The following is a 57,671-nucleotide window of genomic DNA, read 5'->3' on the forward strand; positions in this document are numbered from 1 at the left end:
GAAAGATAGAGTCTCATCAGACATCGGAGCAAGGACGCCTCTTCAACACTGGACCTCCATCAACTGGGGGCAAGTAAAGAAACGGGTGAGGAACCTGAGATACCGCATTTATCGTGCTACTCAAAACGGTCAGTGGAATCGGGTGCGCAGCCTGATGAAGCTGATGCTTAAGAGCTACTCCAACCTGCTGCTATCGGTGCGGCGTGTGACTCAAGAGAATCAGGGCAAACAGACAGCGGGCTTAGATGGCCAGACTGCCTTAACCTCTGAACAACGAGTCCAACTGGTGAATCGACTGCAAGACCATTCTCTCTGGCAAGTGCATCCGACTAAACGGATCTACATTCCAAAAGCGAATGGAAAACTCAGGCCACTGGGCATTCCTGCCCTCGAAAACCGAGTTGCCCAGACGATAGTGAAGCATGCGCTTGAGCCTCATTGGGAGGCCCGTTTCGAGTCTCACAGTTATGGCTTTCGCCCTGGTCGTAGTTGTCACGATGCCATTGAGCAGTGCTTCCTACGACTTAAAGGTGGCGGTGATACCTGGGTACTTGATGCGGATCTAAAGAGTGCATTCGACAAAGTAGATCACCGCTTTATCCTCGACACCATTGGCCCGGTGCCAGGTCGAGAGCTGATTAAGCAGTGGCTCAAAGCAGGATATGTAGAGGCTGAGATGTTTCATGCTACCCCCGAAGGTACGCCTCAGGGCGGTCCGCTTTCACCTTTATTGTTGAACATTGCCTTGAATGGGATGCAGGACTTGTTGCTGTCATTCACAACAACTCGAACCTACCAGCCTTCTTCAAAAGCAAAATCACAGTCTCCGCGCAAACGTACTTCGCCAACTTATGGCTACTGTCGTTACGCGGATGACTTTCTGGTAACGGCGAAAACAAGAGCAGACATCGAAGCCATTGTCCCTGTCTTGCAGACGTGGCTTAAACCACGCGGGCTAGCGCTGAACATGGAAAAGACCCAAATCGTGAACATCCAACAGGGGTTTCCGTTCTTGGGTTTCTCGCTTCGGCACTACAACGGGAAATGTCTCTGCCGACCGCAAAAGGAAAAGGTGTTGGCCTTCCTGGCGCGGCTACGGAGTTGGTTGAAGCAAAACGCCTCGGTCTCTCCAGCGGCGGTGATTCATCACCTGAATCCCATTCTGCGAGGTTGGGGCAACTACTACAAACATGGTGTCAGTAAAGACGTGTTTGGCTACGTGGACCATCAGCTCTGGAGAGGACTTTGGAAATGGTGTTGCCGGCGTCATCCGAACAAGTCGAAGGGATGGATTATCAGGAAGTACTACCAAACCTTTAAGGGACGTGCGTGGACATTTGCCACTAACGTCACTGACCGAGCGGGCAATCGAAAACTGCTGAGGCTAATACGTCTGGCGGATATTCCGATTCAACGCCATGTCAAGGTTAAAGGAACGGCCTCACCGGATGACCCAGCACTTCAAGACTACTGGCGTCATCGCCATACTCGATATGGGAAAACCTATTGGGATAAAGGCTCTAAATACTTCAAAGTAGCTCAGAGCCAGAACTGGCGATGTCCAGTCTGTCATGAAGCCTTGTTTAATGGAGAGGCTCTACACACCCATCATCGGTTGCCTGTAAAACAGGGTGGCAGAGAACGTGAAGAGAATCTGGTTCATCTTCATCATACCTGCCATCAATATTTACACAACAATGAGGATATGGTTTTGAATGGCTTAAGGCTTGAGCGGCTTGATGGGATGACTGTCACGAGCCGTTCTTAGGGGAGGGGGACACGGCGACGTGTGCCCTCTTACCCGACAACGTGCACCGAAGTGCAAGAGGGGGTTATCTGCATATCCCCTCGAAAAGGTATAGTCCACGTGCGATTCGATGAGCCCCCGAAGCTATTAGAAACACCAGGGATTACGTGAAATTCCAATTCCCAAAAAGAACGGAATATTCCGCATCCTCAAGGTCCCAACCCTTGCAGATAGAGCCTGACAATGCCTCGCAAAATATACTTTTTGAGACGTAGTGATAAGTGTGTCTCAATTCATGTCTCGTTACACGTTTCTCAGATCGTCTTAGACTTTATGAGACGCCAGAAAGCCTGATGCAGTGTTTTTTGACCGTGTAGCTATCTGCTTTCGTAAGTAAAAGAGTCAGGTATTTCCCAGTATGAGACGAATGTATCTTATTCTGGACTATAATTTTTCGAGGGGTTATGCAGAAAAACCCAAGATCTTTTCTAGCCGCTTCGGGCAGAAGGAACTAAAAACGCGACCAGTAAATAATCGGATCTAAGCCATATTTTTTCAAAGGTCTGCGTTCGGCGGTACGCAGGATATTGCCCAGATGGGTAGGCATTAATTCTTTTTTGTCAGGAAAGTTGTGGAGCGCAAGGCGAGTTCTTGCTAGTGTTTCTTGCTGGGTAGGGGTGAGAAAGCATTCGTTGAGCTGGCGATACTCATCTCGCTCAGCTGGGGTGAGTATCGCCAGCTCCTTGGTTTTCAATGATGGTTTTAAGAGCTTCAAACGATCCCTGTCTAAGTGTTATTTAGCCGTCAGATAAAAGTTTTGCGGTTGAGACATGAGGATGTTTAGGATCGTGAATGCGTGGAGGTTTCTTCTTTTTCTTCTTTCTAGTCGCTTTGAGAAACGGCTTTAGCTCCACCTGTGTGGCTAAGGTTTGGCAACAATCAGCTAACTCAGGAATCGACATATCGGCAAAGCCCTGCCAATACTCAGGCGGAATTGCAATCATCATGCCTCGATAAACACCTTGTAGCTCATTGACCACATAGAAGTCCGACAACGCCGCTTCAATTTTGCCAACTCCATGCACACTGGCTAAGGCCGCTTTAAGTGTTGCCAGAATGTTGTAAGCGACCAGCGCCAGAGCAAAACTAAACAAGGCCGCTTTAGGATAGCCTAAGGTTTCGATTTCACCATCAAAGTTCTGAGTGACTGACAAAAACAAGCCTTCTACTTGCCAACGTTCCCGGTAGAGGTGTACAACCCACTCTGGAGTGGCAAGTGTTATCGGTACGTTTGTCAAGCAGACAATGTCTCTATCACCATGGCGAGTGGGTTTGGCTAAGCGCAACACGATGCGTCGCACTCTGAGTGTTTGCTCTCCCTGCTGAATTTGAATGGTTTGTTCCCAAACCTCTCCCGCTTTAGCCTGACCGACAGCTTTGAGGTCACTGATGGCTTCCCAGGGTAAATTCTGGTGCTCACGGATAATGAACATGGCCTGTCGCTGAGCGATTCCGATGAGAAAGTCTCGTGTGCACATATTGCGGTCAGCTATCCATAACTGATCCGCCTTGACCGTGTCTAATACCTGCTTGAATAACCGCCGTTCTTGGGCATGACCATCCTCACACGGAAAGAGATCGACCGCCAATCGCAATGCGGGGTCGAGTACGACGAGTGATTTACCCGGTAACGGGGCGGCCGCGATTGCCTGCAGGACCTTCAATCGGTGCTCGGTAGCTGCCAAGGCATTCCCATCGACAATGCGGGTTTGATACCCCTCAATCATCGCAGCAGATTGGCCACCCATCTGCTCAATCAATTGCCCTAACTCGGTCGCAGTTTCCCTTAACAGCGCTGCACTGACTTGAGGTTCGACACCATTGAGTTTATGGTAGAGCGCACTACGATTGACATTGAGTTCTTTGGCTTTTGCCTTGTAGGTGGCATTGACTGATGGCTGAATCCCACAAACTACTAAGCTTAGGAGATTGACGAGGGTTGAAAATAGGAGGTCACGGGTGTATTGCAGTTTGGCGTGCGTCTCAAAAATCTCATCTAATCGCTGCGGCCGAAACACCCGTTCCATCAATCCTCGCATCATAACGCTGATTGGGCTCTGCTCAACGAAGGCATCGAAGATACTGGCGAGCATTGGCCAACCTCCTGCTCAAACCACGGCTTCTCAAGCTTAGCGTTTATATTTTTCTCCCCCACAGATTTAACACTTAGACAGGGATCGAGCTTCAAACCTAGCCTTGTTTTCCTTTTCGAGGGTTCTCAGGATGTTGCTTCGTTTGATGAGGACTTGTTTGTACTGACGATAATAGGCAATGCAGGCTTGCCGAACAGGTCGAAGCCACAGGTACCAGTAACCTTCTAAAAATCGAATAATTAGGGTATCGAAACGTTGTATGGCGAAGGCAGAGGCGGCAACTATACACAGAGCACCTACTAATGGCAAGCTGGAGCGGTTCGGGATAAGCCACGTAGCGTATGACTAAGGTGTTCCAGCCCAGGCGTTGGATGGCTGTGACAAAGCTCCCCAGCCAAAAGATAAAGACTGGAGTGAGAAGTGTCGCGACCCACTGCTCTGCAAGTTTGCCACCAAAGCTTTCCAGAGCTTTTGCTGTCATAAAATCATCCTACGTTGGAGCAAGCACTAGAGGAACGAGATGAGTAGGGCAAAGAGGAATCTCTTCGTTGGCTTCTCGATACCAGGTGTAGTCATTACCGATAGGGCAGACATAGCAGTCAGCAGCAGTAGGTGCAAGATTGCCAGGAATTCCGTAGTATCCTCGTTCATTGGTAGGAAGCTCTAGGAATTGATCAAGCCAGCTTTTGGTTTCAGGATAGGCCTCTAAAACGTCTAGCAGTTGATCGACCTGAGTGGTCTCGTCCAGGTCGGTTTGGTTCAGTAGCTGGGCTAGTTGTTGATCGATTTGGTCAGCTTGGGCTGGAATCAGCTTAGGCAGTAAGGGGCGGATTGCGCGGCTAGCAGATAGCGCCTGTTCATTGGTGAACATGGGATGTATGAAGATAGGTGAGAAAGAGTTAAACGCCAGTGTAGCTAAAGGCAGCCCAGTGATAGGGATGAGAAAAAAGACGGTTGGTCGGGTTACGAGTTCGCTGTCCGAGGAGAGGGGCAACCTCGGCTTCGGTAAGGTTGTCTCGCAGCCAAATTTGTGCATGGCGCAGGGCTTCTGGTGGATCTATATTTTCGGTCTGCCATAGTTCGTAGAATTTGCCGAGCAAGAGCATGGTGCTAAGATCATTTACGGACCATAGCGATGCGATGATGCCAGCCACTCCAGCTTGTAGTAATCCAGTAGGCAGACTGATCACTTCATCGGGAAGATCGGTGCCGGACAGGCCGGTTTCACAAGCTGAGAGAATGGCCAGGCGCATCCCTTCAAGCTGCAGGTTAAAGAAATCTCGGAGTGACACAATTTCGTCATTAGCCATCAGCAACCCACTATCGAGAGGATTGCTGACTTTCGCGTAGCCATGACATGAGAAGTGCAGTACATCATGGTGGGGAATCGCCGATAAGACCGCGTTACGGTTGGCCTCCTCAGATTTCAGCAAGTGATGTTGTGGGAAGTGGGTCACTGCAGCTTCTATCTCACGATCAGAACCCGGGAGAGGATTCGCCTTAGTCGGATGGGGGTCATTGATGGCCAACAGATTGTCCTCTCCCGCACAGCTAGCAATCTCTCGTGCGGTTTTAAGGGAGCGAGCATTGGGGGCATAGGTGAAAGTTACGACATCCAGCGCATAGCGGCGACCGGTAGGTGTCGTCATGTCGTCTGTCCAGGCTGCGTGAAGCGGGAAGAAGTGTAGAAATCCCATAGGAATTAGCACTGCTTGGTCAGCCCCTATAGCTTGTATATGAGTAATGATTGGGTTCATCAGGATTTTCCAGAGCCGATGAGTGACCTGGTTAAGAGTGTCATGCCAAGTGCTTTGCTTATAATAAGCACTGAAGTATTTAGTGGTGCTTTCCTCAGGATTGCGGATAAATGCTTCTAATATATTTTCTGTTAAGTCGCCTTTAGTGGAGATTACCCCAGGCGCTATAACTTCAATCTCACTAGAGAACAGCGCCTTTAGAGTCCAATCTGTTAGGTCATCTAGCCAGATTGGGTCAATAGTCACAGGGTAATTTGCATCCTCTTTTATACGAGGCTGATGTACTACCATCACTAGGCTACCGTTAGGTGTGGGTAAACAATAGACTAATGGACAAGAAGGCCGCACTACCGCTGTAATAGTTTCAAAGCTCGGTTGGCTTGTAAAGTCTTCGTAGTTAGGGATTTGGCGAATATTGTCAATTGCATTTTTTAACTGTTGGCGGGCTTGCTGTAAATTAGTTTCTGAAACGGAAAGACGATTGGCTTCTGTATGATTACTGTCCGCCAGACGTTCCTCGATTTCAAGCTGACGCATTGCATCAACAGCATTTCTGTACTGCCTGAAAACTTCAGGCGCATCCGTTTCTAACTCTGCCAAGTCGGTGCGGTCACGCTCTAGCGCCTCACTTAGTCCCCGAGCCTTGCCAATTTCAGCTGTGACAAGCGCCTGCTCGAAGTTCCCGGCACGTGCTTGAGCATAGGCGGCTCGATGAAATAAATCGGCAGTTTCGGACAATTCAAATTCTTGACTCCTGCGAGAGAGAGACGCTTGATACAAAAGTTCAGTAGCCTCCAAGGCAGCCTCATAGCTCGTGACAGCATCATCCCAGCGTTGATGATCGGCACAGAGATTTCCTAAATCACGGGCTATTCGTCGACAGTCTTTAGGCAGTAACTCCGGCCTAAAGACTGTCAAAGCTTGTTGGTAGGCAGTAATAGAGTCTTCTAAGTCTTGTGCTGAGTTCCTGCTCCTGCGTACTTTGTAAGCGCCTGCCATTCCCGCCATCACTCGAGCCCACCTAATAGGCGTTTGCTCTGGGCTAAACACTTCTAAGCACTCTCTGTAGAGCATTAGGGCATGTTCGTGGTTCTCTAACCAATCTCCACATGTACGTATCTTATAAATCCTTGCAATGCTGTACTTTGTCTGCGCCCACTTGATGGGCATATCGTTGAAAGTGTAGACCTCTAGGCACTGCGTATAAAGTGTGATCGCATGTTCCTGGTTCGCTTTCTGACTTTCTCCACCGATGCGTTCACTGTAAACAGTTGCCAAACCACTTGTTGCCTGTGCCCATTCAGCAGGCATAGTGTCGCGCGTAAACACTTCCAAACATTGCTCGTAGAGTGTGATCGCATATTCCTGGTCCGACCGATCTCCGTGAATGCGTTCGGTGTAAATCGTCGCTAGATTAACTTTTGCTTTTGCCCACTGAAGGGGCATAGTGTCGCGCGTAAGTATTTCTAAACATTGTTCGTAGAATGTGATCGCAGAATCCTGGTTTATCAACGGATCTCCGTAAACGCGATCTGCATAGGCATTTGCCAAGGTTTGCATTGCACTGAACCATAGCCGAGTTGCAAGATCTTTCTCAAAATACTGAGCTTTATTACCAAGCATTTCTAATAAGCACTGCTGAGAAATCTTAATAGCTTTTTCTAGATTCTCTGCACGATTTCCCAAAGTACGTTCATAGTAGACTGATGCTAGATTAGAAGCCGCTATAGCTCGTTCAATAGGAAGTTGACTCGCTTGCAGACACTGCTCGAATGCTATAACAGACAAATCTAGATTGATTCCTCGTTCACCTTGAGAAAAACTATTAATCAAGTCTCCAAAGATTCCAATAGCGGTCATCACTTTACCGTTGTCATCGTCTACTAGTAGTTCTGATGCGACTTCAGGTAATACAGCTACTAGGTCAGCGTTAAGGTTCGATAAATTAGCCTCTAGTAAACGGTAGACAGGCTCTTTTGAAAATGGGTTTTCAAGTATGCATAAAATCACTTCCGCAAAAAAGGAGCGACTATCTAGGGATACTGCATCAGGCTCAGATCGGAGAGATACCCTTGACCCCATATCTGCGTCTTCGGCCAGTTGAAAGGCCAAATTAAGCAACCAAGTGGCTCTCGTTTCATTCCCTTGCTGTCGGAGTTGTTTTGCTACATCGGATATGTTCTGGAGAAAGCCTTGGCAAATTAATTCTTGATGGGCTTGCAGACTCTCTTGAACTTGGCCATCAGGGTATTTCGAAAGTTGTTCGATTAAAACGCGATCTTTATGAGCATTTACCAAGTTTTGAATTGCGCTGAGCCATAGCCTGTTTGCAATATCAATATCTTCCTCAAAATACTGAGCTTCATTGCCAAGAATTTCTAATAAGCACTGCTGAGAAATCTCAATAGCTTTTTCTAGATTCTCTGCGCGATTTCCCAAAATACGTTCAAAGTAAGCTAATGCTAGATTATGAGTCATCACAGCTCGTTCAATAGGGAGTTGACGCGCTTGCAGACACTGCTCGAATGCTACAACAGACAAATCTAGATTGATTGCTCGTTCACCCTGCGAAAAACCGCCAATCAAGGCTCCAAAGTTTCCAATGGCATTCATCGTTTTACTACTGTCATCATTTGCGAGTAGTTCTGATGCGAATTCAGGTAATACAGCTACTAGGTCAGCGTTAAGCTTTGACAGATTAGCCTCTAGTAAACGGTAGACAGGCTCTCTTGGAGATGGGTTTTTAATTATGCATAGAATCACTTCCACAAAAAAAGAGCGACTATCCAGGGATTTTGATAATATGCCTTCAGTCAGTTGCATGGCTAGGTTTAGCAACCAAGTAGCACTCGTTTCATTCCCTTGCTTTTGGAGTTGTTTTGCTACCTCATTCATGACCTGGAGCAAGCCTTGGTCAAGTAATTCTTGATGGGTTTGCAAAATTTCTGGCCCTTGAGCATCAGGGCAGTTTAAAAGTTGTTCGATTAAGTTGAGGTAGGTTTGAATGCGGAGTTCATTCATGGGTAAGGACTGAAGCTGGGACGAAGTTGCTCACCATTCAAAAAGTTCTAGAATGGATTGTCTTCTCTACAGACTCTATAGGCTAGCTCAGAGTACAGGGACAAAGCTAAGTTAGGTGGAGCTAGGCACTATAGCTGTAGGAGATTTGACAAGGTGATGGATAAAGAGGTGAGCTAGGAGCTAACATACACCCTAGAACTAACCCTCTCATGAATTCGGTTAATCTCATTCATGAGAGGGTTAGTTCTCATTTGCCCTGGCATGGGGCGCGGCTAAGCTTCTTAGGGTAATTAAAGCGAAGCTGTTATATGGAAATCACAAAGGTCACAATCAGCTTAAATATTCAGGCAAATAGTAAGTTTGTTGCTCGTAATGAAAAAATTGTTAGGGAGATGGTAGAGTTTCTTTATTTTTCTAAGCTGGAACTTGGAAAAGAGGATATTGGCGGCTGAACGCCTGGTTCACCGCTGATAGCTATTACTGCATTGTTGAAAGCGATATCGATGAAGGCCCAGACTAATTACTGTTCTGCTAGTAATTAGCTTGGCGAATTAACTTACTTTCGAGAGGATTTAGATACAGACCTATACGCCACTAACTAAGTCACTGAGAAGTTAATAAGGTTAGTTTTTATAAGCACCTGTGTTCAGTAAGATTTAAACCGTTATTTCTAATACTTGAGATGACAGATATGAATTCTCGGGAAAGACAAGTAGATAGATTCACACACAAGGTTACTTTTCAGAATTACTGGATATGAATATTACCATTGATCCTTTTTACTAAGTCCATTACATATCCTCGGAAAACGGTTCAGTCTTTTCGGCTCCAAAGGTTTGTGCGGTTATCTCTTTGATAACCGTATCAATTTCCATCTCTAGTTGCTCAATAGTGGATAGACTCTGTCTAAGTTTCTCAGGTAGGCGATGTGTGGCCACAGCAATAGGTGTACTGACGTTGCGAAAGCATACTCTGCTGTTGTCTTTTTGCTGGAACGACACAACACAAGGCCGATAGTGGGGTTATCGTCGGCATGGCGAAGCATGACATCAACTGCCGAGACGTAGAAGTTCATCTTCCCAAAGTACTCCGGCCTAAATTCAGTAACCTTGAGATCGATTACAACATAACAGCGTAGCTGGACATGATAGAACAGCAAATCGATATAGTAGTCGTCACCATCAACTTCAATATGATATTGACTGCCCATAAAGGCAAAACCTACTCCTAGCTCCAGGAGGAATTCACGAATATGATCAACCAGTGCTTTCTCAAGTTCTCGTTCTTGGGCGTCTTCTCCTAACGATAAAAAGTCAAAATTATAGGGATCTTTGATTAACTGCCTCGCTAAATCAGACTGGGCTTGGGGTAACGTTTGCTCAAAGTTCGTTACTGCTTCTCCCTAGCGTTGATAAAGATTGCTCTCTATCTGAATCGCCAGAATATCTCGACTCCAACTATTTTCAAGAGATTTCTGTGCGTACCAGAGTCGCTGATCATACTCCTTTACCTTGTCCAGTAGTATCTGATTATGTCACCATGGAAATTATGCAGCGTATCGCTGCATAATTTCTCGATTAGGGGACGCCTGGGCAAACTTACGCATATATTTAAGGTTGCGCGACGAAAAACTTTCATCTCAGGAAAGTCTCGCTTTAGGTCTTTGGACAGGCGATCAATGACTTTACTGCCCCAGCCTTCAGTAGCTTGACGTTCCAGAATATTGAGCCCCAAATCCCAATACAGGAGGATAACTTCTCCATTAACAGCCAGTGCTGCCCTAACTTGCGCACAGCGTATTCGACCTTAGTCTCCGTCAAGAATTGTTCGTAATCACCAGGAGGAGTTAAGGATTGCTTATTAGGCATAAGGGGGGCAAAAAAGTTATACATGCAGCCATTGCAGCAATAGTTTACATGGCATCAACGAGCAAACAACTTTGCCTACTAATTATTTTCAGGGAGTCTTGCAGATACCTGATCAGCAAGCAAGTCTACCAGATTCTTTAATTCCGCAAGCTCATTAGGATTTAAATCGTCTAGTAGGTTGGGAAGTCTTTGAAGATTATTGGTAATAGTGGCAATCGCTTTCTGCGATTCGCTCACCGCACTTTCTGATTTATCAGTGAGTGCAGTCTTTACCTGTTTCCTTACTTGAGCAACAGATAGCTTATTATCAAGAACTTCCTTCAAAAGTTTCGCTCGTCGCTTTCGAGCCGTTGCATTGGTAACATCAAGCTTAGACGCAGTTATTCGATTCAATGCGAGTGCATGAAGTCCACCCAGTCCCTGCTCTCGAATAGCTTGCTTGAGATCATCTTGAATGCTAAGCATAGGAAAAATATTGGCATTCACAGATGATGGATTAAGTTGGAGTCCGAGTAAAGTTGAGAAAATAGCATATTCTGTCTCTGACAACTCTAAACCTTCTAGGACAGCTTCCTGTTCATCAGGAGGTGCGATCACAATTGTTGTCACCTGAGAAATTTTCTTTTTCCGTTCCAATCTTTTGACAGCAGTATTGAGTGTCTTTTGTATGGTTGCTGGTTTGAAACCATGGACTCTTTGAATTTCCTGAATCACGGCCTCAGCAATATCTAAAGCATTCAGTTCTTCACGGTGAAGGTTGGCCAACAGAACTCGACGATGAAGTTCTTCCGGCTCAGGGATAATTACCGCTTGAATTGTCTCCCACTCATTGCGCTGAGCACCTCGCCAGCGACGCTCACCATCAAAGATAAAGAAACCACCCTCTGACCGTGCGATCAGAATAATCGGTTCCTGCTGCCCTTCTAACTTCAGGGAAAGTGTCATCCCTGCGATGCTTTCTTCAGAAAAAGTTTGTCGAGGTTGGTCAGGGTTACGTTCAATCTGATTAAGAGGTACGTCTACAACACCACCTTGAGAAAGCTGCTGACGTAATTCTGTAAGCTGGGCTTCTGTATCGTCCTTGCCTTGCTCGCGTAGTGCCTCAATTTCCTGCTTTAAACGCTCAACCTCTGACTCAAGCTCATACACCTGCTTTGCATTGGTTGCACCAGCAAAAGCTTTCATTACTGTCCCTTGTCCAGCTTTAGGCATGTGCAACAGCTCCTACTGCAGAAAGAATAGCGTCGGTAATGGGTTCAAAATCTTTACATGCTGAATGTCCTGGTCGCACTGCATGGAGAGGCAACCCACGAGCACTTGCATTCTTAAATTCACTTGAAAAGCGAATGGGCGTGAAGTAATTAATTCCTAACTCCTCAAGCTGAGGGGTAAGCTCTTCAAGAATATTTCGATGGATAGCAATCCGTTGATCATATTGATTAGGGACAATACCAAGTAATTCAGGCTCAGGCTTAAGTCGTAATTGGCGAACTGTAGAGTAGAACCACTCCAACAATTTCCCTGCTCCTGAAGTTGACTTTGGTTCTACTTGCAGAGGTACCAGAAGATGCGTCGATGCTGAGATCGCAATTTGAGGTAAGGCACCCAAGGTGGCAGGACAATCAAAAATGATAACGTCGTGCTCTACCGGAAAATCCTGGAGACGGTCTGCTAACAGATATGCTCCACGAGCATTCAACACCAGCTCGTTCTGGGACTGCACAAGATTAAGATCGCCTCTTATAGCCTGTACATTTTTTACGCGATCAGACCACAGAGATATAAGAGGCCAGTTGCCATCAAAATCATCACGGAGGACAGCAGAAAGAGTCTGATCTTCTTCGGGGTCATCAAGGCCACAAAAGAGACTTACCGAACCTTGCGGGTCAAGGTCAATGATGAGAACTGATAAGCCTTTGGCACCAAGAGTATATGCAAGATGGGTCGCCAACGTCGTTTTCCCACTTCCCCCAGCATTCGACAGTAAAGCCAGTCTAGTTTGCATAATGATTGGCGAGTTCAACGCGGAAAGTTTAACATAGGATGTGGGATAACGTTATCCCACATCCTATGTTTTTTGATATTTTTTCAGAGTCAAACGTCAAATCGCCAGAGAAACGGACAAGAAGTCGCGCTCAGTTCCACTGCCAGTCTTAACAGACTAATGGATAGTGGTGCTACCACGCTGTAAGTTGCACTCGGCGTCAGCATCTTCCAGCGATGTATACCAAGTGAGCTGAATATTAAGGGGCAGCATAGCTTTTCTCCGTAAATAAATAGATGAGGTCACAGCGTTTCCATGACCTCACATGAACTGACTCTTGAAATTACCGAGTAAGCTTAGCGTCCAGCTCAGTCCATGCCCATCGACAAAAATGAAATACTGCAATCACTACCAACACCAGCGCAATCGAACGAGTACTCACAATAAGCAGAGGTGCTAAGACGCTCACCACCATAAAAAGCCATCCCAGCAAAAAAGTAAGACACGCCCACTTGAGTAGCTCGCTAATTTCTGTTTCATCTGCAATATCGATAACTGCACTCAACCGCTGAGTAATTGGTTCAGGCACCATCGCCAGGTATGTCCTTACGTGTGCTCGAAGAGTAAGAAGCTGGCTTTTGACGTGAGCGAACTTCTTTTTCAGAGAAAGCGTATTGACTGAAGCATCGGCAGTCGGTGTCCCGATACTTGTTTTTGATAAAGTCATAGGTAATTCCTTTCGTCGTTGTTAGGGATTAAAGCCGAGGTCATCGGTAGCCGCCGATGGCCTCTTTGATGTGCTAAGAAGAGCCCATCGGCCAGGGGCGCTCCCTGGAGGTGAGTTCTAATACAGTGACGAATTTTCACCTTGAACAAACTTGAGGAGAGCTGCCGAAAGGGGACTATTCTCAACTCGCCCGGCAACACTTATTGACAGGTGCTCAATTGCCATCGATAAGGCCAGGTTCGCAGAGGCAGTCGCTTTAGCATCGTGGCTGGCATCTGGAAACTCCCGTTTGATAGCTTCTTTTGCAGCCCCAAGAAAATCACTACCAGCGTTCGCAGCACTGTAATTAGCGTCGGATAAAGTATCAAACATGGTTCAAGGTATTAGGAGTGCAGCATCGATCATGGATGAAGACTTCTGCTGTGAGAGCTATCAAAAATCATCATCAAACTCAGATTCATCAACCTGGATATCAGGAGTGAGTGACCCATCAGTTACCAACGATTGAGCGTAAGGTTGAACCAGGGAAGGGGGCTGAACAGGTATCACTGATTGAGCCGTGACGGTGGGGATAAATGCTAAGTCTCGTGCGTTGTAGCTATCGATGAGCCATTTCACAAACTCGGTATGAGTCATCTCCAATGGAATTGATAACTTATCCAGAACAGACCTAAAACGCTTCGGCAGAGTGAGTTGAACTCTTTCGTCTTTCATAAAGCACCTCAATTAAGCAACGCTTTGAAGCGTGTCATCGGTGATAGCTACACAACGGTGGTAGAGCCCTTCAACGTGAACGTACTTGGGGTACTCAGAATCTTCGGAACGGAATGGAATATAGAAATTTGTGTGCTTTTTTAGGAGTCCCTTGCACATACCAGGAAGGAGCACACCTCCGCCAGCCCAGATAACAGGACGAGACTCAGCAGCTTTCAATGCTTCATCCAGAGTGAGGCTGAGACCACCATCACGCCACAGGCCCAGCGCCTGTTTATACTGGGCACTCAAATCGTAACCGTCAACATTTTTAATCGCTCGAACGGTCTGGATAGCCTGCATCACTTCAAACTGATCGAAGCGAGTGCCGTAGGCAGCGGTCGCAAGTTGAGCAACTATCTCGGCCAGGGACAACACACCATGATGATCGGTCTTAAAGTCAATCTTTTGACCGTTGGCATAAGTGCTGTAATTTACGGTGCCACAGCCTAACTCCACTACCGTCACTGGCTTATCGGTAAGCCGAAGAGTAACCGTACCTTCCACATTCTGGAATGACTGACAACTAACGATGCCCCAGCCTTCGCGTTTAACGCTATGCACAGAAGTGGTGATGGTAGCTCGCTGAGTATTGGTCTGGATTGTGAGGGGTTCTGCTAATTTTTCTGCAAACAGCTCATCATCACGTTCTGACTCATAGGGCGAACTCACCACTAAATTAACGTGATAGTCACCCACAGTAATCTCGGGCAAAATGTTCAACCCTATTCCATAAAGTTGCTGAAGTTTTTCAGCCTTATACCGTCTGCTTTTGCCCGTCTGCTCTGAAGTCTCACGACTGGCGTAGCCGTGGCTGTAACGCTGCGTCTCCCCATTTACTGTGAGGGCTATCTGATTTTCGCTCATCCCAGCAAGGCTAATGACACTTGCGGTTGAATAACGTCCACTATCAGATTGAATTTTTACGGCTCCGTTGCCTGGGTCAAAGCCAACATTCACTACAGTTTTTCTCGGCATGATTGAAGGTCTCCTTAGTTTTTTTGAAAAGTCCGCTGCATCCTTGGGGGGCATATGCCAGTCATATGAATGGCAAAATCAGGAAAATCTGTACGTCATATGGTCGTCAAATGGTGCTCACAAGATTATTTCCTAATAGAAAAAATCGAAGAAAAGCAGCAAAAAAATTATATTTTTTCTGACATAAAAAGCGGGATAAGATATTTTTTGAAAAAGAGTACACGTTCAACATACAAAGCCATACGAAAGGATTTATAAAGCGTGTTTACTCCTCAAAATTCAGCTCTCTTTCTTGTAAATAGGGGCGTATTCATCGTATGGAGGTAGTGGGCGAGCACAGGGGAGGCGTTCAGATTATTCTCGTTGCATACGTGCCTCATACTAGAAAAATTCCTTTAATTAAAAGACTGAGAGGGCATTCGTATGGAGTCAGTATGGTTTCATACGCTCATCTGGCCCTGGAAAAATAGTGTGATTTTCTTGGGTTCATAAGGGATTTTCAGCGTAGCGTATACCTGTTTATAGTTACTGATAGTTTGAAAAGCCTAAGAACTGAAAGTCTGGATCATTTTTTTCAGGAAAAACCACCACTTTTTTACTGTCTAAATAAACCAGAACTTCTCTTAGAATTCCTACCTTCAGCTTTATCACCGATTTAAGCTGGTTAGAGGTGTTGATAAATTCTGAAGGTGTCATGATCACCCCCTGAGCAAGCTGCATCATCTGCGCCAGGATGATGGTAAAGACCTCATTGGTAATGCCCCCTGGATTCACTTTTTCTGGTGTAAGTGCCTCTGAAGTGCTCTCAGGAGTATCACTTTCCCAAACAATCTCCTGGCTATCGAGCAAGGAAGAGGTTGCGCCATAGCGCTCACGATTACTCCTATACCCCTTCAACCGGAAGTACTGATCGCCGTTAATGGGATGAGGCTCATAGGCACCTCCCTCCAATTCGATAATGAGATTGAGAATTGCTTCTAGTTCTTCTGGCGAAGCAACATCGGGGAATACAGGCCAGACTTCTTGTGGATCAATAAGACCGTGAGCATCAACATAGTCTCGTGAATTAATCTTTATCCACTGAACAAACTCTGTGGCTGTTCTCTTCTGCTCATCGGTGTATTTCACATTAAGCAGACTCTCGAACGTGATACGGGCTTCGGATGGGGTCACGAGGGAATCCTCCTCTGAAGTGGTAATGAATGCAGCATCGGGTGGCAACGGCACATCGGGTAAGCCATCACCATCAAAATCGTCTTTACTTGGGTTGATTGCTGAAAAATCTATTGGTTGCACCGCTTCTGGTTGCGGAAGCACAATCAAGCGCCATCCATCGTGACCAGCATTGGTAAGAGCAACCACAACATTCACAGGGCTCTGATTCTGCTTATGGGCCTCAAGATAAGTAGCCAGATCAATGAGAAGCTGCTTACGAGTCTCGTCATCATCAACGTAGAACTTGGTCTTAAGAGGAGATGAGACCGCTGAATAGTTGCCCGCTCGTCCCATGCCCGTATAGGAAACATTGGTCTTAAATTGATGGCCGATACCCAGAGCTTCGTTCGTATTGGCATGAGCAAAGCTCCAAATTTTTACAAGCTGAGTTCTGCCATCAATAAGGCCAGTTCTAATCGTTGAGACATAATCATTCTCAAAGGAGGCCAATACCTCATAATCCTCACGAAGGTTTGCCTCTCGCTGCGCATTTGCTGCTGCAACAATCCCCTGATTGGTCTGGTCAATGACCACCACATGGGGCACATCACAGCCGGTATCAATCCAGCTATCTATTGACTGCAACCGCGCTTTTAAGTCAAGAGCAGCAGAGAGCAATTTCTCACCACGCTGACTCGCCGTAAAAACAAAGAGGTCCTTGGTATCTTCCATCCCAGCAAAGTCAAGCCCTTCACCTGTTTTCTGGTTACGGTTTTTGTGGGCGAAGATGGTGAAATTTGTCTGGGGGTTGTACTCCCACTGAGAACGAATTGACCGTTTCTGTAGCTCTGACTTCCCACATCCCGTAGGGGCAACCACCAAGCAGCCACGGGCATCAATGGCAATCTCATGGGCGAGATCCACAATGGGTAAACCGCAATAAGAGGGATGGCCTGTAAGGTCTACCACCCGCTCTTTCTGCTTTGTTCTGGGATTAGTGCGAGTTCCAAACTTAAGAGTCTGTGCTGGCAGTGCCTTTACGCTCGCTGCAACCAGGGCAGCAGCTCCGCCTTCTACCTCCGAAGGGTCAAGCTCTGATCGCATCGCTTCGGCACCCTTTACAAACTCTGCAAAACCATCATCACCGCTTCCATCACCTGCCTCCTTTTGGGAAGGTACAGCTAGATCTGTTTCAACCAGGTGCTCTGGAAGGGCGCTGTTACTGACAAGGCGTTTCTGGGTAGCTGCTGCATATTGAGTAGAGAGTTCAACCGTCTCAGCATTCTGAAGCGTGATCGCCCGTTTCGTCACATGTTCCTCGCGGTGATCGTCAAGTTCGTCTTGAAAATTATCAAGCGCATCAGCTGAAGCAGCAACGAGTCCAGCTGCTCCGATGAGCATCGCCAGTTTGTATGCGGGTCGTAGTGTGGTTCCGAGTGGCCATAACCAGAGGATAAGGCCACCGATAAGTCCTGTGTAGTAGACAATCGCCCGTTTGGGTAGCGTCTCCCAGAGGTAGGCTGCAAAGGTGCTGGTTTGGGATTGAGCCCTGGTAAGCAGCGTATTCCGTTCTGTTGGATTGAGAAAATCAGTATCAAGAATACTAATTAAGTCGGCCATGCTGCTACCACTCCCAAGACAACAAAACTGCAACACACAAGAAAATCGACAATGGTTCCATCCAGGTGCTCTAGCGCCATGTTTCGCGCCCAGCTTCGACCATTAAGAATGCCGTAAACTCTCACGCTGTAAGCAGCAAGGTAGATACAGGTGATGGCACAGGCAACTCCGATAATGGCTCTCATGGGTTGCCAGATATCAGCCAACGTTACAAGCGCTGAAGCAGCAATGGATATTAGAAGGTGTTTTGCAAACCACACGGGTTGCCGATGGGAGAGTCTCATAGTGAAAAACAGTGGGGTTGCTGCAAAGAGGGGATTATCCCCCCTCTTTGGAATCAAAATCTAACGAGCGACTGGTATAGGCAGATGATTATTCAAAACGGTGGAACCACGCTCTGTTCCATTCCGGCTGGTATCGGTGATGCGATTAAGCTTCTCCTGGTAACCACGCTGGAACTTAGCGTATGCTACATTGAGATTTTCAACATCCGCAGCATGTTGGAATGATGTTTTCCGCCGAACCACGTTCAGTTCATGCTTGAGGGTAAGCCACTGAGAATGGGCTTCCTCGCGAGATATTTCAAGTTTTGCTAGTTTCTTCTGAACATTTTTGAGGCGGTTGACAAGCTTCTGCTCAGCCTCAATAAGATGTTCGTAGCTCTCAAGCACCCGTTCAGCCTGGGCGCGTCCCTCGGCCATTTGAGTATTTCGGTCGATGATCTTATCTGCACCTTCTTCATTAAGGCTGATAAGTTGCTCAAGAGTTTCCATCTCCCAGCCGTCGTGGAGACCGATCTTCTCAAGATTGTGAGGATTAATTCCTGTGCCTGAGAGCCCTCCTCCTTTGACACCGAGAAGCCTGTCCAGGTTCTCTGATAGTCCAATTGCCATGGGCGTTTACGCTCCTATATATCAAGATAAGTAGTGAGAAAAAGCATATTGAGCGCTATGTCATAGGCATCACCTCCTTTTGAGAGTCTCTCTAGTAGAGGTAACGGCTGAGTGCCTGCTCAAGGCGATCTAAACGTGCGTCAGTGTTCACCTTCGCACCAGCTACATGCCAGGAAACAAACGCATTAATAAGAAAGGCAGTACCGACCGTAAATAACGCTATATGGGTAATGGTCAACCTTACTTTCCTCATCGCCGAAACTTCGGTACCAACAAGAGAGAGCCCCTGCTTGCATCGGGTAAGGCTTTCTTCAACAACATCAAGTTTGGGAAGCACAATTGAGAGGTGTTGGTTGCTGTTGTCAGCACAGTCACGGGTGAGATTGAACTCCTGTCTAAGGATTTTGAATTCTCTTCTTCCTCTTTCAAGGTCGGTGTGTAGCTCACTAACGGTTCCTTTGATGTCACTTAAAGAACGGGAGTGAAGCCGTCGGTAGGTTGCAAGGTCGGCAGAGAGATCGCCTTGCCGTTCTTCCAACTGCACAAGTGAGTTAACAAGTTCAATCGGTACACTGACCGTTACTCGCTGAGGTGCCTGCTGTGTCAACTCATTAGAATTGTCTGTGTTCCTCAGATTCGCCAGGAGCTGTGATGGATTAACTTTTCGTTCTTTTTCTGCTGTCACTTGGACACCTCCATATCCCTATGGTCACAGTGGGAATCAATCAAAGATTAGTTAGGAAAAAGACGCTGAATCCTTGAGACAGCAGGACTCGACCATTCCAACGCTTCAATAAGTGGATCTATTTTGTGGCGCAGCCAAAAGCCACCAACGAAAGTGCCAGCAGCTAAGGCCAAACTCAGCACAGCTCTTATCGGCAATCGTGGTGGTGATACAGTTCGGCCAAGGCGAGGAGAGGAGGGAGTATAAAACATCAGCAATAATTTGGTATTGAGAACAAGGAGAGAAGGGGAAGAAGAGACGAAATTCGGGGAGCCCTGTAAAGCCTTATGACTTTGTGGATGAGGACGGGTGAATCATGGGAAGTTTTACCGGCTGTAAAATTTGCGTCAAAAGAGCATTTAAGTACTCCGTCATGGAGAGTTCACCACGGATTCGATCGATCTCGGCGAAATTTACTGCCGTCAGAGGAACTCTTCTATCGGGTGATTTGGTCATAGCTCGGAAAATTTATGAGTCAATCAGGGCGATTGTTGGATCAAATTCGGGGCGATTACCTGCTAGACTTTTTATAAGCCACCTATTTAGGTTCTGTCAAGCACTTAAATAGGTTCCAATGCAAGGGAGGGCGCTCATTCATTTACACTGAGCGCATTAGAGCAATGCTGAAGATGGCCAAATTTTCTATAAATGTTCCAGATGAGTATGCTGAAGCGCTCACCGAATGGGCAGAATCGCTCGGTGACAATCGAGGAAGCCTGGTCAGTCACCTATTAAGGTTATGTTGTGAGTCCCAATACCCAGATCGGTTCCCTCAGGTACCTGGGAGCTTACCGAGTGCTCAAGTCACCACTGGAATCGTTCCGCCAAATACGCTCTTATCACAACAACTAACGCTTGCCAGCAATTTAGAAGGACGTGTGACGAGCATTCAGGCGTTAGCCGTAAAAAATCTGAGGGAGTATTTTGAAAAATTCACCAGCCGCTACCACACAGCAATAACCAGCTTTGCCAATACCAACGGGCTTACCTTTGAAGCTGCTTACGTACTCCTCACCCAGCGTTCCTATCCATATAGTGCAGAGGATTTTGAGTGGGCAAAGTCCCAGCCTACGATCCTGACAGAAGCACAATTTCTTGCAGGACAGATGGGCCAGGATAGGTCATCTCCTGGCCTAGAATCAAAAGGCACTCAACATTAAGACAGAAGGAGGCACCATCCTTGCGACACTACAAACACAGACCCTCAGTGCATCAAAGTGGGAAAATCAATCACAAACAAAATATTAAATTTTGTAAAGATCGGACGTTACGTCCAGTACATATGGCCTGGATCACTTAATATGCGTGAGAGCTTAAACAGTACAAGCGAACCTAAAGCCATGAGCACACCTGGACTACAAACCGCGTCCACGATCACCTTCAAGGTTGAACGGGTTCCTGCCGTCACCAGGAATCAATTCAAGAGCGCATGCGCAGCCGATGGGCTCAACATGCGTGATGTCGTGATTCCATTCATGACTCAGTACGGGCAATTCAGTGCTGCCTGTTCAGCAGAAGGGCTCAATGCCTTGGAGGTACTCACTAAAATGATGCAGCAGTTCGCCGAACAGCAAACATCAGAAGCAGCCTAGCAAGTACACTTGTACTGTATCGATATAGGCTTGCAGTGTATCGAGGCAGGATACCTGTAGCTGTCTTAACGTGAAAAAAGGAGGAAATGGATGAATAAGTCTTAAATAGCAAAAATCCCAACCTGTTGGCAGTAGGTGGGACTTTGCAAAACCAAAAGATATTCAGTTTTAGGGTTCGGATTCCAGAAAGCTTTGACGGCAAATTGGAAAACCGAGGGATTCGTTTATGTATTTTAAGGCGGATCTGCGATTTTGGCAACTTTATTCAGTCGCAGAGAACAGCCAAAACCATTGACTGAATCCATCCCTGCACTCTCGGTAGTGTCGGGATAGGAACTTGTAATAGCTTTACCACTACTGGTAGTGGAAGAGCGTTTTCTTTACAACCTATTCCTTGATCCCTGGCGCTCCAAGCGGGGTAAGAGGCTTCCATTGCAGATAATTGCCTCCTGCTTCGTGTCGTGAAGTGGCAATGGGTTTTAAAGAGTGAAGACACAGAGCATACCTGCTTCTACCTTTGTAGAAGAGCAGGATAATCCTCTCTTAGAAATATTCAAGCATCGATACGATTTCATTTACGCAAACCATCCACAACCAGGCGAAAAACCGATCTGGTTTACCGAGGATCGGCATCCGCTCTCAGATCGACTTATTGAGCAGGGCAGTTATTTATATGGAGTAAGGTTCGGCCCCACAACGAGCTATGCACTCATCGATATTGACACCGACTCGGCCTATCACCCAAAGAGAGATCCCTTAGCACTCAATAGAATCCAATCAACACTGGAAAAAACGATGGGGATCGTTACCTCGGTAACGTGTCAGAGTTCTTACAGTCAAGGTCTCCACTTATATTTACCGCTCGCCCAGGAGTTTACTTCCTGGGAACTGGGGATAGCCCTTACCTGTGTTCTTGAAAATGCAGGGTTTTCCGTTTCGGCTGGCCAGCTCGAAGTATTTCCGAATGCTCGTCACTTTGGAAGTGACGGCCAGTTAAACTTATTTAACGGCCATAGGCTTCCATGCTTTAAGCACGGCTTCTGCTTACTTAATGATGAACTGGAACCAATCATCAACGGAGACGAAGACACATTTATTCGGCATTGGAAATTTACTCAAGTAAAAAACGATCTAACCCCGAAAAAACTCAAGAAAGTTCTTAAGACTGCCTACCGAAAAACTTATCGCATCTCCAGCAAGGCAGAAAAGTTTCTCAACGACTTAAAAGTAGAAATTGAATATGGATGGACAGGCGCTGGACAAACCAATCGCCTTCTCGGACGCATCGTCATGTTCTACTTCGTCTTCGGCCATGTTCTTGGCGCAAGCGAGCCACTTAAAGGGGAGACGCTAGAAAAAAAAGTCGTAGAAGTTGCAAGACAGCTCCCAGGCTTTGAAGAATTTTGTAATCATCAACATGAACTGGAAAGTCGAGTCAGTGAATGGGTCTCCTGCATAGAAAATAGCCACTACTATCACTACGGCTACGACTCAATTCCGAAAACTGACCTGGACAAGACAGATAAACGAGCTGAGAGAAATAAACAGATAGAAACCGAAGCGAGACAACGAATCAACGGCGGAGTCAAAAAACTTCTCGAAGAAAGCTCTCTCCCGTCAGGCATTACTGCCAGACACAACGCATTGACAGCGCAAGGGATTAGTAGCCAAACACTATACAAGCATCGCGATTTATGGCACCCAAAACATATACAGACCGTAGACGCGGCACAAGTACAACTAGATTGTAATGCTGAATTTTGTGAAGGCCCCTCTGTGAGGGGAGCAGGGGCCTTCACAAAATCACAGTCAAGCTTATTATCGCCTATAGAGTGTGATTCCTTTGAACACAACAACTCCAGCGATCAACAAAATAATAACAAAACCGATCTTGAGTGTAATCAGCCAACCAATCAGGCTTCTACGCCTCTAACACCAGAAGAAAAGGTCCAAACGATCAAAGATGACATTAGAAAGGCGCTGGCCTTTGAGCAACGACGACGCCAGAATCAGCAGACTACCTGCAATCAATCGGATACCGCACGGATAGAGCATTCATATAGGGCACGAATGGAGCAGTGGCGCGACTCAGGCGATCCTATCTTGAGTGCAGAAGCGAAGAAATGGTTTGAGCAGAATGGGGAAACGTAAGGATTGAGAAGGCAGTGGCCAGACTTGACCAGAGTTTTCTCATTTCAAAAGGGTGGAGTAATGTCCTCCACAGCAATCAACCGCAGAGAAAATCTTTTGCAGTTTACAGCAAGAACTTTTTGCTGTAAACTGCATGACCTCATAAGATTGCTGTCCTGGTTGCTGGCAAAGACCAATGAGATCTCCAGGCCGAAGGCCCTTTATCACTTTGTCCTTCGAGGAATCCGGTTTATTCATCATCTTCATCCTGCGTCTCAGCAACTAACAGAATGACACAATCACCACAAATGAGACGAGTCTTCGGTTTTGCCCAGGCATTGGTGCCACATTGAGGGCAAGAATATTTTGTTTTGCTGGCTCCCTTTTTAGCCTTCAGACGAAGGCGCTCTTTACTGTGTACCTCTACGTAAGGCAGAGTTACCCCTTGGGCAATCAGCTCCTTACAGCAGGTATCAAAGGCGGAGCCTTTGATAATGTAGTGTGTCATTTTGGAGCCAGTCACTTTACCGCCAGGGGCTCCCGTCGAGGTAGGCATAAGCCCGATAGATTTCATTTTCTGAGCCCATTCCTTATTATGGTAGCCATTCTTACTGGGCTTACCGTGCCGAAACTGCCACAGGTGAACCATTTCATGGGCCAGGGTAGAAAGAATTTCCTCAACCGATCTGCTCTTAAAATGGGCTGGGTTCAGGGCGATCTCATCAGTAGTTTCGCCGCCATCACGAGTAGTAAACCGCTGGCCTGCAAAATACCCGTAGGCACCTCGTTTCCGCTGCATGGTGATCAGGCACCCTGGCAAAGCGTTACGAAAGAGCTTGGCATTGAAGTATGCATAGGCTCTATTTAGTTCGTCATAGGTTCGTTTTGTAGGAGTTGCAGCCGTTACCGTCATCGGGATGGCTCATTTCAGAGTTAATCAATCGTACGATTTAAATGCTAGAGTATGCCCGATTGAGCTTCAATAAGTAACTTAATTGATTAGTTTAATCGTACGATTTAATTCTGAGAATCAGAGATGATTACGGTGGTTACTGGCGCTTGTATAAAGATGAATCCTAACTCAGCTACCAGGGCAAACGATTTCGGGTCTTCTTAGACTCATCCCTAACAATATTGAGAATCGCTTCGTTAACCGCTTCTTGCTCTTGATGAGGCAGACTGCCAATCCACCTTTCGAGTTCTACAGCGGTGAGCACTTCGTTAGCCATGTATGCCTGCTGAACTATTTCAGGCAAAGTTGATCGGTCTCTACGTTTTCCACCAGTTGCCTTGTACAGTTCACGGACTCCACACCCGAAAAGTTCAGCGGTTTCTTCTTGTACGGCATCGTTATAACAGTCACCACCGTTAGCCTTGATGCTATCAGTGAAGCGTTTGAATATCTTTCCCCCATCAGTCCTACCTCGTTTGTCAGGTAGCCTCTCTGAATCACCTGATAGGGTTAATTGATGCTCCGATGGTTGCGTTTCCTGCTCCTGTCGCCAAAAGTCTAAGAACCCCATTATTTTTTACGTCCTCGCGTTCTTCGGTAGTGAAATCATCAGTCGTAAATACAACCTCTAACCCATGACGGATGATGTCTAAACCATCCTCGAACATTAGGAACTCATCTAAAATCTGATGTCTGTATGGGTAAAGCGAATCGGACTCGCGGAAATTCAACCCGTGGGTGATCAACATATGGGAATCGAGCGTTGTTTCATACAGCCAGGTGGAGTACAACCGGCACAACGCATTGATCCAAGTTCGCTTATACCGTCGATCTCCGTAACTACGAATTTCAGACACGTAATTTTGCAGCGGACTGGTCAATTCACCTTTCCAAGAATTGAGCTTCCGCCAAAGTTTGAATACCTGGTCTTTTAGCGCATACATCTTCATGGGCCAAGTATACCAAACGCTGAAACGTCGAGGCTACGTTACTTCGAAGTGTAAAGCAAATGACCTGTAACACCCTGAAAACTACTTTATTCCCGATTTAGGCAATACATTTGCCACACTTTTACACTACGAATTTATAGCATTTGAATTGCGACCAATGGGGTGATACGCCCCCACTGAATTACCCCTTTTTATTTAGCCTGGATAAGCAGACATTCAGTGTGATCGCAAACAGCTTGCGTTTTGTGCAATTCAAAACCGTAGGTTTTTCACCGAGTCCCCAGACCCATTGCCCCGACCTTGACGAAAATGAGCCATAAGGATGAAAGCATTGCCCAGTAGTAGTTACAAGCCTCAAAATTAAGCAGTCTCAGAAAAAGTACCAACTAACAGACGTTTCAACACTAGAAAGTGATTCATTAGGAGCAGTTGCGTCGCTTTGGCAGCGGATCACCTTTCCTGTGAGTACCTATGCCTAGTTGCGTTGCGCAGCGGGTCAATGATTGCTGCAGATGCCCAGGCTATTCCATGACTTATAGCTCTTCTATCTGGTAGCCCTGACTTTTAGCAATTTCAAGAATCGGACCAATATTTCCAATCCCCCACTGGTTACAGACAGCAATTGTATGATTATCTTCAGTAGTGAGTAATTGCTCCTCATCTAAAAAATAGCGCTTACGGCCTCCCTTTTCCTGGGCTCTTTCAAGTAGAGCTACAACACCATAACTACTGTGAATTTCATTTGGAAATACATGTTGTAATTCGTCGAAAGTTGTACCTGGGTGAGTTTCAAAATAGTGTGTAACAATAGCCAGGACGAGCTGCCGCTTATTGAAGATATTTCCAAGAAACTGATACTTAGTATTGTCTTTACTAGACTTAGCTGCAGCACGCTTAGCCTCTGCCTGTTCTCGTACCTTAACCTGATATTCTTCCGCTTCTGGTAGAGGGATAATTTGTTCAATATTAAGTAGGAGTTCGTCCTCAAGTTTATAGGGCTGTAGGCGAACGCAACGAATATCCAAGTCGCGTTCATTTAGCCACATCACGGCGGTAGTCAGCTCCTTAGAAAAATTGCTTGATGCTAGTACAATCCTTGTATCTGTAGGGAATTGCTCCTCTAATGGATTGCTCCAGTCCAAAAAATTGAGGATTTCTGCTTCAGCATCATTCTCAACACCACGCTTGTCGAGATACTGTTGATAAATTTCAGCAGCTCTTTTGAATGTCAATGTAGAAACCATTGCAGCATAGCGTAAGGCCTGAAGCTCCATATGTGCGCCAGTTTCATCTCGCTTCAGTTCGATGACGACAAGATTTGCTTGTTTGTCGATGCCAAGAAGGTCAATTCTTCTAGCTCCCTCAGTCCATCCTGAGAATTCTTCTGCAATCACCAAAGTGTCTGGAGAGATGACGTTGATTTTATCTCTTAAGGCAGCTTGGAGATCAGAACGTTCTTGGATTCCCTCTGCTCCAAACTGAGTAGTCTTGATCTCAGAAATCTTTTTATCTCTGAAAGTATAGATGGGCATAGAGGGTGGTGAAACTATATGACAAACGTAATGTGGTGACGCTTAAGGGGCTGGGATATGGAAGTCGAGGGTCTTCATTCCGTTAGATCAATATCCTTATGCCTTTCGGATGAACAGTACAGTAATTTTTTACTAGACAATCCACAATATACCCATGTCGTATCTCGCCGATATACGCCTAATGTATAGAATCAAGTAAATTTCGATCGTTAGTGCTATCTTTATAAACCGAGTGTGCCAGTTGCCCAAACCCCTGATCGCACCGTGCCCTCTCAAAATCCTGGACTAATTGCTAGAACCCTTGCCAATATTGAGGTACAGTCGAAAATGAAGGTTGAGTAGTTGCCTATGGGTGCAACTTTGATACATCAATCAGCCCAACTGCAATTGCCTCAGCCTCGCAAACATCTTTATCACCTCTTTACACGATGCACGCTAAGTACCATAAACCTTACTGATCTCAGAGTATTGAGTAGTAAAGGTAATTAACTGCCTGGGCATTCTGTAGGCAGACTGTTGAACATCACCCTTCAGGGGCTGTAATTTCAAATCTCCCGAATAGGCTTATTTCTTTTGGATTATTCAGGTGTCTAATCAACCTCAACCCTCTAAAGCTCAGGCCAATCTGCAAATTACCCTCTGGAATAAGCAAGCTGAAGCAACATCCGACGATGATCTCTACATTCGGATTCAAAAACTTGGCTTTTCAGAAGAAATCGTCTCCAGACTACACGACCTTGTCACCAAAGTTCAGGACATCGCTGGCAAAGTCATTCGCATTGGAAAAATGGTACTTATCAAAATCCTTGATTTTGTCGAAGAACATTTTTTCCTGGTTGCAGGTATAGGAATCGGAGCAATCCTAGGTGCAGCCATCTTCGGCCTTATGACTTCTATTCCCTTCATCGGCCCGCTGCTTGCGCCGATCTCAAAAATCATTGGTATTTCCTTGAATGTAGCCGGAGCCATCGCCGGACATCAACTGGACCAGATCATTCCCGATGTCGGGAAAAACCTCAGAGAAATTGTTGAAGCCTTCTTCAGTTTATTTGCTCAAATCCTCAACACAGTATTTGGAACTGACAACCAACCATATGCCGTCAACGCAATCTAGGAGGCGGCATGTCTACTAAAAAAGTCAGTAAAAAAGAACTGATCAAAGCGATCGAGCAGCTAGAAAAAAATCCTCATGACCGCATCAGAATTTTAGGCGAAATCGGGGTGGCAGGCATTGGCGCTGCTGGCGCGGGTGCATTTGCTGCTGTTGTCAGCGCTAGTTCAACGGCCATCCCGATTTATACAGCCCTGACTGGAGCAGTCTTAACAGCTGCGGCTCCAGTCACACTTGTCGCAGGCGCAGCGGTAGCAGGCGGTTTGGCAACCTATGGAGTAGCAAAATTAATTAAGAATGGAGCAACTCAAGAAGCTAAGCGGCAAGAAATGAAAAAGCGCTTAGAGGAAAGACTCCGTAATCTTGAAGCAAAAGAGCGTCATTCAGCAATTACTCCAAAAGATAAGGACGCCTTCATTGTTTTCCTGAAGCCTCTCTTGGAGCACAATCTAGTGACGGCTGAAATAGCCCAACAACTTATTGAATCTATCGAGTCAGGTCAGATGCCATTAGAGGAAACTTATAAGTTGCTCTACGACATCATTAGTGATGCCAAAGGACTGCCGCCTGGTAAATAAAGCTCGCCATCCTTCATCACGCTCAGCATTTTCCGATATGTTTAATCACAAAGCGAAAAAGCAAGCGCTCAAATATCTTGAAAAGACTCAGAAATCCTATGAAGCATGGGTTTCAAAAATCACTCAAACAGCCCAAGAACTTTTTGCCCTGAGAGTCGCAACTGCTGAAGAAATCATTCGGGCCTGCGAAGACTACATCAATACCCTCGCTAACTCACCTAAGGAGTTCGACAAATCCGTAATAGAGTATAAAGTCGAATATCAGCAATTTCGAGATTTGAGCCGTCAGATCGAGATTGAAGTCAAGAAACAAGCCCGAGTTCGCAAATCAACTGTCGGAGCAGGTGTTGCCACTGGTGCTGGCGTTGCCGCTTTTGGCCCCTCTGCGGCCATGGCCGTTGCCACTACCTTCGGCACGGCTTCTACTGGCACTGCCATCTCAACTCTTTCTGGGGCCGCCGCGACCAATGCAGCATTGGCATGGTTGGGCGGCGGTGCGCTCACTGCCGGTGGAGCTGGGATGGCTGGGGGACAAACACTCTTAGCTTTAGCAGGACCAGTAGGATGGACTATTGGTAGTTTGGCGATCGTGGGCGGTGCTGCTTTGAGCAATAACCAAAACAAGAAGGCTGCAAAAGAGGCAACCAAATATGCCACGCAATTGAAAGCTGAAATCCACAAGCTCGAAGCCGCTGACAAAGAAGTTAAAGCTCTCTCAAGCCTGACTCAAAGACACGCTGACGGTATACGATCTCATCTCACCAAGCTTACAACAGAGGCACCTTCGGACTACCTCCAATTCTCCAAAGATCAGAAAGAGCTGTTAGGGGTATTAATCAATAGCGTTCACGCTCTGTCATGTCTCCTCAAGAAGAAAATTGCCTAATAAGAGGTTGTCACTATGAAGGAAAACCATCATCAGACAACCCAGCTCATAGGGGGCATTGTCGAAGTAGCCAACCGACAGCGCCTCACAGACCTCCAGGAAGCTTTAGTCACACAAGAACAAGCACTCACCGACGCACTTCAAGAAATCCAGAAAGTACACGAATTTGTAGGCACCCCTGAGAAAATCCTAGGTAATCACTTAACCAAGCATGGCGAAATTGCGGAACAAGTTGAAGTTGGCATTCGTAATGCTCGGGATCTCATCGAGCAAAAGCCTCCCACAGCGACCTTTGAGACCGTTGGGCGTACAGCTCCAGCCGACTACCTCATAGATGGCGTCGAGGTGCAATCCAAGTTCATTAATGGGGCAACCAAAAACCTTGACCATGTGTTAAAGCATATGAACAAGTATCAGAATTTTGGTCGTGACGGTTCCTACTATCACATTCCCCAAGACCATTATGACGTCATTGAAAAGATCCTCAAGGGAGAGTCGGGCGATGGCTTAGCTGCCAAAACAGTTCGCAAGATTCAGGGGCAAATTCAGGAGGTTGAACAAACTACTGGTAGACCCTTCACGACAGTGGTCAAACCAGGCGTCTCCTCCTACGCTGAAGTTCAGCAGGGCAAGATTCACGGAACGCTAGAAAAACACGAGGACGCTATTCGAGATCGCGATGCTGACCAGAGAAGTGCCATTGAAATAGAGCATCAAGCGAGTATCAACGAAATGGCCCAGGTGGCATTCAAAGGGGCTGCAATCGGGGCTGGACTTAAAGTCACTTTCAAACTTATCGAGAAAGTTAGAGAAGGCAAAAACCCCTTCAAAGGAGATTTTCGGATAAAGGACTGGCAAGATATTGGCATCTCTGCCGCTCAAGGAAGTGCTATGGGAAGCGTTTCCGGTGCCTCTATCTATGCGATGACGAGTTTCGCCAATCTTTCAGCACCCCTGGCGGGTGCCATCCTCAGTGCTGGCTATTCGGTTGCAAGTCTGGCTAATAGCTACCGTAAGGGAGAGATCGATCTTGATGAATTTCTGGATTTAGGGCAGCTGGCCTGTGCAGAATCAGCCATGGTGGCTGTGGGAGCCGCAATCGGCCAGTCGACCATTCCTATGCCGGTGATTGGCGCAGTCGTTGGCACGATTGCTAGTCGATTAGTGATCGACTTTGGCAAGAAGTACCTGACCAATGAATCTGACCAACTAGAAGTCTGGATGACACAATACCAGGCTCAATGGACAAAGCGAATTGATGCGGCTTATCACGCTGTTCTCCAGCAAATTACGGCTGAGTTTGAGAAGCTGGGCAATTTAATGGTTTCAGCATTCGACGAGAGTAAAAATACCGCGCTCAGATTACAGGCCAGTATCGACCTCGCTAGAGTCTTCGGCGTGGTAGAAGGCTCAATCATCCACAACACCGATGAGTTAGATGAATTCATGCTGGCTTGAGCAAAGTCAATTTAGAGGTTAAATGATGAGTCGTGCAATAACTCACGCCAAGACAGAATCGATGCTTCACTCGATGTCTTATTGGTGTAGATGATAACTTCAGCTAACATGATTTTCCTACCCATTTGGTTTCTGGGCACCGCAATTAATCAAAATAACTGGCTAAGATTTGCCTAGAAGTTGGCAAACTGCGATTGCAAATTTAGTCAACACACTTTCACTGACCATAATCCTCGTGTTTGCTTGAACATAGAAGTTCCTTCGCAGCAACAACACCAAGGCAATTTCAACAATCTTCCCTTGCCTATTTGACTAAGACCAACGACAACATTGCTTATATCCACTGCAAGTACTTTCAGACACAAGATGAAGCCACTCATCATTGGGCTGATTTGAGAGCGAAATCCTCAACACCATACATGAGATCGCACCCCAAAAACCAAACGTGAGATCGCACTCCCCAAAAAACAAAATCATTCCTATCAAACAGCAAGCCCTATTGATATTGGGAGCATAATCTAGCGGATTCGGTCCAATTATCTTCTTTAGAACAATTGCACTATAGCCATGTCAGCCATTTGGCCTGTATATCAACCTTTTTTGAATTTTCTTGCCGAAGGGTGTACCCATCTTTTGGAACGTGGGGAATACCCTTTAGGATACATCTTGGTTTAAATCGCTAAGGAATGACTGGATGGGCAACGTTGACCCCACAACTCAAGAGCTAACGCTGTCCAAGCAACCTATTGCTGACTCGGTGTTGGACAGCATTTTAGTTTGGCAATTTGTGGTGGCTTGGGCGGGGGAAAGCCTGTGTGAGCCGTCAAGGCTGGGCTGGTGGCGAACGGACTTGATTGATAAAGATGGTGGTGGGGACTTTTTGCAGCGGCTATTGCCAAAGACCTATCTATGGGCGTCTTTAGAAGCGGTACGGGAAGCTGCGATCCGAACCGATCAGCAAAAGCGACAGCGGTTGGCCCAGGCAGACCAGGTGAATACGCTGTTTTTCTGGGGGTTTGAGCTAGATGAAAAGCTCCAGGATCGGCTGGCAGTGCATAAGCGTGGTCAGAAGTCTCCGGCAGACCGTTTGGATTTGCCGTTGGAGCTGGGGGCAGAGTTTGACCCGGCAGACTTGAAAGCTGTGCTCACTAGACCAGGCAGTGATAATGGTAAGGGCTATAAGCTGGTGAGTGAAGGCAGAGCTATGCAGGGAGTACCACCCCAGTCATTAGACCTGAGAGCTAAACATCTGGCGGCAGCTCTACTGCCCTTTACTGATAGCTACCCCATGCCGTTCTATCCGATGGTGGCAGACCGGGAGGCAAACCATGGGAAGTAAAGCTGGACCTGGCAATGTGATGGCTGTGTCTCAAGACTTGTCTAGCGCTTCATCTTGCTATGGCGCTGAAAGCACAGAATTCCATTCCCGATTGTTGCGGGTGTCTATGGCCTTAGACGAAAGTCGAGCCTATTGGGAGCATGTTTTGCCGGATAGTCCTAAGGCCAAACGGGCGGAGCAGGCTTTTGAGGGGCGCTGGTTTGGCAGTAAGAGTATGGAGCGGGTGAAGCGGCTGCTGGCAGACCTTAACCGTCGCTATGATGGCATCGCCCTGGAGGTACTGACCCAGTGGCAGCCCAAGAACCCGGTGACGCGGCAAAATATTTGCCATTGGCACCTCCAGCTGACGGACCCGATGTACCGGGCTTTTACGGGGGTGTTTTTAGAGCAGCGGCGGGCAGACTCAACGGCCACGATTGATCGGGATATTGCGGCGCGGTGGGTGAACGAAAATCTGGAAACGGAATGGGCGACGGCGACGGTACTCCGCATGGCAACGGCCCTGATTACCTGTGCCACGGCGGCGGGTCTGTGTAAGCAGGCTCCAGGGAATCGGCCTTTGATATATCCCCAGGTGACGGATGAGGCCCTGGCCTACTGGTTTTATTTATTTCGGTATGTGCAGTTTGAGGGGACGCTGCTGGCAAATCCCTATCTGGCTTCGGTGGGGCTACAGGGCAGTTTTTTAGAAGAACGGTTGCCCACCTTGCCGGGTCTGAAGTTTAGCCGTATGGGGGATTTACATGAATTTGACTGGCAGTATGCTGACCTGAGCAGTTGGGCAAGGGGAGAGCTGGATAGTGCAACCAAGGAGGATAGGCCATGACGAATGGGTCCCTATTTGAAACGGCCTCCTTAGACCGGGCGGTACATGATCTTAAAAAGGACTTGCTGGACGAGGCCGGTCCCCGCATTAGCACCATGCGTAACTATCGGTTTGCCATTCTGACCTATGACCCACGCCATGAGTTTAAGCTGCGTCAGCGGATTCGGTCTTTAAGTGATGAACTGACGGCGCTGGGATGGCATGTGGACTCCATTTCATTGCTACAGCTGCTGTTGAATCGGCTTAAGTCAGAGGACCCTTGGGTATTAGAAAGCATCATTGACATGGAAAAATACCTCCATGAACAAGAACCAGAACTTGGCTTAAATCATCTCAAAGATAAGCTTACTAACTACATCGAAGGGCCAGACGGCATCGCTAAGGATGTAGTGGCGTGGATTGATGATTTTGCTGAGAAAAATCCCAACCAGGCAAATCACACTCTCATTTTTCTGGGTCGTACCGGAGCGTTGTACCCCTTCTTTCGGTCGTCGGCCTTGCTCAAACATATCGACGGCAAGACTCAGAATTTGCCTGTGGTGGTGCTGTATCCCGGTAGCCGTAACGACCTGCAGTCCCTCAGTTTTATGGAGGAGCTGGAAGCTGACCGAGACTACCGTCCCAGGGTTTATTCCTAGCTGCTTGCGTTATTTCTAAATCCCTTATCTCAGACTTCTTAACTTAACTCCCTACCCTAAAGCCCGAACATCCTATGAAACTCCAAGAACTTTTTGCCAACGATGTCACCAGGGATATTCCCCCGGTGGTGTATTTCCATGAGCAGGATCCGGCTAAGGTGGCGGCAGAGGTGGGCGAGTACATCATTACCGGCGGTTATCGCACGGACGATCCACGGTACCAGTACATCAAAACCACAGGTATCCATGAGCAGTTTGTACGACTGCTGAAGGGACTGGCCAATAAGATCCAAAAAGGCAATTCTGCTCTGCCTGCATCGTGGATTTCAGGCTTTTATGGGTCGGGTAAGTCGAGCTTTGCCAAGCTACTGGGGCTGGCCCTGGATGGCATGGTGTTACCGGATGGAACCGACCTGGCGGCAACTCTACTCAAACGGGATGATTCACCGAAATCACCAGACCTGGCTGAGGCATGGCATAACTTGAGGGGGCAAATTGACCCGCTGGCGGTGGTGTTTGATATTGGGGCAGTAGCCCGAGATGATGAGCAAATCCATTCAGCTATAAAGCGTCAGTTACAAAAACGTCTGGGCTATTGCAATCAAAATCACTACGTCGCTGAGCATGAATTAAAGCTTGAGCTGGACGGACAATGGGAGCAATTTTTAGAGACTGCAGCAGCACAATTAGGTCGGTCCTGGACAGAAGTTAAAGACTCTTCTAATGCGGATTATGCCTTTTCTAGAGTCTTACACCATCTCGATCCGGAGTTATTTGTTGAACCTCTCAGCTGGTCAAAGGTAACCGCAGGTAGGAGGACAGGCATTGGTACTTCGGCGGAGGAAACAACTAAGGCTATTGCCCAAATGCTGAACCATCGGGCACCAGGTAAGACGTTGTTTATTGTGGTGGATGAGGTTAGCCAGTATATCTATCAAAATACGGAGCGGATGCTGGCGCTACAGTCCTTGGTGTCGTCATTGGGACAGCGGCTCAAGGGTCAGGTGTGGTTGTTGGCGACGGGGCAGCAAAAGCTAGAGGACAGCGATGATGAAAGCAATATCAGCAAGCTAAAGGATCGGTTTCCCTCAGAGCTGCGGGTGCATTTGGCTCCCACTAACATTCGGGATGTGGTGCATAAGCGGTTGCTGAAGAAAAAACCCGCCCGTGAACCTGAGTTGGCAGCCCTATTTGATCAGCACCGCAGCGATCTCAAGCTGTACGGTTACCAGTGTGAATCTATTGGTAAAGAAGACTTTTTGGAGGTGTATCCACTGCTGCCAGGGTATGTGGACCTGCTGATGCAGATTACGTCTAATCTACGATCGCGATCTACCCGTGCTAAAAGTGACGATCATGCCATTCGGGGACTGTTGCAACTGCTGGGGGAACTCTTCCGAGAACAAAAGTTAGGGGAGAAAGAGCTGGGCAGTTTGATTACTATAGACAACATTTTTGATGTGCAGCAGTCGGCACTGGATAATGATGTGCAAAACACCTTATCGCGATTGTTCAACAATGATGAGGTGATTAACGACCCATGGGCAGTACGGGTGGCGAAGGCAGTAGCGCTGCTAGAGTTGATCCAAGAACAGGAGGCGACTACACCGGCTCTGGTGGCCCAGTGTTTGTATGACAGGTTGGGAAAAGGGAATAAGGTGGGTGAGGTTACCCAGGCTCTGGAGAAACTGAGGAGCCTGAATTTGTTGTCTTATTCCGAGAAAACGGGCTACAAGATTCAAAGTTCGGCAGGGCAAGAATGGGAAATTGAACGGGAACGCCATAACCCAACGTCCGATGCTATTAGCGAGATTATAGCAATCAAGCTTAAGGAGCTACTGGGTACTACCGACAACCCCAAATATAAGGGCAAAAAGTTTCGTTGGGCTGCTTACTATAGCGACGGTCGTCAGCGGCAAAATGACAAACTACAGGTACCTAACGAGCTGGCAGTCGTCACTCTGGATTTTCATTATCTGCTAAAGCAGAAAGAGCCCCAGTCAGAGCAGTGGGTCAGAACCAGTGCTAATAGCGATCGCATCATCTGGGTCGTCGGTAAAAATGATGCTTTGGAGAGCCAGATACGAGAACTGGCTCGTTCCAAACGAATGAAAGAAAACTATGAAAATCGACCCACACTATCGGCAAGCAAAAAGAATCTACTGACAAATGAAAGAGGTCGCTACGAAACCCTAGAGACCCGAGTTAAGGATGCTGTAGCCGAGGCATTTTTAGCAGGAGAGATTTACTTTGACGGGCGACCTCTAGACAAGCAAGTTTACGGCAGTGGGTTTGCTTCGTTGCTAACGCGATTGGGAGAGAGTTTACTGCCTAACCTGTATAACTGCTATGTGGATGTGGCCGTTACCCCAAAAGAACTCGATCAGCTGTTAGGACTTGAGTTAACAGGTATTTCAGCCAAGTTTATGCCAGATGTACTAGGTATTTTCGCGCTGGATGCTGGCAAATATACCCCCACCTGTCAGGGGGAAGTGCCCAGCCGCATTGAACAGTATGTGATTAGCGAGGGGGGACTGGATGGTAGTTCCTTACTCAGCCACTTTGGCGGTCCCCCTTTTGGATATCCGGCGGATGTAGTCAGAGCCTGTTTAGCCGGACTGCTGCGAGCCAGCAAGATTCGCATTCGGCCTGAAGCAGGGAACGATATCACGTCGGTACGAGACCCCGGCGCTCAGGATTTATTTACCAAAGACCGAGATTTGAAGCGGGCGGATGTGTTACCACCTAGTGAGGAAGGTGTAAAAGCCAGGGACCGGGTGGCCATTTGCAAATTATTCAAGGATATTTTGGGTATTGACCTGGATCGGGATAACGACACCCTGGCAGATGCTGTGTTTAAATATTTTCCAGCCCAGGCTACAAAACTGCGAGAGTTAGAACAGCGATATAACAAACTCCCCCATCGGCCTGCGTTACCCCAGGATTTGAGCAAGCTACAAACGGTCCTGGCGAAATGTATGAAATCGCGCCAGGTGGAGCCCACTCTGCAAGAAGTAAAACGGCAACTGGATGCCCTACGGGATGGTCTAGACGCTCTGCAGAGACTGCACAGTGAAGTAACCGACAAAGCGGTGGCAGCAGTGGCAAAGGCCGTGGATCTGCAACGGGTACAGGTGGCCCAACTGCAGCAGATCAGTCGATTGGACAAAGTAGCTGACGCCGTAAATGAATTAGAGGCTCAGCTTGCGTTGGAGAGACCCTGGCGGGACATGGCCAGTCTGGAGCCCCAGATGAAAGAAATTGTGGACCATTACCAATGTGTACGGCAAGAGTTACTGGAACAACAGGAACAGCAGTTTGAAACTGTACGAAGAGAGCTACAGGAACGCCAAGGCTATTACAGCCTTGCTGAGACAAAAGCCAATCAGGTTATACAGCCCCTGCGAGATGCTAAAAGCAACACCACTGCCGATGCTATATTTCCTGCCCTAGTCGAGCTGAAAGAACCCGCCCAGGCCAAATTGTTCAAGGCTAAGGAGAAAGCGCATCAATATTTGAGTGAGGCACTGGCAGAAATAACAGGAGAACAGGTGATCGAGGTGGATTTAAAGGCCATGGTGAGCAACCAAGAAATCAGTAATCCGGCAGAAGTAGAGGTGCTGGTAAATCGCATTCGACAAGAACTCCTGGACAAACTGGAGGGCAGTGATGATATTCGGATTCGGTTGATTTAGGGGGTTACTAATCGGATGACCATGACCCTCACGCCAGATGCTAAAAATAAGCTTTCTCAGACGGTTCGTAATCTGCGGGGTACGAAGGGTGATCCCTATGGTGGGTTGTTGCTAAAGGGGCTACGGGAGGCGGCGGAAAGTACCTATCGGCTGTCCATTGGCTCGGTGAACAAGGCAGGGTTGTGGGAAGCGGAACGGGAGAAGCGGCTGCGGCTGGAGGATTGGCTTAAGGAACAGGTGCGGGCGGATGTGGCCAGTAAGATGATTAAAGATAAGCCTGAGGAAAAAGCGGCTAGTCGAGAGCGGCATTTGTTGGAGGCGATCCAGCTGGCGGGGGCGACGTTGCTAAATCGGCTGGTGGTGATCAAGCAGCTAGAGGCCCAGGGGTTAATGAAGCCCATGGTGGTGACCGACGGCTGGCAGAGTGCGGGGTATCGGGAATTTCGGGAGTTTGCGCCGGACCTGTGTAAGGACGATACGGAGGGCTATGGGCTGCTGCTGCAACTGGTGTACGATGAGCTGGCTCTGGAGCTGCCGGGATTGTTTGGCAAGGTGGGGCTGACGGAGTTGTTTCCGGTACCGGCGCAAACGTTGCGGGCAGTGGTGGAGGCGCTGAATGTTGCGGAGTTGGAAAGTGCCTGGACGGATGATACGACGCTGGGGTGGGTGTATCAGTATTGGAATGATCCGCAGCGGGAAGCTATAGATGACCGACTAGACAATGAGAAAGGTATTAAGGCTAAGGTAGCCCCCCATGAGATTGCTAGTAAGACTCAGATGTTTACTGAGCGGTATATGGTGGAGTGGCTGTTGCAGAATAGTTTGGGGCAGCAGTGGCTGGCGATTTGTCATCGAAATAAGTGGAAGCCGGAGGTGTTCGCTGATGGAACGATTCAGCGGCTGGAGGCGAGGCGAAAAGACTGGCGGGCGAAGCGAGAAGCGGAGGAAGTGGCGCTGGATGTGCTGATGCCCATTGAGAGCGCACAGGAAGAACGGTGGAAGTATTGGGTGCTGCAGGATGGTCTAGACCCAAAGGGAATTCCTGGGAGTATTCGAGATATCAAAATTTTTGACCCAGCCTGTGGATCGGGGCATTTTTTGGTAATTGCTTTTGATTTATTGGTGGCGTTTTACCAAGAGGAAGCACGGCACCGGGGAGAGGGTTGGGAAGAGAAAGAGATCGTTGAAGCGATTTTAGAGAACAATCTGTATGGTTTGGATCTGGACCCGAGGGCGGTGCAGATTGCAGCGGCATCACTGTATTTGAAGGGGAAGGCTGTGTGTCGGGAGGCGCAGCCGAGGGTGTTGAATTTGGTGGCGTCGAATTTGAACCTGGCGGCGTTGCCAGAGAATGATCCGGCACGGCAGGAGTTGCGACAGGCGGTGGAGGAGAGTACAGGGATACCGGCAAAGCTGACGGATGAGATTGTGGAGGCGCTATCGGGAGCAGATGCCTGGGGCAGTTTGCTGCGCGTGGACGATGCGGTGAATAAGGCAATTGGAGGGTATGAAAAGAGTCTGGAAAAACCTGTGCAGCTTGAGACAGATTCGATTGGGCAGGTAGTCGAGGAGAAAGAGACTAATAAGTCTCTCTCGGGCATTAAGGCTAAAGATATACGGGGGTTTTTACTGGCAAAGCTTGAAACCTTTTTGAGTCGGTGTACTCGCAGTGATGATTTGGGTCTGCGGCTGAAGGGGGAGCAGTTGGCAGCTGGAGTAAGGTTTCTACGGATTGTGCGAGAGGGTTGTTATGACCTGGTGGTAGGGAATCCGCCATATCAGGGAGCTAGTAAGATGGCAGATGATAGCTATCTTAAGAACCACTATAAACGAGGTAGTGCGGATCTATTTGCTGCCTTTCTAGAACGATCCCTCCAGCTTGTGAAGCATGATGGTATTTCATCCATGATCACCATGAGAAACTGGATGTTTATTAAACAATACAAAGACCTACGGGAATGGTTTGTCGATAAATATGATATTCGGACGCTGGGAGATGTTTCGTGGGGTGCTTTCTCGGCAATGAAGGATAACCCAGTCACAATGAGCGTTATCAAGAAAGCTCCAGTCAGCGGCAGATCTTTTGCGATTGCACCAACAGACCCACAAGAAAGAGTCAGGTCTGCCGAAGAAATTCGGAAGAAAGTAGCAGGATTGTTGTGTGGCGAAAAGCGGTTTGAGTTTGAGACAAGTCGCTTCGATGTCATCAAGGAAAAGCCTCTTATCTACTGGTGGAATGAAGCATTTCTTAAGCAATATGCTGAGGCCCCAAAACTGGAAGACGAAGCCGATGTTAAACAAGGTATGGCAACAGCTGACAATACGAGATTTTTAAGAAAACCATGGGAAATCAAAAAGATTTCCTTTTTAAGAAGATGTAGTCTTGAAAGTCCCGGACATGAGGACATAACAGGACTTTGGATGCCCTATATCAAAGGTGCTTCTGGGAAAAAATGGTTTGAGCCGTTATCCGAAATCATTCTCTATCAATCGAATATGCTGCAAATTCACCTGATGGAACAAGGTGGAAAAAAGATTTCAACAGCAGGAAAAAATGAAAATTATTATTTTCAATATGGCGTTGCATTTACTTCCACAGGTAATAGTTTTACCGCAAGATGTCATCGATTTAGGAGTGTTTTTGATGTTAAAGGACAATCCACATTTCCTAAAGAACCTTTGCAAGCAGTATGTTTAATGAATTCTCAAACAGCGCAAGATATTCTCAGCGCGCTGAACCCTAGCATTAGCTTTCAAGTTGGTGACGCGAAGAGGCTACCCCTTTTCCCCATCGAATCTGCCGACAAAATCTTCGCCCAACTCGACACTGCCTTCACCGAACACGAAGCCGCCCGCGAAACCTCCGTCGAATTCCAACACCCCGGTCCCTCCTGCTGGACCTACGCCCAAGCCTGGGCACAGCAAGCCGTAGACCGCCCAGCCGGTAAGCCCCTGCCCCTTTGGGACCCCACCTACGAGGAGTCACCTGCTACCGCCTGGATCTCCTATGCAGTCGGCAAAGCCCTGGGTCGATTTCCCTTATCCTCCACTGCGGTCTGGGCTCCGCTCGACCTCCGTTCGCAGCCCCCCCGTGCCCTGAGCGGAGTCGAAGGGCTGCCCCACGGTATCCTCTACCTCTCCGACTACTCCGGCAACAACCCCGACGGCCCCGACAGCCTCAACCACCCTGCCAGTAAACCCATCCACGATGCCTGGGCCAACCACGGCAGTAAGATCTCCAACAACAACCCTCTCCACCACTGGCTCCGCGAGAAATTCTTCCAAGATATACATCTTCCGATGTATTCAACAAAAACCGAAAAGCGCCCCATCTACTTCCCCCTCAGCTCCAAAAACAAAACCTTCGTCGCCCTGATCTCCATTCACCGCTGGGCCGACGATACCCTGCAAACCCTACTCGCCGACTACCTCACGCAAGACAAACGCACCTTGGAAGGCGAACTCGCCGACCTGGCCACAGCCAAAACCCAGGGCGATGTCAAAACCCAGGCTCAGGCCGAAGACCGTGCCGCCACACTACAGGCCATGCTCAATGAACTAGACAAGTTCATCGCCCTCGTGCGCCAGTGCGCCGAAACCGGCCCACCCCCAGCCAAAGATACTGATCCCAAACCCAAAGTCACCGCCCGCTACACCATGGACCTGGACGACGGCGTAATGATCAACAGCGCTGCCCTCTGGCCCCTGCTAGACCCCCAATGGAAAAAGCCCAAAACCTGGTGGAGCGAGCTGTGTAACGCCCAGGGCAAAAAAGACTACGACTGGTCCCACCTGGCCGCCCGCTATTTCCCTGAGCGCGTAGACAAAAAATGCCAGGACGATCCATCCTTAGCCGTTGCCCACGGCTGCTTTTGGAAATATCATGCCACCAAAGCTTATGAATGGGAACTACGGCTGCAGGATGAAATTGCCCCAGACTTCACCATCGACGAAACCGACTCTGATCAGCATCGACAACAGTTTGAAACTGATAACCCAAAAGAAGTTCAAAAGCTCAAAGACAAGGAGGACAAACGCCGCGAAAAGAACCGCAAGAAACAGCTAAATCTCCAAATATAAAATGCATCACGACTGCAAAACAACAACTTAAGCTCTAACGACTTCTACCCAAAAAAGCGATTTCGATCCCATGAGCAGCCTCGGCCCCATTACTACCACATTAGAAGCCGACGTCAGCCGCGAGCTGCGCCAACAGCACCTGGTCATCTGGCTCGACAAAGATAGCCACTATACCGACTATGTGGATGAGCTAGCCCAGCGCTACAGCCAGGGGGACTTTTTTGCACCGGTCATCCCGTTTCGCGGCAGCTATTTGGAAATGATGCTGGCACTGGAAAACCACGGCAACAAAGAAACACCCGACCTGCTACTGATCCACATGCCGGGGCACACCACAAAGAGTGTCCGTCGTACCCCCATCCTGGAAATGTATCGGGCCGGAACCCGATATCAGAAAGCCCTGGATACCCTCGTGCGCAATGCGGCTACGGGCAAAGTTAACCCCGATGACATCGATGGCTACCTGAGCCATGGCATCTCCAGCCTGGAGGAAGCCGAGCAATGGCTCACTACCGCCCTGAGCAAACCCCAGGACGACCTCAGCCACTACCTAGAAAACCTCAGCCTCGACTGGATTTTAGACAGTCTAGTAGGTACCGACAAAACCTTAAAAACCAAATTTAGCGATCCAAAATCTCTACCGCTGCTAGAAGAACACCTCTATCGCTACACCGGCCTGGACAAAGACTTTATTCAGTTTTACCTAAACCATCCCGTAGACAAGTTTGATGACCTGGGCGATACCCTGGCCGCCTGGTTGATGTGTGTGGAGTATGTTCACGATTTGAAGCGAGAGCCAAAATTAGAACAATTACAGCCGCTGAAACAACTCTCTAAACCGCTGCGTGAAAATTGTGAAACTCTGGTCAACCATTTACGCCATGACCACTCTGACACGTATGTTGGCCTAGCTAACAGGGTTGAAACACTTCTGGCTCAAGAGTTCGACAATATTCAACCTGAAGACCTAGGTAAAATCGACACGTTTAAGGAAGAAGAAAATACTGTTTTTAGTAAAGGAGCCCTGACCGCCCTGGAAAACAGCAATTGGCAACAGGCCTTGTATTGGACCCATAGCCGCCTCAAAGCTGACTCATTTTGGCTCCCCAGAGACCCGCAACGCCGTTTAGAGTGGAGCCTGATCCAAACCATGGCCCACCTGGGCACCACCATGGACCGTGTAGGCCAGCCCTTGGATCCTGGCCAAACTCTACCGGAAGCCCTAGATGCCTATGCTGGAGATAGCCAGGACAGCCAGGGCGATTCCCGAGGCCATCGGGTGGACAATGCCCACCGCAAAATGGAACAAGAACTGTCGGAAAAGCTCGACAGTAAGCTGCCCCATTTTAATAAACTGCGAGACTGTGCCGACCAACTTCGCCAGCACTACCGCGCTTGGGCCAATGGCTGGGCTGAAAGTTTCGCCCAAATTTGCGAACACCAGAGCTTTTTGCCAGACTCATCCCTACAACAGCGCACCCTTTACGAAGATGTGGTCCATCCCCTGCTGGAAAGCGGTGCCAAAGTGGCCTATTTTCTGGTCGATGCCCTACGCTATGAAATGGCTGCAGAACTGCGAAACACCCTCCAGGGCAGCGGTACCCAGGTAATTCTCAAAGCTCGCTATGGAGAACTGCCCACCCTCACATCCGTAGGAATGAATGCCGTAGTCCCAACGGCCAAGGGCGGCAAACTCACCCTGGCAAAAGGAGACTTTAAGGGCTTCAAAACCGGTGAGTTTACGGTGAAAGATCCGGATACACGGGTGAGGGCGATGTGCGATCGCAGCCTTTCTAATAGCCGAAAAGCCGAACTCATCACCCTGGCAAAAATGAGCGATCCGTCTACAAAGGGTCTTAAAAAACTAGGTAAAGCAACTTTAGTCATCGTCCACAGTACCGAAATTGATGACTCTGGAGAAGCCAATGTGGGGGTGGTCACCTTTGAGCGCTGGCTACAGCAGCTTAAGTCTGCCTGGAACCAACTGCGAAATCTAGGCTTTGACGAATTTGTATTTACCGCTGACCATGGTTTTCTCCTGCGAGAGCCCAACCCCAACAACGAACATTCCTGGGGCAACAATCGACGTGTCCCCAAACGACGCCACCTACTCAGTCCAGATCGCCGCAACGAAGACTGGCTGACGACTGTATCTCTCAAGTCCCTGGGCTACGAAGGTCAGGAAGGCTATCTCCACTTTGCTCGCGACATTGACCCCTTTTCCACCGGTACAACCGCCGCCGCCAACTTTATCCACGGTGGCAACAGTTTACAGGAACGGGTCATTCCAGTACTCACGGTTTCCCATCGGTCCAACAATAAGCCGCTCAAATTAAGAAACTACCAGATTGAAGCCAGAGCCAAGAAATCACCACCCGGTTTGAGCCGCATCCAGGTGCGAGTCAAACCTGTTGCTACAGCCCAGGGGGTTTTAGGATTTACCGGAGCCAAAATTATCAACCTAACGCTGCAGGTGCCCAAGCGCCCAGATATTGACGTCATCCTCTCTGAAACCTCCGATGTCCCCATCAACAATCAACAGGCAGCAATCACCATCGAAGAAGACTGGGCAGATATCTGGTTTGACCTCAAAGGACCTCAGGATGAACGGGTGAGAATTCAAGTCTACCAGTCTGACGGGGCAGAAAATGTAGACCCCACCCTGGTGGATACCTACTTCGATGTGGCCGGATCTAAACTCAAGCAAGAGAGTAATCAAGAAACCAAGCAGGAGACTAAACCCAGCCCGACCAACGATGACGATTGGCAATCTAGCTTTGAAGATGAAACTATTCGCCAGGTGTTTATCCATATCGACACCCATGGAGCCATTACCGAAACCGAGCTAATCAACATGTTGGGTAACGCCCGTAAGTCCCGACGATTTGCCCGTAACTTCGATACCTACCAAGCAAAAGTCCCCTTTGAAATGCGCGTAGAAGCCAGCGGCAGCGGTAAACGCTACGTCAAAGGAGCTCGGGAATGATGGAGATACCCATTTAACACAGCAATCCTCAACAACATCTTGACAACAACAGAAAAAAATCACCCCAGGCGCAAGGAGAATCCACAATGGCAATCAGCGAACGCAATCTCAACCACATCTTTGAACGACTACGCTCAGGCGTGGTACCAGAACGCGCCCTGGAAGCCTTTGCCGTGGGCATCGACAAACAACGAACCGAACTCCACCGTCAGCTCAAACTAGCCGCTGACAGCGAAGGGGTATTTAAGTTTCTCCGAGGGGGTTACGGCTGCGGTAAAACCTTTATGTCCCGTCTGGCTGCATTAGATGCCCAGACCCAGGGCTTCGCCACTAGCTTTGTCGTTGTTTCTGACAATGACCTGCACTTTTACAAATTTGACGATGTGTACCGCAAAGTAGTGCAGGAACTGGGCACCAGCAGCTGTCCCCGAGGAGCCCTAAGCGACATCATCGACCGCTGGATTGGCAAGGTGGAAGACGCCCTAATTGCCGGGGGAGCCGACGAAGACAGCGACGACTTTGACAACCGGGTACAAACTCGCCTGGAAGAAGAACTAGCCTCGATGACCGGTGGTCAGGCCCCAGAAGACATGGCCCGTGTCCTGCGCACCATCTTTAACCTTAAACAAACAGGCAATATCGCCGAGGCCAGCGCCCTAATCTCCTGGCTATCGGGCAGTGAAAACGTAGCCGCCAGCGCAAAAAAAGCAGCAGGTATTAAGGGAGACATTGGCAGCCGCGAAGCCTTAGACTACCTCCACGGCATTTTAGAGATTGTCAAAGCCGCCGGGTATAAGGGTCTGGTCATTATCATTGACGAAGCCGAAACCATTCTCCGCATGCGCACCGATGTGCGGGGTAAGTCCCTCAATGGCATTCGCCAAATTTGCGATGCCGCCGACCGCTACCGAGGCCTGTTGTGGATATTTACCGGCACCCCAGAATTCTTTGACACCAAGCGAGGCGTAGCCGGTCTCGCCCCCCTCTATGACCGCATCAAGTTTGAGAGTAAAGGGGGATTTGTTAACCCACGTCAACCGCAACTGGAACTCAAACCCTTTGATGCTGACCGCCTTAAGGAAGTGGCCCTAAAACTACGAGAGATTTATCCTGCTGATACCCCAGCACGACTAACCAACAAAGTAACAACCGACTTTATTGAAAAGCTGGTGGATAAAGTCACCACTGGATTTAAGGGAGATGTGGGCATCGTTCCAAGACAGTTCCTACGGACGTTTATCAATGTTCTCGACCTTGTTGACGACGATGAAAATGATGCCTACGACCCCATGGTGGTGGAAGGCTTTGAACCCAAAGACCTCACCGAAGATGAAACCCGTGTGCGCGAAGGACGCCCCCCATTTGATCCAGAACCTCAAGACGAAAAAGATTACGCCCTAGTTGAGTTTTAACTCAGTCTTACCTGTCCTGCGTTTATCCCTGAATTATCGCTGCCGCTCATGACCTCAGCCTTTGCCCGCTTTCCAACCCGTCTACAGGAAGCCATCGTTTCTCGCCTGGGTTGGACTTCACTGCGTCCGGTGCAGGAACTGGCCAGCCATGTCCTACTGGACGGCAAAAATGCCGTGATTCTGGCCCCTACCGCTGGAGGCAAAACTGAGGCCTCCATGTTCCCCATGTTGGCCCAGCTGATCGCCAACGAACCCAAAGGAGTAGGCTTGCTCTACATCGCTCCCATTAAAGCCCTACTCAACAACCAGGCAGAACGTCTGGGGCTGTACACCGAAATGGTAGGACTGCGCCGCTTTCTGTGGCACGGAGATGTCAAAGCCCAACAAAAAAAGGCCTTTGTCAAAGAACCCGCCCAGTTACTCATGACCACCCCGGAATCATTGGAGGTCATGCTGCTATCGTCCAAAATTCCCCATGCCAAACTGTTTAGCGATTTGCGGGGTATCGTCATCGATGAAGTCCATGCTCTGGCCGGTTGCGATCGCGGAACCCATCTGCTTTCGGTGCTAGAACGCATCGCCCGCTTTACCGAAAATGACATTCAGCGGGTAGGTCTGAGCGCCACCGTGGGCAATCCAGAGGCCATTCTACAGTGGCTCCAGGGCACCTCCCAGCGGGACGGCTGTGTGGTTGATCCACCGAAACAGCCTTCGCCCAAGGATTTGAAGATATATCTGCGGGAAACTCTGGGTGCGATCGCAAATGATGCCAGCACCCTGGCCCAGGGTAGAAAAAGCCTATTCTTTTGCCAGAGCCGTTCCCTAGCTGAAGACATTGCCGAGCGAATGCGCGATCGCGGCACCGATGTCTTTGTCCACCACAGTTCCGTTTCCCTAGAAGAACGCGCCGCTGCTGAAGAACGCTTCCATAGCGGTACCAATGCCAGCATCGTTTGCACCTCCACCCTAGAACTAGGAATTGACGTAGGCGATCTTGACCTGGTTCTCCAGGCCAATGCCCCTTCCACAGTGTCTTCGTTTCTACAGCGCCTGGGCCGCACCGGTCGCCGCAGTGGACAGCGGGCCAATACCACCTTCTACTGCGAAGACATGGAACCCGCCCTCCAGGCCATGGCCATTATCGAACTGGCTCGCCAGGGCTGGGTAGAATCGGTCCCTGTCCAAACCCGCACCTGGCCTGTACTGGTTCATCAACTATTGGCTCTCACCCTTCAATTTGGAGCCATCAGCCCAGAACGATGCTGGGAACAACTATCGGTCATTTCAGACTTTTCAGGCATTACCAAAGAAGAATACGACAGCTTGATTCACCACATGATCAAAGAAGATTTTCTCTATTCTTCTGGTGGTCTTCTCTCCATGGGTACCCAGGCAGAACGTACCTTTGGGCGCAAGAACTTTATGGAAATCTACGCTGTTTTTAGCAGTCCCCAGCTCTATAAAGTCCAAACCAAAGCAAATTACATCGTAGGCTCCCTGGAACAAGCCTTTGTGGACAAACTAGTTCCAGATATCAACACGTTTCTACTCGGCGGTCGCGCCTGGATCGTCCTCAACATCAGCCATGATGACCGCAGTGTGCGCGTAGCCCCTGCCCCCAGGGGAAAAAAACCCAGTTGGGGAGGATTTATCCCCCAGCTACTAAGCTTCGACCTCTGCCAACAGGTTAAAGCTATCCTGCAAAGCAACGATCCAGTTCCCTACATCGATGGCATTAGCCAAGCCGCTCTAGATGAAGGCCGTCAGGACCTACAGCCTCTCCTGGCCAAAACCGGACTCCAGTTTGAAGCCGACCGAGTCCTTTGGTGGACCTTTGCCGGTGGACAAATCAACCACACCCTTAAATATGGCCTCCAGTTCCACCACGACTGGAAAGTTGTTGCCGACAATTTCAAAATTAAAATCGAAGGCGATAGCGTTGGCCCTGGCACAGTGAATCTATCCATCCGTGAAATGAGCCAACCTGGCTTCTGGTCAAAACCTGCCGTTGAAAGGTTTATCTTTTCCCAACTCCCCGACTATCGCCTCAGCAAGTTTCAAAAAGCCCTACCCGAAGCCTTTGCTCTGGAAATTATCTATGACTATCTACTAAATCCAAGAGGTACTAGTAAGTTCCTACAAGCAATGGCAAACAAGACATCCAGCCAATCACCACAAAAAGTCTGACTTAAGTACTTTGACAATGCCCTTTCAGTAGTTGCGATTTCAAAATGATCCTATGCTGTCTTTGCAATCTCAAATCAAGTCTGTCAATCCTCAAAAACTAAAACACAGCTGCAGCTTCCGTGATTTCTGTCGCACCTCCGGCAACGGTTCTGGCTCAACCTCCACTGCCGAACAATACTTCGCATGCCAGTTCACCAATCACCGCTTCCACCTGCCGTCGATGCTCATAGGTCACCTCATAGGTCACCCGCCCCCCCGTGCGCAGAAATAACAAACTCATCCGTCGCAACAATTTTCCATAGCGCTGCTCCAACGCCAAACTATATAATCCCAGCTGCAGGTCCACCGTGTCAGACTCAGGCAACACCGGATTTTTCGCCGACTTATAATCAATCAGCTCCAGACCATCTTCTAAACTATCCAATCAGTCATAACGCCCCGTCAGCCTAAACTCCAGACCATTCACTTGGGCCACCCCCTGAATTCTGCCCTCCGTTGCCAACGGACGTAACATGTTTTTTTGCAACACGGCCCCCCTTACAGCTATGTTCGCCGCATCCCAATAAAACCATGCTGTATGGAAGCTTTGCACGGTAGCTTAGCTTCACAGTCATTTTCTTAGATTAATGGCATATTTACAGAGTAGGTGAATGATTGTTACTAGCTATGCTGGAGTTTCTAACGTTAGCTGGGTTGAGTGCTGGGGCAAAATGGCTAGTGAAAGAGGTGCTTGGACCTTTGACGAAGGCGGCAGCAGAAGATTTTTACAAGGATTTCTTAAGGCAGTGTGTATCCGAAGGGGTGACTCAGAGTGCACCAGGAGCGCTGAAACGAGCGGTGTCAACGTCAACCAAGGAATTTCTTGTTCTTTTTCAAAGTGAGCTGGAGAATTGCGGCCTTCCAGGAGCGCTGACAAGGCATGAATTTGCGGCCTCACTGAAGCATCTTCTAAACGATTCAGCAGTTCGTCAGTTTCTAGGGCGTGCGTTTAATACAGATGTAAAAGAGTTGGATGGGCACTTCTTAGCAAAGAAGTGGACTAGCGTAGGTGCTGACAAACTGCCAGAAGACTTTGACTGGGTGCAACTGACGAAGAACTATGTGCGTAGGGTCAAAGGGCTAATTCGATCGGATCAGGAACTGGCGCGGCAGCTAGAGCTGGATTGGCAGGCGAGGGTGATGGCGAACACAAATGAAATGGTGGGCATATCGATAGATTTTGACCTGCGTCAATATCAGGAGTCGCTAAAGGAGAAGTTTGGAAGTCTTAATTTAGATTCGCTAGATATGACTGGGGCAGCTTACGACAGTTTGCGACTGTGGAAAGTTTTTGTAGCACAGGGTGTACGTGAATGTGCTGAGTTTGCGCCGCAGATATATGAGATGCCAAGAGAGCGACTGTTGAAGCTGCAGATAGCAGGGGAAATTGATGAAGTATTGTCGATGGATGCATTGGCACAGCAGCGACGAAGCTATGCGGAGAAGCCGATTGAGTCCGTGCTAGGTGTGGTAGGGCTGAATGAATCACCAAAGGTGAAGCGGGTAGTGATTTTGGGCGATCCGGGGTCGGGGAAATCGACGTTGCTGAGAGCATTAGCGCTTGATTGGGCAGAGCAGTCGCAGATAGACTTACAAGGAAAGCCAGTTCCAATTTTGATCGAGCTGCGGCTATACGCGCAGGATAAAAGTAGCGGAAAGTGCAATAGCTTCTTAGATTATTTGCATAAAGGAAATGCAGTCTGCCGATTGAATAGAATCGAGATGGACAAGCTACTGAAAAGTGGGGGCGCGATAGCGCTATTTGATGGTGTAGATGAAGTGTTTGATCCGCTGCTACGAGAAGCGGTATTGACGGATATTCACCGCTTTAGTAACCAGTATTCAAAGGTACAGATAGTAGTTACTTCTCGCTGGCTTGGATACAAGGCAGAGGCTTTGCGAAAGGCGAAGTTTCAGCACTACATGTTACAAAACTTAGATGAGAAACAAATTGAGGAGTTCGTGCAACGGTGGCACAATATGACATTTACAAATGCACAGGAGCAAGAACGGGAAAGGAAGCGGGAGCGATTGCAGCGAGCAATTTCTGAGTCTAAGACAATTCAAGAGCTAGCAGGAAATCCACTGCTATTAACTATGATGGCAATCTTGAATCGAAATCAGGAGTTGCCAAGAGATCGGGTACGGCTGTACGAGAGAGCAAGTGAGGTGTTGTTGTATCAGTGGGATGTAGAGGAGAAACTGTATGAACAGGAGGATTTAAAGAACTGGAGAATTGATGTACGTGATAAGCAGGCAATATTGCGGAAAGTGGCGCATCATATGCAGGGGAATGAAAATGGGCTATCTGGAAATGTGATTAGTCGGGATGATTTAGAAAGGATCCTGACTGAGTATTTGAAGATATTGGAAGTAGATAAGGCAAGGGCAGTTGCAAAGATAATGATTGAGCAATTGCGAGAGCGGAACTTCATCCTGTGTTATCTCGGGGCTGATAACTATGCGTTCGTTCATCGTACTTTCTTAGAGTTCTTCTGTGCGAGCGAGTTTGTCTGGCAGTTTGAAAAGGAGAGGGCTCTAGATAAAAATACTTTGCTTAGTCTCTATGAAGAACACTTCATGGATGAGTCTTGGCATGAGGTATTGAGATTAATCGCTGGAATGATTGAACCAGTTTTCGTTGGAGATATAATTCAATGCTTGATGCAACAGACAGTAAAGCGTTCCGATTATTTAGTTCAGGATGACTTTGTTGGATATCGCCTTCAAAGAGGAGGGTTAAGTAACATTTTACTGGCGGCAAACTGCTTATCGGAAATTCGCACTCATAGCGAGATCTCTCAGAGAGCAAAAGATCTCTTAGATAGGCTCAAACTGGAGATCAAAAATGAATCAACTTATCGCTTGGATAAAAGCAGCGCAGAACATCTAATCCAAGGAGTTATTAGTAACTGGAAAGATTCTTCTAAAGCTTTGTTCTGGCTACATGAATGCTTGTCTTCTGATGATCTTTCATATGTTCCAGATGAGGCTCTACGATACATATCGCGAAACTGGAAGAATGAGCCAAATAATCTTGCTTTTCTGAAAGATGTAGCGCAGGAGTTTCATAATTCGGAAGTACAATGGACTGCTAATGAGGTATTAGCAGAATTCTGGAAAGATGATCCAGATACTCTACTTATACTAAAAAGGTCAGTTCACAACTATAACGATGAGTTTGTAAGAAGCTCAGCAATTGAGGAACTTGTAGAAGGTTGGAAAAATGATCCAGATACTTTGCTAATACTCAAAAGGCTGATTCTGGAGGAAGATGAGAATGAATCTGTGCGAAGCACAGCAGTGCAAGGACTTGTAGAAGGCTGGAAAAATGATCCAAATACTTTGCTGATACTCAAAAGGCTGATTCTGGAGGAAGATGAGAATGAATTTGTGCGAAGCACAGCAGTGCAAGGACTTGTAGAAGGCTGGAAAAATGATCCAAATACTTTGCTGATACTCAAAAGGCTGATTCTAGAGGAAGATGAGAATAAATCTGTGCGAAGCACAGCAGTGCAAGAACTTGTAGAAGGCTGGAAAAATGATCCAGATACTTTGCCAATTCTCAAAAGGCTGATTCTGGAGAAAGATGAGAATGAATCTGTGCGAAGCGCAGCAGTGCAAGGACTTGTAAAAGGTTGGAAAAATGATCCAGATACTTTGCCAATTCTCAAAAGGCTGATTCTGGAGGAAGATGAGAATGAATCTGTGCGAAACACAGCAGTGCAAGAACTCGTAGAAGGTTGGAAAAACGAGCCAGATACTTTGCCAATTCTCAAAGGTTTCATGCAAGAAGAGGCGAGAAATAAGAGTGTTCGCCTTCAGGCAGTAATAGGAATAGTTAGTTTACAAAGGTATGAGGACGCAAAGCCAGATCTGATTAAAAGTCTAATCAGAAAAAATAATGATGATTATATTCGACGCTTTGCAGCCGACGAATTGATTAGATTTTGGAGGAATGATCCAGATACTTTCTCTTTAATAAAACAACTAGCTCAGGAAAATAAATACGGAATGGCTCAGGTGCTAGCCATTGAGGCACTCACTACAATCTGGAAGGAAGAAGAAGATGTATTGCCTTTACTGAAAAAACTAGCTCAAGATTATCAAACTCCAAATAGTTTAGCTGTTTGGAATATTGCGTTACAACAGCTAGTAAAGGGATGGAGAAGAGATTTAGACGTCTTTCCTATGCTCCATAGCATGGCACAGGATGCTGAGTATGAATCTGTTCGGAGTATCGCTATTTTAGAGCTTGCTAAGTATTGGAAAAATGACGAACATACATTATCCTTTCTCAAGTCTTTAGCTAAAGAAGATGAAAATGAATACACACGATGTGGAATTATTCTAGAGCTTGCTAGGGATTGTGAGAAAGATAGCATATTACCTTTTCTCAAGTCTTTAGCTAAAGAAGACGATTGTGAAGACGTAAAAGTTTTAGTTCTTTCAGAGATAGCGCGTAGGTGGAAATATGACTCAATGTTGTTTGATTTTTGGTGTGACCGCGCACTTCAAGACTCATTTATAAGAGAATATGAAATCCAACAAAACCCACGCCAGATGGCTCTTCGAGTCCTCATTCAGCGATATCCCGATTGTCCAGAAACAGTCGAACTTTTACATGATAGAATTCGAAACGACGATGACGAAAAGCTTCGAGGCTGGGCAACACAACAACTTACTTATTTGGAACCAATTCGCACAATGGCGTATCCCCTCTCAGATGGATGATATCTTTAGATTATCCATTAGATATCTCCAAAATATAAATGAGGATAAAAAAAGCGGTTCCGACGCAAAAAAGCGGCATCCGTTGCGATCTCAGTGTAAGCTGAGGCGTCATTGAGCATATTTACCCATCCCCTATGGCTGCCTCAGAACCGTTTAAGTGGCATCACTTCCAAGGTTAAACATCCTGCTGAATGTGAGGTGGTATCTGCGCTATGGGTTAAGCTACCGGGATTTGTAGGCATAGTTGGATTCTTCGCCGACTTATAATCAATCAGATCCACCCCCTCTTCCAAACTATTCAATCGGTCATAACGCCCTGTCAGCTTAAACTCCAGACCATTCACTTGGATCAAACCCTGAATACGTCCCTCCGTCGCCAACGGACGCTGCATCACCCTCAAGGGCACAATCTCAGTTTCAACATACCGCCGCAGAATCTGCCACCTCTCTTCCACCTGGGTCGCAGTCAACGCACCAATCTGATTTTCCCAGCAATACCGCAACCATTCCTCAGACGGTAGCGGATCCTGATAATGCCAATCCTGATACAGTTGCGCCAGGGCACCATGCAATGCCGTACCTAAAACTGCCGCACCAAATACCGACGGCTGTTTCAAACCATACTCATACCGGTAGTAGTACGCCCTGGGACGCTGGGCATAGGACATCAGTTTAGTTGCCGAAAGAAGATACGCCATAGTCAATATTCTAATGAGCTACGGTCATCAGACAACCGTCTGTGACGTATCGTTATCCAATCGCAACTGCCTCAAACTCTCTCGTCAGCACGCTTTTATTACCCAGGAGACACTTGGGTCGCCGCAACATATCGTTGAGCCTGTTGGAGATAAGTCTCGGGCGTAATCTTAACTTTGGCCAGAGGCGTTCCATCCGCAATAGATAAATACCCGGTCAGCGGCGGCAACATCTGCAGCTCTGTTGGCATCACCGCATAGGTTTCTCGGATATGCTCACTCCGACTGCCCGGCTTTAAGCCAAACCATCGAGTCGTGCGCAACTGTTCCAGACGTTCCTGTTTCCCCAACAACTGCGCCATCACCTGGGCCGTCTCCCCATCACGACAGTTCAAGATCACCTTAGTCGCTGTCCCTTGTAATATCGTACGCGTTATCTCCGGGCCATACACATGACGAATCTGGGCTTCCGTTTGGGTGCCAATCATGGCACTTCCTCCATACTTTCTCGATTCAGACAATAGTCGCGGCAAACTATTTAACCGGTTCAACGCCCCCAACTCATCAATCACCACCGCTGTCTTGAGCCGACGATCCGCCTGGGAGAGTAACCCTTTCAACATCAGTTCAAAGGCCATCGAATGCAAGGGCTTAAACAGGGCCACATCATCTTCAAAAATCGGCAAAAACAACCAGCGTGGATCATCACTCCTGGCCCAGCGACTAAAGCTAAAGTTACCGTCCTCATTAAGCTTGCGATAAAACCGCAACACATTCACCAGAGTACTGAGCACACTAGCGCCTGTTTTTTCAGCCGTAAAATACCGAGTCGACATACTACCCGCCAAAAAGGTGGACAATTCCTCCACACTCAATTGAGTGACCACCTGCCATAAGGCATGATTATTCGGACACCGTTCATACAGGTCAGCCAGCAGACTGCGGGCCGCCTCACTAAAAAAGCGCTCTTTTGAATCATCGGGCACCAATGCTGTGGCAATCGTCTCAGGTTCCATCCCTTCACTACGGTGGCTCCAGCTTACCGACCGACTATCGCGAGGATTAAACAAAATATCTCGACCATCAGTATAAAACTGTTGAAGCAATTCACCATTGCGGTCCAAGATAATGGCCCGCATATCGGGCCGTTGTTTAAGGCGATAGAGCAGCTGTTGGATCACTTGGGTTTTACCTGAACCAGGAGAGCCTGCACAGAAAACACCCAGAGTCTCCAGAGAATGAGGTAGTGTGACACCCCCGATCGCCAACTGAGGTTGATACGCTAATAACTTTTGATTGTGATTGTTCTGATTCAGTCGGTGCTGTACTTTCCCCACAGATGTCAGTTGAGCCCCACGTAAAATCCTTCCCCCAGGCATCCGGTTCATGATGATCAAGACAGCCCAGGCACACAGCAACATACACACGGCTGCAATGCCACCCGCCAGCAAACAAAAGCTTTGAGGCGACTCCGGTGTTGTGCCTTTGCGGATTTCCCACAGCCCCCAAAGATAGCCCAACACACCCGAACCACCCACTAACACAACAGGTAGATACGGTTGAACCTGGCCCCAACGCAACCGGGGATAACACACCTTAGCCAGACCATACATCAAGCCAAGTGTCGGCAACAGAATCAAACCACACATCGCCGCAATGGCGATGATATAAACCACAACACGAGTGGCCACTGCCAGCAATGACAGCACCAGCATAAACAGAATGAGTGGGTAGACATTTTCCATGGTTAATCAGGTAATGCACTATCGTTCAAGGTCTTGATCATGCTGACGTTGGTGAGTTTGGCCCCGCTGTTGAACAACCGCTCTCACCTGTTGTTTGACATAGTCAACTGCTGCGGTGCGGCTTTCTTGTTGCCGCAGTTGCCGCGCCCGAGGCCCTTGAAACAAAGTACGAGTCACCTCACGCAGCTGTGCAGGCGTCGGGTCGCTCCCACCGCAGTGGGTTTGAAGCCATCGATGGGCAATCAGCCGGTCCTGTTGTTCTTCTGACATCAATGGCAACTGAGCCGCATAGTGGTCATAGGTTTGCCGGTCTTTGCGGGTTAGGGCCACTCGGCGTCGATGGTTTGCAAGGACTGTTGCCAGCTGTCGAGAAAGGTCTTGAACTGTTGGGTCTGGGTCTCGTCGAGAGCGTTCACCTGCTCGATTAACGCGGCCAACATCTGTTGTGAGGCCGCTTGTGCTTCGAGTGACGCGGCCAATTGTGTTTTCAACGTCGCGATTTCCGCATACAGTGGCTGCAAGCTGGCGAGCAAGGCACTCTCCAATGCGCCTGCCGTCATCTCGACGGTCAACGCGGGGGTGGGGGGCTTGGGTTTTCGAAGTTTGGGCATTCGGAATTACCACATGATAGAGGGGCAAATAGTCACTGGCATTTTGGTTCGCTCTCGATTGTTGAGCCACTCGAACCAGGTCTTCTTTACTCGTTGTGTACAGGTGTAACTCTCGTTTGGCACGGGAGACCGCCACATAAAATGCTTCTCGGCTCAAGGTGGTATCGGCTGCCACAAGTACACGTTCTGCCGTCTTACCTTGACTGCTGTAGGTGGTGCTCACCAGGTCATAGTCCACATATTGGTGACCGCTCAGGTCAATGGATTTTATGGCTCCGTCCGCCGTCAGGATTTGGGCCTGGCCTTGAGTATCCAGGGCTGTGATGGTAAAGCGTTGACCATTGCGAACACCTGAGTCTCGATTGTTCCGTGTCCACCGCAGTTGTTCACCCACTGCAATTGGCACCGTCTGCAGGCGATAACAGGTTTTCTGAGCACAGTGAATCGGGTTAAGGGTCAGGGGTTGTCCCGTCGGACTCGATAGGGAGAGTTGGTTACGGGTCAGATCAATGCCAGTCACCGTATATTGCTGATGGCGTTTTAGGCCATGGCGACGATAGTCACGTACCGGAACAATCACATCGCCGATGTCATAGTGACGCACATATTGGGCCTGGGCCTGGGTTAAGTCTTTTGGACGTAGCGATCTTAACGTAAACCCATCCACGGCTAGACTCCCCTCTGCCTGCAGTTCTGTGCGAAGCTGTTGAATCAGCTCCAGACGCTCGGCATTGGTACCACTGAGAATAAGCGTCTGTTGTCGTTGTTGCGGAGACAGTTCTAAATAGGTCTGAATCAACTGAGTAAAGCGTTCTTTTAGGGCCACGTCATAAATCATGCCTGCCGCATCCAGTTGGGAGATACCAGCCTCGATCTGACCTGCTGAAATCTGAGTCACCGCCGTTTTGAGCACGTCCGTTTGTTGGCGACGTGATTCGCTTAGCATCGCCATTTCAATCCCCGCCGCTTGAAGCGACTTAAATGGATTCCCCGCTTCCACTGCAGACAGTTGACGGATATCCCCCACCAGCACCACCCTCGCCTGGCAGTCTTCCGCCCGTTGAAGCAGATCATGGGCCGCTTTGGCACTCAGTAACCCCGCTTCATCCACAATCCAAATCGGATGATTAGCGGATGAGGAATCTGTGTCCTTCGTATGGAGCAACCCGGCAACGGTGTCACTCTGGATACCCGTCTCTCGACCCAGGGTGCTGGCCGCCTGGGCACTGGGCGCATACCCCGTAACCGTATAGCCATTGCGTGTAGCTAGCTCTGCATAGAGTTTGAGGCTATAGGTTTTACCCGCTCCAGCCACCCCCTGCCAGGCAATCACCCGGTCCTTTGTCATGGCAGACAAAGCCACCGCCTGTCGTTGACCTTCCGTTAAGCTGGGCACCTGAGTTAAGTACTGGTCTACCTGCTCTGATGTCGCCAGCGGTTTCACCTGTCCCCGTCCCCGCTGCATCAACTGAATTGTTTTTAGCTCTCGGTCAATGGCCGTTTGAGTCGTGGCTAACGAGCCATCCACTGGAATCAGCTCAGGATGCTCTGAGATCGCCTGGCGTAGATCTGAAAACCGCTGCTCTCCCAGGGCATGTTCCAGGGCAAAACGTTCTGCTTTAGCTCGGTGAAACACACTGTCGCGCTCAGCCGCATGATAAATGCCAGCCGTTGCCGCATCCATGGCATAAGTCTGACTGGCTTGGGTCAAATCAAGGGTATGGGTGGGCACCTTAGGCAGGACCAGGCCCTGCTCGCGAATCGTATGTGCCCAGCCATCAAGCAATACCTGACGCGGCACGGTGGTTTTACGACGACGGGTATCTAACGTGGCCTGCTTTTGTTGACTGCGATGAAGCGGCACACCCCCAGCGGTCACCAACTTGGTTTCCCAAGTATTGATATAGGCCTCAATCTGCTGAGTGCGTGTGGAAAACGTATCCAATAAATCCGGGCTATAGCCCGTCAGTTCAAACTGACCGTTAGGACGTGGCTCAATGCCATATCCAGATTGACGCAGTTGAAACGCCAGTTCATTTTGGTAGATCTCACCCAACAGTTTTTGGTTAGCTACCAGCGCGTCATTACTCAAACTACACCAGCTACCATCCGCCA

42 protein-coding genes and 2 pseudogenes (1 of these 44 running past the window's edge) are annotated in these 57,671 nt (G+C 48.2%); 19 read left to right on the top strand and 25 right to left on the bottom strand.

Annotated elements, in window-relative coordinates; genetic code table 11:
• Positions 1-1,768 (top strand): group II intron reverse transcriptase/maturase (ltrA, locus tag N836_RS70065; protein WP_051394655.1); only part of this gene is annotated, 1,768 nt, incomplete at its 5' end.
• Positions 1,769-2,258: 490 nt separating this feature from the next.
• On the opposite strand, the gene N836_RS77300 is transcribed toward ltrA, so the two are convergent.
• The 4 genes from N836_RS77300 to N836_RS70080 form a co-directional block, all read right to left on the bottom strand.
• Positions 2,259-2,501, bottom strand: a complete 243-nt coding sequence (locus N836_RS77300; RefSeq protein ID WP_152532300.1) for a hypothetical protein — start codon at positions 2,499-2,501, stop codon at positions 2,259-2,261.
• A 43-nt stretch (positions 2,502-2,544) separates the two neighbouring features.
• The gene (locus N836_RS70075) at positions 2,545-3,900 is read right to left on the bottom strand and encodes a transposase (RefSeq protein ID WP_023076630.1); all 1,356 of its coding nucleotides are present in this window, start codon (positions 3,898-3,900) and stop codon (positions 2,545-2,547) included.
• A 490-nt stretch (positions 3,901-4,390) separates the two neighbouring features.
• Entirely contained in the window at positions 4,391-4,771 is a 381-nt protein-coding gene (locus N836_RS74025; RefSeq protein ID WP_023076631.1) for a hypothetical protein, read from the bottom strand.
• 28 nt (positions 4,772-4,799) lie between these two features.
• The gene (locus N836_RS70080) at positions 4,800-8,678 is read right to left on the bottom strand and encodes a CHAT domain-containing protein (protein ID WP_023076632.1); all 3,879 of its coding nucleotides are present in this window, start codon (positions 8,676-8,678) and stop codon (positions 4,800-4,802) included.
• A 308-nt stretch (positions 8,679-8,986) separates the two neighbouring features.
• Between N836_RS70080 and N836_RS76815 the strand changes: the two genes are divergently transcribed.
• Positions 8,987-9,130, top strand: coding sequence for a hypothetical protein (locus N836_RS76815; RefSeq protein ID WP_023076633.1), 144 nt, complete (start codon positions 8,987-8,989; stop codon positions 9,128-9,130).
• Between the two features lie 339 nt (positions 9,131-9,469).
• Here N836_RS76815 and N836_RS78090 read toward each other — a convergent pair whose 3' ends face one another.
• The 14 genes from N836_RS78090 to N836_RS70130 form a co-directional block, all read right to left on the bottom strand.
• On the bottom strand, positions 9,470-9,616 hold the full coding sequence (locus N836_RS78090; RefSeq protein WP_327058736.1) for a hypothetical protein: 147 nt from the start codon (positions 9,614-9,616) through the stop codon (positions 9,470-9,472).
• Entirely contained in the window at positions 9,556-10,014 is a 459-nt protein-coding gene (locus tag N836_RS78095; protein ID WP_327058737.1) for a DUF1016 domain-containing protein, read from the bottom strand. Before N836_RS78095 ends, N836_RS78090 begins: the two co-directional genes overlap by 61 nt.
• Positions 10,015-10,080: 66 nt before the next feature.
• Entirely contained in the window at positions 10,081-10,203 is a 123-nt protein-coding gene (locus N836_RS78100; protein WP_327058738.1) for a DUF1016 N-terminal domain-containing protein, read from the bottom strand.
• Entirely contained in the window at positions 10,185-10,478 is a 294-nt protein-coding gene (locus N836_RS78105; RefSeq protein WP_327058739.1) for a DUF1016 N-terminal domain-containing protein, read from the bottom strand. The genes N836_RS78100 and N836_RS78105 overlap by 19 nt, the downstream gene beginning before the upstream one ends.
• Before the next feature lie 146 nt (positions 10,479-10,624).
• Positions 10,625-11,758, bottom strand: a complete 1,134-nt coding sequence (locus tag N836_RS70090) for a ParB/RepB/Spo0J family partition protein (protein ID WP_023076636.1) — start codon at positions 11,756-11,758, stop codon at positions 10,625-10,627.
• A complete protein-coding gene (locus N836_RS70095; RefSeq protein WP_023076637.1) occupies positions 11,751-12,551 on the bottom strand; it encodes a ParA family protein in 801 nt (266 codons plus the stop codon). The genes N836_RS70090 and N836_RS70095 overlap by 8 nt, the downstream gene beginning before the upstream one ends.
• A 322-nt stretch (positions 12,552-12,873) precedes the next feature.
• Positions 12,874-13,257 carry a hypothetical protein gene (locus tag N836_RS76190; RefSeq protein WP_152532301.1) on the bottom strand — a complete coding sequence of 128 codons (384 nt, stop codon included), beginning with the start codon at positions 13,255-13,257 and terminating at the stop codon, positions 12,874-12,876.
• A 117-nt stretch (positions 13,258-13,374) separates the two neighbouring features.
• The gene (locus tag N836_RS70105; RefSeq protein ID WP_023076639.1) at positions 13,375-13,629 is read right to left on the bottom strand and encodes a hypothetical protein; all 255 of its coding nucleotides are present in this window, start codon (positions 13,627-13,629) and stop codon (positions 13,375-13,377) included.
• Positions 13,630-13,689: 60 nt separating this feature from the next.
• Positions 13,690-13,971 (bottom strand): hypothetical protein, encoded by a 282-nt coding sequence (locus N836_RS70110; protein ID WP_023076640.1) that lies wholly within the window; start codon positions 13,969-13,971, stop codon positions 13,690-13,692.
• 12 nt (positions 13,972-13,983) lie between these two features.
• Positions 13,984-14,988: a ParM/StbA family protein gene (locus N836_RS70115; protein ID WP_023076641.1), complete on the bottom strand. Its 1,005-nt coding sequence runs from the start codon at positions 14,986-14,988 to the stop codon at positions 13,984-13,986.
• Positions 14,989-15,513: 525 nt separating this feature from the next.
• Positions 15,514-17,763, bottom strand: a complete 2,250-nt coding sequence (locus tag N836_RS70120; protein WP_023076642.1) for a hypothetical protein — start codon at positions 17,761-17,763, stop codon at positions 15,514-15,516.
• Positions 17,751-18,047: a hypothetical protein gene (locus N836_RS0139770; RefSeq protein ID WP_031294547.1), complete on the bottom strand. Its 297-nt coding sequence runs from the start codon at positions 18,045-18,047 to the stop codon at positions 17,751-17,753. Before N836_RS0139770 ends, N836_RS70120 begins: the two co-directional genes overlap by 13 nt.
• Positions 18,048-18,107: 60 nt before the next feature.
• Positions 18,108-18,656, bottom strand: coding sequence for a hypothetical protein (locus N836_RS70125; protein ID WP_023076644.1), 549 nt, complete (start codon positions 18,654-18,656; stop codon positions 18,108-18,110).
• A 91-nt stretch (positions 18,657-18,747) separates the two neighbouring features.
• Positions 18,748-19,341 carry a hypothetical protein gene (locus N836_RS70130; RefSeq protein ID WP_023076645.1) on the bottom strand — a complete coding sequence of 198 codons (594 nt, stop codon included), beginning with the start codon at positions 19,339-19,341 and terminating at the stop codon, positions 18,748-18,750.
• 668 nt (positions 19,342-20,009) lie between these two features.
• Between N836_RS70130 and N836_RS70135 the strand changes: the two genes are divergently transcribed.
• From N836_RS70135 to N836_RS70145, 3 genes are all read left to right on the top strand, one after another.
• On the top strand, positions 20,010-20,540 hold the full coding sequence (locus N836_RS70135) for a hypothetical protein (protein ID WP_152532302.1): 531 nt from the start codon (positions 20,010-20,012) through the stop codon (positions 20,538-20,540).
• 180 nt (positions 20,541-20,720) lie between these two features.
• A complete protein-coding gene (locus tag N836_RS70140) occupies positions 20,721-20,972 on the top strand; it encodes a hypothetical protein (RefSeq protein WP_152532303.1) in 252 nt (83 codons plus the stop codon).
• 486 nt (positions 20,973-21,458) lie between these two features.
• Positions 21,459-23,123, top strand: a complete 1,665-nt coding sequence (locus tag N836_RS70145; protein WP_023076648.1) for a hypothetical protein — start codon at positions 21,459-21,461, stop codon at positions 23,121-23,123.
• A gap of 229 nt (positions 23,124-23,352) precedes the next feature.
• Here the strand turns inward: N836_RS70145 and N836_RS70150 are convergent, their stop codons facing one another.
• The 3 genes from N836_RS70150 to N836_RS70155 form a co-directional block, all read right to left on the bottom strand.
• Positions 23,353-24,015 carry a SprT-like domain-containing protein gene (locus N836_RS70150; RefSeq protein ID WP_023076650.1) on the bottom strand — a complete coding sequence of 221 codons (663 nt, stop codon included), beginning with the start codon at positions 24,013-24,015 and terminating at the stop codon, positions 23,353-23,355.
• A 172-nt stretch (positions 24,016-24,187) separates the two neighbouring features.
• The gene (locus N836_RS0139775) at positions 24,188-24,625 is read right to left on the bottom strand and encodes a hypothetical protein (RefSeq protein WP_006513347.1); all 438 of its coding nucleotides are present in this window, start codon (positions 24,623-24,625) and stop codon (positions 24,188-24,190) included.
• 912 nt (positions 24,626-25,537) lie between these two features.
• A complete protein-coding gene (locus tag N836_RS70155) occupies positions 25,538-26,536 on the bottom strand; it encodes a membrane protein (RefSeq protein ID WP_023076653.1) in 999 nt (332 codons plus the stop codon).
• A gap of 586 nt (positions 26,537-27,122) precedes the next feature.
• Here N836_RS70155 and N836_RS70160 point away from each other — a divergent pair.
• The 12 genes from N836_RS70160 to N836_RS70215 all read left to right on the top strand — a co-directional run bounded on the left by N836_RS70160 (position 27,123) and on the right by N836_RS70215 (position 47,732).
• Positions 27,123-27,650 (top strand): hypothetical protein, encoded by a 528-nt coding sequence (locus N836_RS70160; RefSeq protein ID WP_023076654.1) that lies wholly within the window; start codon positions 27,123-27,125, stop codon positions 27,648-27,650.
• Positions 27,651-27,658: 8 nt separating this feature from the next.
• Positions 27,659-28,225 (top strand): nc domain-containing protein, encoded by a 567-nt coding sequence (locus N836_RS70165; RefSeq protein ID WP_023076655.1) that lies wholly within the window; start codon positions 27,659-27,661, stop codon positions 28,223-28,225.
• The gene (locus N836_RS70170) at positions 28,197-29,111 is read left to right on the top strand and encodes a hypothetical protein (protein WP_235071191.1); all 915 of its coding nucleotides are present in this window, start codon (positions 28,197-28,199) and stop codon (positions 29,109-29,111) included. Before N836_RS70165 ends, N836_RS70170 begins: the two co-directional genes overlap by 29 nt.
• Before the next feature lie 15 nt (positions 29,112-29,126).
• Positions 29,127-30,569, top strand: coding sequence for a hypothetical protein (locus N836_RS70175; RefSeq protein WP_023076657.1), 1,443 nt, complete (start codon positions 29,127-29,129; stop codon positions 30,567-30,569).
• A 694-nt stretch (positions 30,570-31,263) separates the two neighbouring features.
• Complete coding sequence (brxE, locus tag N836_RS70180; protein ID WP_023076658.1) at positions 31,264-31,908, top strand: BREX-6 system BrxE protein; 645 nt, start codon at positions 31,264-31,266, stop codon at positions 31,906-31,908.
• Positions 31,898-32,734, top strand: a complete 837-nt coding sequence (locus tag N836_RS70185) for a BrxA family protein (protein WP_023076659.1) — start codon at positions 31,898-31,900, stop codon at positions 32,732-32,734. The genes brxE and N836_RS70185 overlap by 11 nt, the downstream gene beginning before the upstream one ends.
• Complete coding sequence (locus N836_RS70190) at positions 32,731-33,372, top strand: BREX protein BrxB domain-containing protein (RefSeq protein WP_023076660.1); 642 nt, start codon at positions 32,731-32,733, stop codon at positions 33,370-33,372. Before N836_RS70185 ends, N836_RS70190 begins: the two co-directional genes overlap by 4 nt.
• 74 nt (positions 33,373-33,446) lie before the next feature.
• Positions 33,447-37,067: a BREX system P-loop protein BrxC gene (brxC, locus tag N836_RS70195; RefSeq protein ID WP_023076661.1), complete on the top strand. Its 3,621-nt coding sequence runs from the start codon at positions 33,447-33,449 to the stop codon at positions 37,065-37,067.
• 15 nt (positions 37,068-37,082) lie between these two features.
• Entirely contained in the window at positions 37,083-41,147 is a 4,065-nt protein-coding gene (gene pglX, locus N836_RS70200) for a BREX-6 system adenine-specific DNA-methyltransferase PglX (RefSeq protein WP_023076662.1), read from the top strand.
• Between the two features lie 70 nt (positions 41,148-41,217).
• The gene (gene pglZ / locus N836_RS70205) at positions 41,218-44,133 is read left to right on the top strand and encodes a BREX-6 system phosphatase PglZ (protein WP_023076663.1); all 2,916 of its coding nucleotides are present in this window, start codon (positions 41,218-41,220) and stop codon (positions 44,131-44,133) included.
• An 86-nt stretch (positions 44,134-44,219) separates the two neighbouring features.
• Positions 44,220-45,545 carry a BREX system ATP-binding protein BrxD gene (brxD, locus tag N836_RS70210; RefSeq protein ID WP_023076664.1) on the top strand — a complete coding sequence of 442 codons (1,326 nt, stop codon included), beginning with the start codon at positions 44,220-44,222 and terminating at the stop codon, positions 45,543-45,545.
• Positions 45,546-45,593: 48 nt separating this feature from the next.
• The gene (locus tag N836_RS70215; RefSeq protein WP_023076665.1) at positions 45,594-47,732 is read left to right on the top strand and encodes a DEAD/DEAH box helicase; all 2,139 of its coding nucleotides are present in this window, start codon (positions 45,594-45,596) and stop codon (positions 47,730-47,732) included.
• A 154-nt stretch (positions 47,733-47,886) separates the two neighbouring features.
• Here the strand turns inward: N836_RS70215 and N836_RS77795 are convergent, their stop codons facing one another.
• Positions 47,887-48,156, bottom strand: coding sequence for a PD-(D/E)XK nuclease family protein (locus N836_RS77795; protein ID WP_023076666.1), 270 nt, complete (start codon positions 48,154-48,156; stop codon positions 47,887-47,889).
• A 242-nt stretch (positions 48,157-48,398) separates the two neighbouring features.
• Between N836_RS77795 and N836_RS70225 the strand changes: the two genes are divergently transcribed.
• Positions 48,399-52,505, top strand: a complete 4,107-nt coding sequence (locus tag N836_RS70225; protein ID WP_023076668.1) for a HEAT repeat domain-containing protein — start codon at positions 48,399-48,401, stop codon at positions 52,503-52,505.
• A 134-nt stretch (positions 52,506-52,639) separates the two neighbouring features.
• Positions 52,640-52,740 (top strand): annotated as a pseudogene (locus N836_RS78295) (IS6-like element ISPsa2 family transposase); the annotation flags it as partial.
• 55 nt (positions 52,741-52,795) lie between these two features.
• Here the strand turns inward: N836_RS78295 and N836_RS70230 are convergent.
• From N836_RS70230 to mobF, 3 genes and pseudogenes are all read right to left on the bottom strand, one after another.
• Positions 52,796-53,203 (bottom strand): annotated as a pseudogene (locus tag N836_RS70230) (PD-(D/E)XK nuclease family protein); the annotation flags it as partial.
• Between the two features lie 98 nt (positions 53,204-53,301).
• Positions 53,302-54,945 (bottom strand): type IV secretion system DNA-binding domain-containing protein, encoded by a 1,644-nt coding sequence (locus N836_RS70235; RefSeq protein WP_023076670.1) that lies wholly within the window; start codon positions 54,943-54,945, stop codon positions 53,302-53,304.
• Positions 54,946-54,963: 18 nt separating this feature from the next.
• Positions 54,964-57,671 carry the 3' portion of a MobF family relaxase gene (mobF, locus tag N836_RS70240; RefSeq protein WP_023076671.1) on the bottom strand. The gene runs 535 nt beyond the window's last position, so only the last 2,708 of its 3,243 coding nucleotides appear in the window; the start codon falls outside the window, past its right edge; its stop codon occupies positions 54,964-54,966.

This window comes from Leptolyngbya sp. Heron Island J, from assembly GCF_000482245.1.
GTDB lineage: Bacteria > Cyanobacteriota > Cyanobacteriia > Phormidesmidales > Phormidesmidaceae > Leptothoe.

What these genes read in the sequence shown, in the direction of transcription:
- N836_RS70110 (WP_023076640.1), bottom strand. Translation starts at nt 13,971, where the DNA reads ATGAAAGACGAAAGAGTTCAACTCACTCTGCCGAAGCGTTTTAGGTCT.
- N836_RS70115 (WP_023076641.1), bottom strand. Translation starts at nt 14,988, where the DNA reads ATGCCGAGAAAAACTGTAGTGAATGTTGGCTTTGACCCAGGCAACGGA.
- N836_RS0139770 (WP_031294547.1), bottom strand. Translation starts at nt 18,047, where the DNA reads ATGAGACTCTCCCATCGGCAACCCGTGTGGTTTGCAAAACACCTTCTA.
- N836_RS76815 (WP_023076633.1), top strand. Translation starts at nt 8,987, where the DNA reads ATGGAAATCACAAAGGTCACAATCAGCTTAAATATTCAGGCAAATAGT.
- N836_RS70185 (WP_023076659.1), top strand. Translation starts at nt 31,898, where the DNA reads ATGGGAAGTAAAGCTGGACCTGGCAATGTGATGGCTGTGTCTCAAGAC.
- N836_RS76190 (WP_152532301.1), bottom strand. Translation starts at nt 13,257, where the DNA reads ATGACTTTATCAAAAACAAGTATCGGGACACCGACTGCCGATGCTTCA.
- pglX (WP_023076662.1), top strand. Translation starts at nt 37,083, where the DNA reads ATGACCATGACCCTCACGCCAGATGCTAAAAATAAGCTTTCTCAGACG.
- N836_RS70175 (WP_023076657.1), top strand. Translation starts at nt 29,127, where the DNA reads ATGAAGGAAAACCATCATCAGACAACCCAGCTCATAGGGGGCATTGTC.
- brxC (WP_023076661.1), top strand. Translation starts at nt 33,447, where the DNA reads ATGAAACTCCAAGAACTTTTTGCCAACGATGTCACCAGGGATATTCCC.
- N836_RS70135 (WP_152532302.1), top strand. Translation starts at nt 20,010, where the DNA reads ATGGCCAAATTTTCTATAAATGTTCCAGATGAGTATGCTGAAGCGCTC.
- N836_RS70165 (WP_023076655.1), top strand. Translation starts at nt 27,659, where the DNA reads ATGTCTACTAAAAAAGTCAGTAAAAAAGAACTGATCAAAGCGATCGAG.
- N836_RS70125 (WP_023076644.1), bottom strand. Translation starts at nt 18,656, where the DNA reads ATGGCAATTGGACTATCAGAGAACCTGGACAGGCTTCTCGGTGTCAAA.
- N836_RS70105 (WP_023076639.1), bottom strand. Translation starts at nt 13,629, where the DNA reads ATGTTTGATACTTTATCCGACGCTAATTACAGTGCTGCGAACGCTGGT.
- N836_RS70225 (WP_023076668.1), top strand. Translation starts at nt 48,399, where the DNA reads ATGCTGGAGTTTCTAACGTTAGCTGGGTTGAGTGCTGGGGCAAAATGG.
- pglZ (WP_023076663.1), top strand. Translation starts at nt 41,218, where the DNA reads ATGAGCAGCCTCGGCCCCATTACTACCACATTAGAAGCCGACGTCAGC.
- N836_RS74025 (WP_023076631.1), bottom strand. Translation starts at nt 4,771, where the DNA reads ATGTTCACCAATGAACAGGCGCTATCTGCTAGCCGCGCAATCCGCCCC.
- brxE (WP_023076658.1), top strand. Translation starts at nt 31,264, where the DNA reads ATGGGCAACGTTGACCCCACAACTCAAGAGCTAACGCTGTCCAAGCAA.
- N836_RS70215 (WP_023076665.1), top strand. Translation starts at nt 45,594, where the DNA reads ATGACCTCAGCCTTTGCCCGCTTTCCAACCCGTCTACAGGAAGCCATC.
- N836_RS0139775 (WP_006513347.1), bottom strand. Translation starts at nt 24,625, where the DNA reads ATGGGGTTCTTAGACTTTTGGCGACAGGAGCAGGAAACGCAACCATCG.
- N836_RS70095 (WP_023076637.1), bottom strand. Translation starts at nt 12,551, where the DNA reads ATGCAAACTAGACTGGCTTTACTGTCGAATGCTGGGGGAAGTGGGAAA.
- N836_RS70235 (WP_023076670.1), bottom strand. Translation starts at nt 54,945, where the DNA reads ATGGAAAATGTCTACCCACTCATTCTGTTTATGCTGGTGCTGTCATTG.
- brxD (WP_023076664.1), top strand. Translation starts at nt 44,220, where the DNA reads ATGGCAATCAGCGAACGCAATCTCAACCACATCTTTGAACGACTACGC.
- N836_RS70090 (WP_023076636.1), bottom strand. Translation starts at nt 11,758, where the DNA reads ATGCCTAAAGCTGGACAAGGGACAGTAATGAAAGCTTTTGCTGGTGCA.
- N836_RS70120 (WP_023076642.1), bottom strand. Translation starts at nt 17,763, where the DNA reads ATGGCCGACTTAATTAGTATTCTTGATACTGATTTTCTCAATCCAACA.
- N836_RS70190 (WP_023076660.1), top strand. Translation starts at nt 32,731, where the DNA reads ATGACGAATGGGTCCCTATTTGAAACGGCCTCCTTAGACCGGGCGGTA.
- N836_RS70150 (WP_023076650.1), bottom strand. Translation starts at nt 24,015, where the DNA reads ATGACGGTAACGGCTGCAACTCCTACAAAACGAACCTATGACGAACTA.
- N836_RS70155 (WP_023076653.1), bottom strand. Translation starts at nt 26,536, where the DNA reads ATGCCCATCTATACTTTCAGAGATAAAAAGATTTCTGAGATCAAGACT.
- N836_RS70075 (WP_023076630.1), bottom strand. Translation starts at nt 3,900, where the DNA reads ATGCTCGCCAGTATCTTCGATGCCTTCGTTGAGCAGAGCCCAATCAGC.
- N836_RS70140 (WP_152532303.1), top strand. Translation starts at nt 20,721, where the DNA reads ATGAGCACACCTGGACTACAAACCGCGTCCACGATCACCTTCAAGGTT.
- N836_RS70170 (WP_235071191.1), top strand. Translation starts at nt 28,197, where the DNA reads ATGCCAAAGGACTGCCGCCTGGTAAATAAAGCTCGCCATCCTTCATCA.
- N836_RS70080 (WP_023076632.1), bottom strand. Translation starts at nt 8,678, where the DNA reads ATGAATGAACTCCGCATTCAAACCTACCTCAACTTAATCGAACAACTT.